The 40817-nt window shown below is 69.6% G+C and carries 39 protein-coding genes and 4 pseudogenes; 22 read left to right on the top strand and 21 right to left on the bottom strand.

The annotated features are described in order from the left end of the window. From uppS to ACTWQJ_RS04465, 3 genes are all read left to right on the top strand, one after another. A partial coding sequence (gene uppS / locus ACTWQJ_RS04475) for a polyprenyl diphosphate synthase (RefSeq protein ID WP_443305285.1) occupies nt 1-658 on the top strand: 658 nt, incomplete at its 5' end. A 31-nt stretch (nt 659-689) separates the two neighbouring features. Beyond that, nucleotides 690-1220: a YcxB family protein gene (locus ACTWQJ_RS04470; RefSeq protein WP_443305284.1), complete on the top strand. Its 531-nt coding sequence runs from the start codon at nt 690-692 to the stop codon at nt 1218-1220. After that, nucleotides 1217-1579 carry a hypothetical protein gene (locus ACTWQJ_RS04465; protein ID WP_443305283.1) on the top strand — a complete coding sequence of 121 codons (363 nt, stop codon included), beginning with the start codon at nt 1217-1219 and terminating at the stop codon, nt 1577-1579. The genes ACTWQJ_RS04470 and ACTWQJ_RS04465 overlap by 4 nt, the downstream gene beginning before the upstream one ends. Nucleotides 1580-1598: 19 nt before the next feature. Here ACTWQJ_RS04465 and ACTWQJ_RS04460 read toward each other — a convergent pair whose 3' ends face one another. The 4 genes from ACTWQJ_RS04460 to ACTWQJ_RS04445 are packed head-to-tail and all read right to left on the bottom strand — an operon-like array spanning nt 1599 to nt 4732. Then, on the bottom strand, nt 1599-2018 hold the full coding sequence (locus ACTWQJ_RS04460; protein ID WP_129801865.1) for a Fur family transcriptional regulator: 420 nt from the start codon (nt 2016-2018) through the stop codon (nt 1599-1601). A gap of 58 nt (nt 2019-2076) precedes the next feature. Further along, a complete protein-coding gene (locus tag ACTWQJ_RS04455) occupies nt 2077-2979 on the bottom strand; it encodes a metal ABC transporter permease (protein WP_443305282.1) in 903 nt (300 codons plus the stop codon). Further along, a complete protein-coding gene (locus tag ACTWQJ_RS04450) occupies nt 2979-3755 on the bottom strand; it encodes a metal ABC transporter ATP-binding protein (RefSeq protein WP_443305281.1) in 777 nt (258 codons plus the stop codon). Before ACTWQJ_RS04450 ends, ACTWQJ_RS04455 begins: the two co-directional genes overlap by 1 nt. A gap of 17 nt (nt 3756-3772) precedes the next feature. After that, nucleotides 3773-4732, bottom strand: a complete 960-nt coding sequence (locus ACTWQJ_RS04445) for a zinc ABC transporter substrate-binding protein (protein ID WP_443305288.1) — start codon at nt 4730-4732, stop codon at nt 3773-3775. 194 nt (nt 4733-4926) lie between these two features. Between ACTWQJ_RS04445 and ACTWQJ_RS04440 the strand changes: the two genes are divergently transcribed. From ACTWQJ_RS04440 to ACTWQJ_RS04430, 3 genes are all read left to right on the top strand, one after another. Next, complete coding sequence (locus ACTWQJ_RS04440) at nt 4927-6309, top strand: glycine--tRNA ligase (protein WP_443305280.1); 1383 nt, start codon at nt 4927-4929, stop codon at nt 6307-6309. A gap of 169 nt (nt 6310-6478) precedes the next feature. Next, a complete protein-coding gene (locus tag ACTWQJ_RS04435) occupies nt 6479-7483 on the top strand; it encodes an aldo/keto reductase (protein WP_443305279.1) in 1005 nt (334 codons plus the stop codon). Nucleotides 7484-7509: 26 nt separating this feature from the next. Next, a complete protein-coding gene (locus ACTWQJ_RS04430) occupies nt 7510-8097 on the top strand; it encodes a TetR family transcriptional regulator (protein WP_443305278.1) in 588 nt (195 codons plus the stop codon). Here ACTWQJ_RS04430 and ACTWQJ_RS04425 read toward each other — a convergent pair. Together ACTWQJ_RS04425 and ACTWQJ_RS04420 are read right to left on the bottom strand one after the other, a co-directional pair. Beyond that, complete coding sequence (locus ACTWQJ_RS04425) at nt 8086-8292, bottom strand: hypothetical protein (RefSeq protein ID WP_409472223.1); 207 nt, start codon at nt 8290-8292, stop codon at nt 8086-8088. The genes ACTWQJ_RS04430 and ACTWQJ_RS04425 overlap by 12 nt on opposite strands. Before the next feature lie 156 nt (nt 8293-8448). Further along, on the bottom strand, nt 8449-9906 hold the full coding sequence (locus tag ACTWQJ_RS04420; RefSeq protein WP_443305277.1) for an MFS transporter: 1458 nt from the start codon (nt 9904-9906) through the stop codon (nt 8449-8451). Between the two features lie 78 nt (nt 9907-9984). Between ACTWQJ_RS04420 and dusB the strand changes: the two genes are divergently transcribed. After that, on the top strand, nt 9985-11115 hold the full coding sequence (gene dusB, locus ACTWQJ_RS04415; protein ID WP_443305276.1) for a tRNA dihydrouridine synthase DusB: 1131 nt from the start codon (nt 9985-9987) through the stop codon (nt 11113-11115). Here the strand turns inward: dusB and ACTWQJ_RS04410 are convergent, their stop codons facing one another. The 3 genes from ACTWQJ_RS04410 to ACTWQJ_RS04400 all read right to left on the bottom strand — a co-directional run bounded on the left by ACTWQJ_RS04410 (nt 11116) and on the right by ACTWQJ_RS04400 (nt 16349). Beyond that, on the bottom strand, nt 11116-12858 hold the full coding sequence (locus ACTWQJ_RS04410) for a CDP-alcohol phosphatidyltransferase (protein WP_443305275.1): 1743 nt from the start codon (nt 12856-12858) through the stop codon (nt 11116-11118). A gap of 123 nt (nt 12859-12981) precedes the next feature. Next, complete coding sequence (locus ACTWQJ_RS04405; protein WP_443305274.1) at nt 12982-14919, bottom strand: amylo-alpha-1,6-glucosidase; 1938 nt, start codon at nt 14917-14919, stop codon at nt 12982-12984. Continuing rightward, nucleotides 14916-16349, bottom strand: coding sequence for an MGH1-like glycoside hydrolase domain-containing protein (locus tag ACTWQJ_RS04400; protein WP_443305273.1), 1434 nt, complete (start codon nt 16347-16349; stop codon nt 14916-14918). Before ACTWQJ_RS04400 ends, ACTWQJ_RS04405 begins: the two co-directional genes overlap by 4 nt. A 124-nt stretch (nt 16350-16473) precedes the next feature. Here ACTWQJ_RS04400 and ACTWQJ_RS04395 point away from each other — a divergent pair, with 124 nt between their 5' ends. From ACTWQJ_RS04395 to ACTWQJ_RS04385, 3 genes are all read left to right on the top strand, one after another. Continuing rightward, nucleotides 16474-17682 (top strand): ROK family protein, encoded by a 1209-nt coding sequence (locus tag ACTWQJ_RS04395; RefSeq protein ID WP_443305272.1) that lies wholly within the window; start codon nt 16474-16476, stop codon nt 17680-17682. A gap of 414 nt (nt 17683-18096) precedes the next feature. Next, on the top strand, nt 18097-20847 hold the full coding sequence (ppdK, locus tag ACTWQJ_RS04390; RefSeq protein ID WP_443305270.1) for a pyruvate, phosphate dikinase: 2751 nt from the start codon (nt 18097-18099) through the stop codon (nt 20845-20847). Between the two features lie 364 nt (nt 20848-21211). Further along, nucleotides 21212-21874 (top strand): HAD family hydrolase, encoded by a 663-nt coding sequence (locus ACTWQJ_RS04385; protein WP_443305269.1) that lies wholly within the window; start codon nt 21212-21214, stop codon nt 21872-21874. Here ACTWQJ_RS04385 and ACTWQJ_RS04380 read toward each other — a convergent pair. After that, nucleotides 21855-23081, bottom strand: coding sequence for a helix-turn-helix transcriptional regulator (locus ACTWQJ_RS04380; protein ID WP_443305268.1), 1227 nt, complete (start codon nt 23079-23081; stop codon nt 21855-21857). The two genes, ACTWQJ_RS04385 and ACTWQJ_RS04380, sit on opposite strands and share 20 nt — an antisense overlap. 531 nt (nt 23082-23612) lie before the next feature. Here ACTWQJ_RS04380 and ACTWQJ_RS04375 point away from each other — a divergent pair. From ACTWQJ_RS04375 to ACTWQJ_RS04355, 5 genes and pseudogenes are all read left to right on the top strand, one after another. Next, nucleotides 23613-23842: pseudogene (locus tag ACTWQJ_RS04375) on the top strand (hypothetical protein). A gap of 729 nt (nt 23843-24571) precedes the next feature. Continuing rightward, a complete protein-coding gene (locus ACTWQJ_RS04370) occupies nt 24572-25447 on the top strand; it encodes a universal stress protein (protein ID WP_443305267.1) in 876 nt (291 codons plus the stop codon). Nucleotides 25448-25652: 205 nt separating this feature from the next. Continuing rightward, nucleotides 25653-25814, top strand: coding sequence for a hypothetical protein (locus ACTWQJ_RS04365; RefSeq protein WP_443305266.1), 162 nt, complete (start codon nt 25653-25655; stop codon nt 25812-25814). 83 nt (nt 25815-25897) lie between these two features. Then, nucleotides 25898-26233, top strand: a pseudogene (locus tag ACTWQJ_RS04360) (universal stress protein); the annotation flags it as partial. A 164-nt stretch (nt 26234-26397) separates the two neighbouring features. Then, nucleotides 26398-26778: a universal stress protein gene (locus ACTWQJ_RS04355; RefSeq protein WP_443305287.1), complete on the top strand. Its 381-nt coding sequence runs from the start codon at nt 26398-26400 to the stop codon at nt 26776-26778. Nucleotides 26779-27048: 270 nt separating this feature from the next. Here ACTWQJ_RS04355 and ACTWQJ_RS04350 read toward each other — a convergent pair whose 3' ends face one another. The 3 genes and pseudogenes from ACTWQJ_RS04350 to ACTWQJ_RS04340 all read right to left on the bottom strand — a co-directional run. Beyond that, on the bottom strand, nt 27049-27927 hold the full coding sequence (locus ACTWQJ_RS04350; protein WP_443305265.1) for a potassium channel family protein: 879 nt from the start codon (nt 27925-27927) through the stop codon (nt 27049-27051). 418 nt (nt 27928-28345) lie between these two features. Then, nucleotides 28346-28560 (bottom strand): annotated as a pseudogene (locus tag ACTWQJ_RS04345) (hypothetical protein); the annotation flags it as partial. A gap of 56 nt (nt 28561-28616) precedes the next feature. After that, nucleotides 28617-29132 (bottom strand): annotated as a pseudogene (locus ACTWQJ_RS04340) (universal stress protein); the annotation flags it as partial. 396 nt (nt 29133-29528) lie between these two features. Between ACTWQJ_RS04340 and ACTWQJ_RS04335 the strand changes: the two are divergent. After that, complete coding sequence (locus ACTWQJ_RS04335; RefSeq protein WP_443305264.1) at nt 29529-30221, top strand: CBS domain-containing protein; 693 nt, start codon at nt 29529-29531, stop codon at nt 30219-30221. Between the two features lie 99 nt (nt 30222-30320). Here ACTWQJ_RS04335 and ACTWQJ_RS04330 read toward each other — a convergent pair whose 3' ends face one another. Continuing rightward, the gene (locus ACTWQJ_RS04330) at nt 30321-31283 is read right to left on the bottom strand and encodes an Acg family FMN-binding oxidoreductase (RefSeq protein ID WP_443305263.1); all 963 of its coding nucleotides are present in this window, start codon (nt 31281-31283) and stop codon (nt 30321-30323) included. 139 nt (nt 31284-31422) lie between these two features. Then, nucleotides 31423-32340 carry a pyridoxamine 5'-phosphate oxidase family protein gene (locus tag ACTWQJ_RS04325; protein WP_443305286.1) on the bottom strand — a complete coding sequence of 306 codons (918 nt, stop codon included), beginning with the start codon at nt 32338-32340 and terminating at the stop codon, nt 31423-31425. 221 nt (nt 32341-32561) lie between these two features. Between ACTWQJ_RS04325 and ACTWQJ_RS04320 the strand changes: the two genes are divergently transcribed. After that, nucleotides 32562-33212 carry a CBS domain-containing protein gene (locus ACTWQJ_RS04320; protein WP_443305262.1) on the top strand — a complete coding sequence of 217 codons (651 nt, stop codon included), beginning with the start codon at nt 32562-32564 and terminating at the stop codon, nt 33210-33212. Here ACTWQJ_RS04320 and ACTWQJ_RS04315 read toward each other — a convergent pair. The 3 genes from ACTWQJ_RS04315 to ACTWQJ_RS04305 form a co-directional block, all read right to left on the bottom strand. Next, nucleotides 33190-33591 (bottom strand): Hsp20/alpha crystallin family protein, encoded by a 402-nt coding sequence (locus ACTWQJ_RS04315; protein WP_443305261.1) that lies wholly within the window; start codon nt 33589-33591, stop codon nt 33190-33192. The two genes, ACTWQJ_RS04320 and ACTWQJ_RS04315, sit on opposite strands and share 23 nt — an antisense overlap. 104 nt (nt 33592-33695) lie before the next feature. Beyond that, nucleotides 33696-33986, bottom strand: coding sequence for a DUF1876 domain-containing protein (locus ACTWQJ_RS04310; RefSeq protein ID WP_129801887.1), 291 nt, complete (start codon nt 33984-33986; stop codon nt 33696-33698). Nucleotides 33987-34169: 183 nt separating this feature from the next. Continuing rightward, nucleotides 34170-34784, bottom strand: a complete 615-nt coding sequence (locus ACTWQJ_RS04305) for an Rv1733c family protein (RefSeq protein ID WP_443305260.1) — start codon at nt 34782-34784, stop codon at nt 34170-34172. 219 nt (nt 34785-35003) lie between these two features. On the opposite strand from ACTWQJ_RS04305, the gene ACTWQJ_RS04300 reads away from it, so the two are divergent. The 3 genes from ACTWQJ_RS04300 to ACTWQJ_RS04290 all read left to right on the top strand — a co-directional run bounded on the left by ACTWQJ_RS04300 (nt 35004) and on the right by ACTWQJ_RS04290 (nt 37499). Further along, nucleotides 35004-35879 carry a universal stress protein gene (locus ACTWQJ_RS04300; protein ID WP_443305259.1) on the top strand — a complete coding sequence of 292 codons (876 nt, stop codon included), beginning with the start codon at nt 35004-35006 and terminating at the stop codon, nt 35877-35879. Between the two features lie 253 nt (nt 35880-36132). Then, complete coding sequence (locus ACTWQJ_RS04295; protein ID WP_443305258.1) at nt 36133-37161, top strand: alcohol dehydrogenase catalytic domain-containing protein; 1029 nt, start codon at nt 36133-36135, stop codon at nt 37159-37161. A gap of 83 nt (nt 37162-37244) precedes the next feature. Continuing rightward, nucleotides 37245-37499: a hypothetical protein gene (locus tag ACTWQJ_RS04290; RefSeq protein WP_443305257.1), complete on the top strand. Its 255-nt coding sequence runs from the start codon at nt 37245-37247 to the stop codon at nt 37497-37499. Nucleotide 37500: 1 nt separating this feature from the next. On the opposite strand, the gene ACTWQJ_RS04285 is transcribed toward ACTWQJ_RS04290, so the two are convergent. The 3 genes from ACTWQJ_RS04285 to ACTWQJ_RS04275 form a co-directional block, all read right to left on the bottom strand. After that, complete coding sequence (locus ACTWQJ_RS04285) at nt 37501-37917, bottom strand: TIGR03668 family PPOX class F420-dependent oxidoreductase (RefSeq protein WP_443305256.1); 417 nt, start codon at nt 37915-37917, stop codon at nt 37501-37503. Nucleotides 37918-38203: 286 nt separating this feature from the next. Next, entirely contained in the window at nt 38204-38659 is a 456-nt protein-coding gene (locus ACTWQJ_RS04280; protein ID WP_443305255.1) for an excalibur calcium-binding domain-containing protein, read from the bottom strand. Nucleotides 38660-38873: 214 nt separating this feature from the next. Beyond that, nucleotides 38874-39365: a nucleotidyltransferase domain-containing protein gene (locus tag ACTWQJ_RS04275; RefSeq protein ID WP_443305254.1), complete on the bottom strand. Its 492-nt coding sequence runs from the start codon at nt 39363-39365 to the stop codon at nt 38874-38876. Between the two features lie 101 nt (nt 39366-39466). Here ACTWQJ_RS04275 and ACTWQJ_RS04270 point away from each other — a divergent pair, with 101 nt between their 5' ends. Both ACTWQJ_RS04270 and ACTWQJ_RS04265 read left to right on the top strand, forming a co-directional pair. Further along, nucleotides 39467-40519, top strand: a complete 1053-nt coding sequence (locus ACTWQJ_RS04270) for an NADP-dependent oxidoreductase (protein WP_443305253.1) — start codon at nt 39467-39469, stop codon at nt 40517-40519. 47 nt (nt 40520-40566) lie between these two features. Next, on the top strand, nt 40567-40817 hold a 251-nt coding region (locus tag ACTWQJ_RS04265), incomplete at its 3' end, for a MerR family transcriptional regulator (RefSeq protein WP_443305252.1).

Genomic DNA, 40817 nt, shown 5'->3' with positions numbered 1-40817 from the left:
GGTCGGGGCCGAGCGGGTGCTGGACGTGCTCCAGGGCGCGATCGAGATGGGCGTCGGGGCGATCTCGCTGTACGCCTTCTCCACCGAGAACTGGAAGCGGTCACCGGACGAGGTGCGCTTCCTGATGAACTTCAACCGGGACTTCATCCGTAAGACGCGGGACACGCTCGACGAGCTGGGTGTGCGGGTGCGGTGGGTCGGGCGGATGCCGAAGCTGTGGAAGTCGGTGGCGAAGGAGCTCCAGGTCGCCCAGGAGCAGACGAAGGGCAACGACCGGCTGACGCTGTACTTCTGCATGAACTACGGTGGGCGCGCGGAGATCGCGGATGCGGCGCAGGCGCTCGCGGAGGATGTGAAGGCCGGGCGGCTCGATCCGTCGAAGGTGAGCGAGAAGACCTTCGCGAAGTACCTGTACTACCCGGACATGCCGGATGTGGATCTGTTCCTGCGGCCGAGCGGAGAGCAGCGTACGTCCAACTATCTGCTGTGGCAGAGCGCCTACGCCGAGATGGTCTTCCAGGACGTCCTGTGGCCGGACTTCGACCGCCGTGACCTGTGGCGGGCGTGTCTCGAATTCGCCTCCCGCGACCGGCGGTTCGGTGGGGCGATTCCGAACGAGGAGCTTCTCGCCATGGAGGGCAAGCAGCCTGACAGCTGACGCCGGGACGCGGGACGTTAGGGTTCCGCCCATGGTTCACCAGGGGCGGGACATCATTCAGGACAGTGGCACCGACGCAGTCGAGCTGGCCTTCCGGCCGACACGCGCCGACATTCTCCGGGGCATCCAGGTCCGTGACCGCATTCGGCGGCTGGCGCCGGTGCGGTGGGCGGTCGCGGTGCTGTTCGCTGTATTCGGCGTGTTCCTCGCCTTCGGAGGGGCGGATGCGGCGCCGGGGGTCGCGCTTTCGCTGCTGACCGCGGTCCTGATCTGGGGCACGCCCCGCATTCAGGCCAACCATGTGTTCCGGACCGTCTCGTGGCAGGGCGAGTATCGGGCCACGGTGTCCGATGCCGGGATCACGGTCGAGACCGAGCACACCACGCTGACGCAGCGCTGGTCGCTGTTCCGTGGTTACCGCGAGACTCGTGATCATCTGGTGCTGCTCAGCCGCGACCCGAACATCCTGATCCTGGAGGTCGCGCCCAAACGCGGTCTGCGCACCGAGGAGGACGTGCAGCGCCTGCGGGCCCTGCTCGACCGTCACCTGTCCCGCGTATGACGGCCGCCCGTGTCGTCCGCGGGTGCGCGGCGGCGGCCGTCTTCGCCTTCGCGGGGCTCGTCGTGTTCTTCGGCTTCGGCAGTACGGCGGAAATGGAGTCGTTCCCGGGGCTGCGGGAGAACCTGGCGCCGGTCGTCGTGTACCTGCTGGTGTTCGCGGCGCTGCTCGCCGTCGGCGGACTGGCGCTGGCCGGGCGACGTTCCTATGCGGGGTGGGGGGCCGTCGTCGTCCTCGGTGTGCTCATGGCGGTGCGGATCTGGACGCTCGCGCCGATGCTGCACTGCTGGTCCTACGACAGCGTGGGGCGGAACGACGACGGCTCCTACTCCTGCGTGAACCGCGGCGACATGCTGCCCTGAACCTGCCGTCGCCGCGGCCTCAGCCGCCGCAGGCCGCCGCGCACTCCGCGCACGTGCCGAAGATTTCCACCGTGTGGGCCACGTTGACGTAGCCGTGTTCCGCGGCGATGGCCTCTGCCCATGTCTCGACCGCCGGGCCCTCGACCTCGACGGCCTTGCCGCAGGTGCGGCAGACGAGGTGGTGGTGGTGGTCGCCGGTGGAGCAGCGGCGGTAGACGGACTCGCCGTCGGAGGTGCGCAGGACGTCGACCTCGCCGGCCTCGGCGAGGGACTGCAAGGTGCGGTAGACCGTGGTCAGGCCGACGGCGTCGCCCTTGTGCTTGAGCATGTCGTGCAGTTCCTGCGCGCTGCGGAACTCCTCGACCTCTTCCAAGGCTGCCGCCACGGCGGCGCGCTGCCGAGTGGCGCGGCCCTTCACGGGCGGTCCAGCGGTCGTCACCGGTTGCCTCCTTGCGTTGCGTCTGCCGGGCCATTGTGCCAGCCCGGACTGTGCGTGGTCAGACGCTGATCTCGTCCTGCGCACCCCTGCTGGCCGGAATTGCACACTCCGCCGGGTCCCCGGAGGGGTGTGCGGCGGCCAGCGCCCGCGCGCGGCGCCGGGCGAGCGGAGTGGCCAGGGCGGTCAGCACGATGAACGCGCCGATCGTCAGCAGCACGATGGTCGCGCCGGGCGGAACGTCCTGGTAGTACGAGGTGATCGTGCCGCCGATGGTCACGCCGACCCCGATGGCGACCGCGATCGCGAACGTGGCCGCGAAGCTGCGGCTGAGCTGCTGGGCGGCGGCCACCGGGACCACCATCAGCGCCGAGACGAGGAGCAGACCGACCACCCGCATCGCCACGGTGACCGTCACCGCCGCGGTGATGGCCGTGAGCAGGTTCAGCGCCCGCACCGGCAGGCCCGTCACCCGGGCGAACTCCTCGTCCTGGCTGACCGCGAAGAGCTGCCGGCGCAGCCCCAGGGTGACCAGCACGACGAACGCGGCGAGGATGCAGATCGCCGTGACGTCCGACTCGCTCACCGTCGACAGGGATCCGAAGAGGTACGACGTGAGGTTGGCGTTGGAGCCGGTCGGCGCGAGGTTGATGAACATCACGCCGCCGGCCATACCGCCGTAGAAGAGCATCGCGAGGGCGATGTCGCCGCGGGTCTTGCCGTACCAGCGGATCAGCTCCATCAGGACGGCGCCGAGGATGGACACCAGGGTCGCCATCCACACCGGCGACCAGGAGAGCAGGAAGCCGAGGCCGACGCCGGTCATCGCGACGTGGCCGATGCCGTCGCCCATCAGGGCCTGGCGGCGCTGTACGAGGTAGATGCCGATCGCGGGGGCGGTGATGCCGACGAGGACGGCGGCGAGCAGGGCCCGCTGCATGAAGGCGTAGTTCAGGAATTCCATCAGCTCAGCAGTCCCGTGCGCATCGGTTCGGCGTCGTGCGCCGCGTGCGGGTGGACGTGGTCGTGGCCGGGCAGCGCGTGCTGGCCGACCGCCTTCGGGGGCGGTCCGTCGTGCAGGACGCAGCCGTCGCGCAGGACGACCGCCCGTTGGATCAGGGGCTCCAGGGGGCCGAGTTCATGCATGACCACCAGGACCGTCGTACCGTCCGCGACCTGCTCCCGCAGCGTCCGCGCGAGCACCTCCTGGCTGTCCAGGTCGACGCCGGCCATCGGCTCGTCCATGATCAGCAGCTCGGGTTCGGAGGCGAGGGCGCGGGCGATCAGGACGCGCTGGTGCTGGCCGCCGGAGAGGGCGCCCACGGAGTCCTTCGCCCGGTCCGCCATGCCGACCAGCTCCAGGGCGCGGTGTACGGCCGCGTGGTCCGCCTTGCGCAGCACACCGAAGCGGGCCCGGGACAGCCGCCCGGAGGACACCACCTCCGTCACCGTGGCGGGCACGCCGCCCGCGGCCGTGGTGCGTTGCGGGACGTAGCCCACCCGCGCCCAGTCGCGGAACCGGCGCTGCGGGGTCCCGAACAGCTCGATCCGGCCGGCGCTCACCGGCACCTGCCCGATGAGGCTGCGTACCGCCGTCGACTTGCCGGAGCCGTTCGCGCCGAGCAGCGCGACGACCTCACCGTGGCGCACGGTGAGGTCGATGCCGCGTAGGACGGGGCGCGAGCCGAGGTCGGCGCGTATGCCGCGCATCGATATGACGGGCTCTCCCGTGGCGCCCATGGCGTCCTCCGTAACGATCACTTGGTTCCCAGGGCCTTTTCCAGCGCCGCGAGGTTGGCTTCCATGACCTGGAAGTAGTCGTCGCCCTTGGACTTGTCGGTGATGCCCTCGAGCGGGTCGAGGACGTCCGTCTTGAGGCCCGCGTCCTGGGCGAGGGTCTTCGCGGTCTTGTCGCTGACCAGTGTCTCGTAGAAGACGGTGGTCACGCCGTCGGCCTTGGCCTCCTCCTGGAGCTCCTTGATCCGGGCCGGGCTGGGCTCGCTCTCCGGGTCGAGGCCGGAGATGGCCTCCTGGGTCAGGCCGTAGCGCTCGGCGAGGTAGCCGAAGGCCGCGTGGTTGGTGAAGAAGACCTTCGTCTTGCTGTTCTTCAGGCCGTCCGCGAACTCGGTGTTGAGCGCGTCCAGCTTCTTGACCAGGTCCTCGGTGTTCTTCCGGTAGTCGGCCGCGTTGTCCGGGTCGGCCTTCTCGAAGGCCTTGCCGACGCCCTCGGCGACCTCGGCGTACTTCACCGGGTCGAGCCAGACGTGCGGGTCGAGGGCGTGCTCCTCCTCGGAGGGCTGCTCCTCGCCCTCGTGCTCGTGGCTGTCCTCGAGGTTGCCGTGGTCCTCGAGCTCGGTCAGCGTGGCCGCGTCGATCTTGGTCTTGACGCCGGACTGGTCGACGGCCTCGTCGACGGCCGGCTGCAGGGTCTTGAGGTAGAGCACCGCGTCCGCCTCGCCGAGCTCGGCGGTCTGCTTGGTGCTGAGCTCCAGGTCGTGGGGCTCCTGGCCGGGCTCGGTGAGGGTGGTGACGTTCACATGGTCCCCGCCGATCTGCTCGGCGAGGAACTGCATCGGGTAGAACGAGGCGACGACGTCGAACTTGTCCGAGTTGCCCGCCGCGGAGCTGTCGTCAGAGCATGCGGAGAGGGTTCCGAGACCGAGCGCGGTGGCTGCCGCGATCGCGATCCCGGATATCTGAGGTCGTCGTACGTTCATGACAGTCATTTTCACCAATTATGGAAACGATTGTCAACAAGCGCCTGGTGAGGCCCGGGTAAGCCCCTGGTAAGGGGTGAGGTACGCCCGGAGGCCGGACCGATTTGATTGAGGGGGACTCCCCGCCGGTAACCTGAAGCATTCGCTCTGAAGCATCTCGCTTCGTCGCCCGTCGTCGTAATGAAGAGAGCACCGTGGCCGCCGACAAGATCGACACCATCGTCAGCCTGAGCAAGCGCCGTGGCTTCGTTTTCCCGTGCAGTGAGATCTACGGCGGTCAGCGCGCCGCCTGGGACTACGGGCCGCTGGGTGTCGAGCTCAAGGAGAACCTCAAGCGTCAGTGGTGGCGCTACATGGTGACGTCGCGTGAGGACGTCGTCGGTATCGACTCGTCCGTGATCCTCGCCCCCGAGGTCTGGATCGCCTCCGGTCACGTCGCCACCTTCACCGATCCGCTGACCGAGTGCACCTCCTGCCACAAGCGGTTCCGCGCGGACCACCTGGAGGAGGCCTACGAGGCCAAGAAGGGTCACCTCCCGGAGAACGGCCTCGCCGACATCAACTGCCCCAACTGTGGCAACAAGGGCCAGTTCACCGAGCCCAAGCAGTTCTCGGGTCTGCTGTCCACCCACCTCGGCCCGACCCAGGACAGCGGCTCCATCGCGTACCTGCGCCCCGAGACCGCGCAGGGCATCTTCACCAACTTCGCCCAGGTGCAGACCACCTCGCGCCGCAAGCCGCCGTTCGGCATCGCCCAGATGGGCAAGTCGTTCCGCAACGAGATCACGCCGGGCAACTTCATCTTCCGCACCCGCGAGTTCGAGCAGATGGAGATGGAGTTCTTCGTCAAGCCCGGCGAGGACGAGAAGTGGCACGAGTACTGGATGGAGCAGCGCTGGAACTGGTACACCGGCCTGGGTCTCCGTGAGGAGAACATGCGCTGGTACGAGCACCCCAAGGAGAAGCTCTCCCACTACTCCAAGCGCACCGCCGACATCGAGTACCGCTTCAACTTCGGCGGCAACGAGTGGGGCGAGCTCGAGGGTGTCGCCAACCGCACCGACTACGACCTCGGCGCCCACTCCAAGGCCTCCGGCCAGGACCTGTCCTACTTCGACCAGGAGGCCGGCGAGCGCTGGACGCCGTTCGTCATCGAGCCCGCGGCCGGTGTCGGCCGTGCGATGCTGGCCTTCCTGCTCGACGCCTACATCGAGGACGAGGCCCCCAACGCCAAGGGCAAGATGGAGAAGCGCACGGTGCTGCGCCTCGACCACCGGCTCGCGCCGGTGAAGGTCGCGGTGCTCCCGCTGTCCCGGAACCCGGAGCTGTCCCCGAAGGCCAAGGGCCTCGCCCAGGCACTGCGCCAGAACTGGAACATCGAGTTCGACGACGCCGGCGCCATCGGCCGCCGCTACCGCCGCCAGGACGAGATCGGCACGCCGTACTGCGTGACGGTCGACTTCGACACCCTGGAGGACAACGCGGTGACGGTGCGTGAGCGCGACACGATGAAGCAGGAGCGTGTGTCGCTGGACCAGATCGAGGGTTACCTGGCCGGCCGCCTGATCGGCGCCTGACCTCTCCGAAGTCCGCAAACGCCGGACGGGCTGAGTTTTCTCAGCCCGTCCGGCGTTTTTACGTGGGGCCGCCGCCCCCGGTGGTGACAACTGACAGCTGACAGATATTGAAATCTGTCAGCTGTCATGCGAGAGTGGAGGCATCCCGGAACAAGCCCAAGGAGTTCTCATGCGAACCCGCCCCCTCGGAACCACCGGCCCCCAGGTCTCCGCCCTCGGCCTCGGCTGCATGGGCATGTCCGCGCTGTACGGCGACGCGGACCGGGCCGAGTCCATCGCCACCATTCACGCCGCCCTGGAAGCGGGCATCACCCTGCTCGACACCGGCGACTTCTACGGCATGGGCCACAACGAGCTGCTCATCGGCGAGGCCCTGCGCACCGCCCCCGCCGCGCACCGCGAACAGGCGCAGATCAGCGTCAAGTTCGGCGCGCTGCGCGACCCGGACGGCGGATGGAGCGGCTACGACGGGCGCCCGGCCGCCGTGAAGAACTTCGCCGCGTACTCGCTCCAGCGCCTCGGCGTCGACCACATCGACGTCTACCGGATCGCCCGGATCGACCCCGGCGTACCGATCGAGGAGACGGTCGGCGCGATCGCCGAGCTCGTCGAGAAGGGGTACGTCCGGCACATCGGCCTGAGCGAGGTCGGCGCCGAGACGATCCGCCGGGCCGCCGCCACCGCCCCCATCTGCGACCTGCAGATCGAGTACTCGCTGATCTCGCGCGGCATCGAGGACGAGATCCTGCCGGCCACGCGGGAACTGGGTATCGGCATCACGGCGTACGGAGTCCTCTCCCGCGGTCTGATCTCCGGTCACTTCACCCGTGACCGGCAGCTCGCGGCGAACGACTTCCGGGCGCTCTCGCCGCGCTTCCAGGGCGAGAACCTCCAGCACAACCTGAACCTCGTCGAGGCGCTGCGCAAGATCGCCGAGCAGAAGGGTGTGAGCGTCGCGCAGATCGCCATCGCCTGGGTGCTCGCCCGCGGTGAGGACATCGTGCCCCTGGTCGGCGCCCGCCGCCGGGACCGGCTGACCGAGGCGCTGGGCGCGCTGGACGTGACGCTGGACGAAGCCGACCTGCGGGCGATCGAGGAGGCCGTCCCCGCCGACGCGGCGGCCGGCGAGCGCTACCCGACGCCGCAGATGGCACACCTCGACAGCGAACGCTGATCCGGGAGACAGGTACGGTCGACCTCATGCCTGCGACCAGCCAGACCCTGACAGCCGAGCGCATCCTCGAGGCGACCGAGGAGGTGCTGCGCCGCCACGGACCGGCCAAGGCCACCGTGGTGGACGTGGCCCGCGCGCTCGGCGTCAGCCACGGCAGCGTCTACCGGCACTTCCGCACCAAGGCGGCGCTGCGGGAGGCGGTGACGAAGCGGTGGCTGGACCGCACGTCCGAGGCGTTGGCCGGCATCGTCGCCGAGGAGCGCGACCCGGAGGCCCGGCTGCGCGACTGGCTCCGGGCGCTCTTCGACGCCAAGCGCCGCAAGGCGGGCGACGACCCGGAGTTGTTCGCCACGTACATGGTGCTGACGGGCGAGAGCGGCGAGGCGGTCCCCGAGCACATCGCCGACCTCACCGCCCAGCTGACCAGGATCATCGAGGCCGGCGTCGAGGCGGGCGTCTTCGTCACCGCCGACCCGGCGAGGACGGCCCGCGGGGTGTTCCAGGCCAGCGGGCGCTTCCACGACCCCTGCTATGCGCCGGAGTGGGCGCAGCCGGGGATCGAGGAGGACTTCGACGCGGTGGTGGATCTGCTGGTGCGAGGGCTACGCGGCTGACGGGTCCACCGTCGCCTGGTGGGCCTCGGCGAGATGCTCCTCCGCCTTCAGCCAGGGCAGAAACTGCGCGCCCCGCCGCCAGCCGCAGGTGTCGCACCTGATCGTGCGTTGCACGCCGGTGCGCTGGACCCGTACGACATGCTCGCGTCCGTGCTGATCCCAGCGGCTGACCTTGCTCGTGTCGATCTGCGGCATGACGCCTCCAGCGTCCCCGTCCGGCTGTCTCTTCGGGCAGCAAGGAGTGTGCAGCAGGATCAACATCAACAGGGGTCACTTCACGGCGAGTTGTCCAACCTGTGGCCGGGCGTCGCCGGATTCGGCCGATCGAGCGCGAGGAAACGCAGGCCCTGGCTAGGAACGTTCCCCCGCCCCCACCACCTGCCGAACCTCCTCTTCCTCCAGCCGCTCAGCCGTCCGCTCAGCCGTCCCCCGAGCCCACCGCCCGCTGCTCAGCGCACCGAACACCAGCACGGAAACCCCGCACCCCACGAGAATCCACCACCCCGGCCGGGCGGCCGGCACAAACGCGTCCGCGTACGACGACGCCCCGATCCCCGACGCCAGGACCGCGCCCACCACGGCAACACCCAGCGTCTGCCCGAGCTGCCGACTGGTGGAGGCGACGGCCGCTGCAACCCCCGCCTGTGCCCGCGGCATCCCGGACACCGCCGTGTTGGTGATCGGTGCGTTCACGAAGCCGAAGCCGACACCGAACAGCAGGTACCCGAGGAAGAGCGTGACGTTCGACGTCTCCCCCTCGAACGCCGCGAACAGCAGCGGACTCGCGGTCATCGCGATGCCCGCGATCAGCAACGGCAGCCGCGGCCCCACGCTCGCCAGCAGCCGCCCGGCCAACGGGGCGCACACCAGCGTCGGCGCGGCCATCGGCAGCATCCACAGTCCGGCGTGCAGCGCGTCCAGGCCGCGCACGTTCTGCAGATACAGCGTCGACAGGAACAGGAACCCGCCCAGCGACGCGAACGCACTGATGGCGATCACTGTGGCCCCGCTGAAGGGCGCCGACCGGAAGAAACGCAGGTCGACCAGCGGCTCCGCCCGGCGTGGCTCGTACGAGAGCAGGCCGATCAGTGCGATGACCGCGACCGCCGCGAACGGCAGTACTGTCGCGAGCCCCGCGTTCGGCGCCTCGATGATCGCGTACGTCAGGGAGCCGAACAGCGCGATCACCAGCAGCTGGCCGACCGGATCGGGCCGCCGGGCCTTCGGGGCGCGGGATTCGGGGACGTACCGCAGCGTCAGCAGCAGCGCAGCGAGGCCCACCGGCAGGTTGATCCAGAAGATCGCCCGCCAGTCCACCGCCTCCACCAGCAGCCCGCCCACCAGCGGTCCCGCCGCCATCGAGATTCCGACGACCCCACCCCACGCCCCGATCGCGCGGGCGCGCTCGCGCGGGTCGGTGAAGGTGTTGGTGATGATCGACATGGCGACGGGGTTGAGCATGGAGCCGCCCACCGCCTGGACCATGCGGAAGATCACCAGTGCGTCCAGGTTGGGTGCGACGGAGCACAGGGCCGAGCCGATCGTGAAGACGATCAGGCCCGCGATGAAGACCCGCTTGCGGCCGATCCGGTCGGCGGTGGAGCCCGCGAGCATCAGCAGCGAGGCGAGGACGAGCGTGTACGCGTCTATCGTCCACTGCAGGCCCGAGGTGCTGGCGTGCAGGTCGTCCTGCATGGAGGGCAGGGCGACGTTCAGCACCGTGTTGTCGAGACTCACGATCAGCAGGCTCATACAGCAGATCGCGAGGACCAGCAGGCGGCGGCGTTGGCTGAGCTCGGGCTCGGGCATACGCCTCATCCTACGCCGATTTCGATAGTGCGACTAACTAATGAATTTTACAAACGCATTGCACGGCACAATGGAGAGATGTCCACGCCCCTGCAGATCGGCCCGCACACCGTCCAGCCGCCTGTCGTCCTGGCCCCCATGGCCGGGATCACCAACGCGCCCTTCCGCACCCTGTGCCGGGAGTTCAGCGGCGGCAAGGGCCTGTTCGTGAGCGAGATGATCACCACCCGGGCGCTGGTCGAGCGCAACGAGAAGACCATGCAGCTGATCCACTTCGACGCGACCGAGCGGCCGCGTTCGATCCAGCTGTACGGCGTGGACCCGGCGACCGTCGGCAAGGCCGTCCGCATGATCGCGGAGGAGGACCTCGCCGACCACATCGACCTGAACTTCGGCTGCCCGGTCCCCAAGGTGACGCGCAAGGGCGGCGGTTCCGCCCTGCCGTACAAGCGCAACCTGCTCCGCGCCATCCTGCGCGAGGCCGTCAGCGGGGCCGGCGATCTGCCGGTGACGATGAAGATGCGCAAGGGCATCGACGACGACCACATCACCTACCTCGACGCCGGCCGTATCGCCGTCGAGGAGGGCGTCACCGCCATCGCCCTGCACGGCCGTACCGCTTCCCAGCACTACGGCGGCACCGCCGACTGGGACGCCATCGCCCGGCTGAAGGAGCATGTGCCGGAGATCCCCGTGCTGGGCAACGGCGACATCTGGTCGGCCGAGGACGCGCTGCGGATGGTGCGGGAGACCGGGTGCGACGGGGTCGTGGTGGGGCGTGGGTGCCTGGGGCGGCCGTGGCTCTTCGCCGACCTGGTCGCCGCCTTCGAGGGACGGGCCGACTTCCGTAAGCCCACCTTGCGCGAGGTCGCCGACGTCATGGTCCGGCACGCCACCCTGCTCGGCGAGTGGATCGGCGACGAGTCGCGTGGTGTCATCGACTTCCGTAAGCACGTCGCCTGGTATCTCAAGGGCTTCGCGGTCGGCTCGGAGATGCGCAAGCGACTCGCGATCACCTCTTCCCTGGAGGAACTCCGCTCCGGGCTGGACGAGTTGGACCTCGACCAGCCCTGGCCCACCGGCGCCGACGGCCCGCGCGGCCGTACGTCCGGCAACAACCGGGTGGTGCTCCCGGACGGCTGGCTGAAGGACCCGTACGACTGTGCGGGGATCAGCGAGGACGCGGAGCTGGACACCTCCGGCGGCTGATCACCCGCTGGGCTTGGAGCCGTATGCCGTCAGGAACCGGTCCCGGAAGTCGCTCATCTTCCACACCGGCGCGTCCTGGTCCGGCTTGAGGCCGTCCGTCCAGCCCCAGCCGGAGATCTTGTCGAGCACCTTCGGGTCCTTGGCGACGATCGTGATCGGCACGTCCCGGCTGGCGCGCTGGCCGCTGACCCGGGCGATGGGCTGGTGGTCGCCGAGGAAGACCAGGACGGTGTCCTCGGTGCCGTAGCGCTCCAGCCACTGGGTGAGGCTGGTGAGCGAGTAGGCGACGGACTTGCCGTACTCCTCCTTGGACCGGTTCGAGTCGGCGATCACCTCGGAGGGGTCGGTGCCCGCCTTCTCGATGCCGTCGAAGACCGAGCCGTCGCCCAGCTCGTCCCAGCCGACCATCTTCGGAATCGGCGCCCACGGCTGGTGACTGGACGTCAGGATGATCTCCGCCATCAGCGGCTGGTCGCGCTTCTTGCCGTGCTCCAGTCGCTGGAACGCCTCCAGCGCGTACTGGTCCGGCATGGTCGACCAGCTGAACTTCGGCCCCTTGTAGCCGAGATGGAAGGCGTCGTAGACATTGTCCAGCCCGTAGAACTTCGCCTCCGGCCAGCCCTTCTGCACACCCGGCACCACACCGACGGTCCGCCAGTCGCCGGTCTTCTGGAAGGCCTTGGTGAGGGTGAGGTGGTCGCCGGAGGTGACGGTGCGGAAGCGCTGCTGGCTGCTGATCCACAGGCCCGACAGGAACGTGGAGTGCCCCAGCCAGCTGCTGCCCCCGTAGGTCGCCGAGGTCAGCCAGCCGCTCTTCGCGGCGTACCCCGCCTCGGTCAGCGCCTTGTCGCCGGTGTCCAGGGACTTCAGCACGCCGGGCGAGATCAGCGGGTCCTCGAGCGCGCTGCGGCCGTAGCTCTCGATGAACGTGAAGAGGACGTCCTTGCCGCGCAGGTCCGGCACCAGCTGGTCGCCGGGCGTGCTGCCGAAGACGTCCTCCTTCGCCTCCCGCTCGAACGCCGCCTCGTCGCGCAGCGTGGTCTGCACCCGCCGCGCCTGGATCTCCAGCAGCGCCGCCGCATGGTCGGAGGCGATCGGCAGCCCGGCGAACTGCACGCCGAGCGCATACGCCAGCGTCCATACGACGGCGGCGGCGAGCGTCGAGCGGACGGCGACGGTGCGATGCCGGACGAGCAGGTTGCTCAGCCGGACCGTCGCCAGCGTCATGACCGCGAACAGCAGCACGGCGAGCACGATCGCCCCGATGGCCAGCCCGGTCGCGCCCGCCCCGCCCACGGTGTCCTTCATGTAGGACTGGGCGTCGTCGAGCAGACCCCAGTCGAGGACCAGGTTGAAGCCGCGGCCGAGGTATTCGTTGAAGCCCATGTCGAGCAGGTTGAGCACGGTCAGCGCGGCGAGCCCGACCCCGGCGACGATCGCCGCCACCAGCCGGGGACGGCGGGGCAGCACGAGCAGCACCGCGGCACCGATGATCGCCTCCACCGGGATCCGCACGAACTTGCCCCACGCGAGGGCGGCGAGGGTGTTCGGCACGAGCAGCGCGAACAGGACCAAGGTGACGGAGAGGGCGGTCGCGGTCCAGCGCAGGGCGCGGGCGGCGGTGGGGTGGGCGGCGCGCCAGCGGGCCAGGCGGCCTTCGGGGGCGGCGGGTTCCGCGGTCTGATCCGAGGGCTGCGGGGCGTCGTCGGTCGTGTGTTGCGGTTGACGCGTGAAGACAGCCACCCGAGGGTCCCTCCGTACGAAAGCACTGTGAAGCGGCGGACCCGGCGTGGGGGAACGGGTCCGCCGCAGTGTCGTACGGCTGGACCCCGGACTCCGTTCACCCGTTCCGTCAGGAACCTGCGGTTACGCGCCCCCGACCGCCGTCAGCAGCGCCAGCGGCGCCGCCGCCGAGCGGGACTCCCGTTCGCAGGCGTGCGGGTACGGCACCGGCTCGGCATGCGTGTCCCGGCCGTACCCGGCGAGCACCTCCGGCAGCCGGTGCCCGGTCGCGGTCGCCGCGTCGACCAGGGCGTGGGCGACGGTGCGGGCCTCGTCGTGCAGGCCGTAGCGGGCCAGACCCAGCGTGATCAGCGCGTTGTCGTGCGGCCAGACCGAACCGCGGTGGTACGACAGCGGGTGGTACGCCGGCTGCCCGGCCGCCAGCGTGCGCACCCCCCAGCCCGAGAAGAAGTCGGGTTCGAGGAGCCGCCGGCCGACGAGCTCGCCGTACTCCTTGTCCAGCAGCCCCGACCAGAGCAGATGCCCGGCGTCCGACGCCAGCGCGTCCACCTGGCGCCCGTCGCCGTCGAGCGCGAGCGCCGGGAAGGAGCGGGCCGGCATCCAGAAGTCCCGCTGGAAACGGTCCCGCAGATCACCGGCCGCCTGCTCCAGCAGCGCCGCGTACGTCTCGTCGCGCCACACCGCGCGGGCCAGCCACGCCGTGCGGCGCAGCGCGTCGTACGCGTAGCCCTGCGCGCCCGCCGCCATCACCGGCCCGGTCGGCCGGGTGCCGTCGGCGCAGCAGATCGCGCCGGGGGAGTCCTTCCAGTTCTGGTTGGCCAGGCCGCCCTGGTCGGCGCGGTAGACGAGATAGCCGCGCGAGGTCAGCCCGCCGTGGTCCAGCATCCAGCCGACCGCCGCGCGGGCGTGCTGCTCCAGCCGGCGGGCCGGCCCGGTGTCCCCGGTCTGCTCGACGTATGCCCCGAGCAGGACGAGGAACAGCGGGGTCGCGTCCACCGAGCCGTAGTAACGCCCGTACGGCACCTGCCCGAAGTGGGCCAGCTCGCCGCCCCGCACCTCGTGCACGATCTTGCCGGGCTGGGCGACCGACTCGGCGTTCGTCCCGGTCGCCTGGGTCGCGGCCAGCGCCGGGAGCGTGGCGGCGGCGAGCTGGGGCCGGTACGGGAGGGCGAACAGGGAGGTGAGCAGGGCGTCGCGGCCGAGCAGGGTCAGGAACCAGGGCGCCCCTGCGGCCGGGACGCGCAGCTCCTCGCCGTCCGGTCCGGTGGCCGGCACCTGCAACGCGGCCAGGTCGGCGAGGCCGCGCGCACAGGCCGCCGCCAGTTCCGGCCAGCCGGTCGGGAAGGCGATGCCCTCGACGAACCTGCCCTCCTTGTCGAGGAGTTGCTCGGTGACGGCGGCGGGGGAGCGCGGTACGCGCAGCGCACGCTTCTCGCCGTGCGGGCGCGCCACGACCCGTAGGGTCAGCTCCGCCGTGCCGTGCGGTTCTAGCTCGAGGGTCCAGACCAGGCGGCGCGCGCCGGTGCCGGTCTCCTCGACGGCGTCCGGCGGGGGCTCGGCCGTCACCGTCGTACAGGAACGCCACTCGCCGCGCTGGTAGGTGAACTCCACGCCGTCGTCGAGGACCTGGCGGGAGCGCAGGGCGCCGGGCTTGGTGTAGGTGCGGTGGTCCGAGCGCAGTTCGAACTGGTCGGTGAAGTCGGCGTCGGCGGTGATGGCGAGGCGGATCGTGGTCGGCACCGGGCGGTTGCTGGTGACGCGCAGCGACTCGACGAACGAGCTGTCCCCGACGGCCTGTTCACGGAAGAGCGCGTACGCGGCCGGCTCCTGGCGGCCGCCCCGCGGGACCAGCACACAGCGCGTGGTGTCCCCGCCGGTCACGGGGCTCAGCGCCTCCGGCACGGCGCCGTCGACCGTGAGCTGCCAGCGGCTGAGGTGCCGGCCGTCGCGCACGAACAGCCCGTCCGGGGAGCTGCCGCCCCGCACACCACTGATGTCCCCGCTGTCGCCCACGGCGGCGAACGTCCCGCCGTGCACGAGCAGATGATGCCGGTTCGTCATCCCAGGTCCCCTCCCTTGGCTTCGTTGGTTGCGTCGGCCACCTTGGCTTCCAGCAGGTCGAGTGTGAGCGCGGCGGTCCAGCTGAAGCCGGTGGCCCCGCAGGCCGCGCCGGTGTACGGGTCCACGTACTCCGCGAACCCGGATGTGTCGGCGGTGTCGAGCATCGCCTCGCGCAGCGCGCCGGCCCGCTCCGTCTCGCCGTGCACCCTCAGGCCCCGATCCAGCAGCCAGTTCGTGTTGAACCAGGCCGGGCCGCGCCAGTACCGGTGCGGATCGAAGGCCTCGCCGAGCAGGTCGTAGCTCGGCACGAGCGGGGTGCCGGCGCCGAAGTGCGGGCCGGCGAGCGTGCGCACGAGGGCGGCGACGATGTGGCGGGGGAGGGTGGGCAGGAGGAGGGGGACGAGGCCGGAGACGCTGCGTTCGGGGATCAGGTCGCCGCTGCGGGCGTCCTGGCCGTTTCGGATGTCCCGGCCGCTTCGGACGTCCCGGCAGAAGAACATCCCCTCCGCCGGATCCCACAGCCGGTCGATGAGAACGCCCGTCAGGCGCTCCGCGCGGGCCTGCCGGGCCGTGCCTGTCGCGCCCAGCTCGCGGGCGATCCGGGCCAGCGCGTGCTCGGAGGCGATCAGCAGCGCGTTGAACGCCGGGTCCTCCACGGCGAACGCGCTGTCCCCGTCGGCGTAACCCCGGTCCCGGTAGTCCGTCGCCAGCCGCACATACCGCCCGTAGTCGAGGTCCGTCGGCCGGTCCTCGGGCGCGCCGTGGGTGAGGTCGGCGCGGCGGAAGGAGCGGGCCGGGGCCGGGGTGACACGGGCGAGCGGGGCGTCCCAGCAGGGGCTGTTGTCCATCCCCTGCTCCCACGGGTGCACGACCGACGCGAGCCCGCCCCCGCCCAGGTCACGCCGGTGCAGCAGATAGCGGTGCCAGGCCGCCAGCCGCGGATACACGCCGGCGAGGAAGCCGCGCGCCCGCGACAGGCCCGGGTCGGCGCAGTGCACCAGCCAGGCCGCCAGCGCGTGCACCGGTGGCTGCACGATGCCGGAGGTCTGTACGGTGCGCGGGGCACCCGCAGCGCGTCCCGCGGTCGAGGAGCGCCAGAAGTCGGGGCTCGGGAAGTACGCGTCCAGCGGCACGGAGGGGTTGAAGACGATGTGCGGGATCCGCCCGTCGCCCCACTGCGCGGCCAGCAGCGTCTCCAGCTCCGTCTGGGCCCGTAACGGCGACAGATGCCGGAGCCCGATCGCGATGAACCCCGAGTCCCAGGACCACTGGTGCGGGTACAGGCCGCGCGAGGGCACCGTCGACGTTCCGGTCCAGTTGCCCTCCAGGACGCGTGCGGCCCTGAGATGCGGCGAATCCGGTGCCGGGCCCGGATCGTATACAACCTCCCGCGCGGCGGGACGGAATGTGAGCTGGGCAGTGCGATCCACTCGGGGCTCCCCGAAAGACGTCCAGGCGACCGGTTTGACCATCGCTACCGTAGGGTTACGTCTATTTAACACGCAAAACCCAATATGTAATGCAGGGTTGAGAAACACAAGGGGGTGCGCAGGTATGGCTGGACGGAGCGCGAGCCAGGCGAGCGCCGGGGAACTGCTCGAGCTGGTGCGCAGCGGCCGCGCCACCACCCGTGGTGCGCTCCAACAGGTCACCGGCCTCTCCCGCGCCACGGTCGGCCAGCGCCTGGAGCGGCTCTTCCGCGCGGGCTGGCTGCGCGAGGGCGCCGGCGGCCCGGTCGACTCGCCGCTCGGCGGCCGGCCCTCCATCACCCTGGAGTTTGACGACGCCCACGCGGTGGTCTGCGCCGCCGACCTCGACACCCGGCACGCGCGTGCCGCCGTCCTGACGCTGAGCGGCGAGATCCTCGCCGAGCACGGCGGCACTCTGGTCATCGAGGACGGCCCGGAGCCGGTCCTCGGTGAGCTGGGCCGCTGGTTCGCGGAGCTGCTGGAGAAGGCCGGGCGCGGTGCGCAGGAGGTCTGCGGCATCGGTCTCGCCGTGCCGGGCCCGGTCGACTGCGAGACCGGCCGGGTGATCCAGCCCCCCATCATGCCGGGCTGGGACGGCTACGACATATGCGGCCGCCTGGCCAGGGCGTTCACCGAGCACACCGGCGCCGGTGAGGTGCCGGTCCTGGTCGACAACGACGCCAACCTCATGGCGTACGGCGAACAGCGCACCGGCTACCCGGACTGCTCGGCGTTCGTGCTGGTCAAGGTGTCGACGGGTATCGGCGCGGGCGTCGTGGTGGACGGCTCGCTGTACCGGGGCATCGACGGCGGCGCCGGGGACATCGGCCACATCAGGGTGCCGGAGGGCGCGGATGCGCTCTGCCGCTGCGGCTCCTACGGCTGTCTGGCCGCCGTCGCCAGCGGGGGCGCCGTGGCCCGGCGGCTGGCCGAGGCCGGGGTGCCGGCCGCCTCCGGCGCAGATGTGCGGGACCTGCTCGCGGCCGGGCATCCGGAGGCGACGGGGCTGGCCCGGGAGGCCGGGCGCCGGGTCGGGGACGTACTGGCGACGGTCGTGACCCTGCTGAACCCCGGGGTGCTGATGATCGCGGGCGACTTGGCCGGAACTCCCTTCGTCACCGGCGTACGGGAGCTGCTGTACCAGCGGGCGCTGCCCCGCTCCACGGCCCGGCTGGACGTCGTGACCTCGCGGCTGGGGGAGCGGGCGGGGCTGGTGGGGGCGGGGGCACTGGTCGTGGAGCACCTGTACGCGCCGGAGCGGGTGGAGGAGAGGTTGCGGGCGCTCGGGGTGTGACTGTGTGTCGCTCCGGTTGCGGTCTCTCGCGGGCGTCCGCATGGTGAAATCTCGCCCCCTGTGGCAGCGTGATTCTCGCCACCCTTGATAAGGGTCGCGCTCAGATGAGCGGATCATGCGCGACTGCACTTCTCCAAGGGGTGGCACTGAGTGCCACCCCTTGATCGTTCATCGATCGAAATCAGACGTGCTACAGACCGCTCATATGAGCGAGAATCCCGATCCCTGGGTAGGCGTGCGTTCAAGAAGTGAAAACATCCGCCCGTCGCCGCTTACCAAGCTTTGACTTTCGATCCGGTGGCGGACGACTGGTTACAGGCGCATGACGGGCAAGTGGACGTACCCAGACGCCTTCGATCTGGGTATGTTCCTCGCCGTCAGGGCAGCCACCGCGTCCTCAAGGAGTTGGGACCCGTGTCGGAAAACAAAGATCCCCACGTAGCAGCTCAGGCTGGTTCGAGCGTTGAGGGCGTGAAGTTCGTTTACGACTTCACCGAGGGCAACAAGGACCTCAAGGACCTCCTCGGCGGCAAGGGCGCGAACCTCGCCGAGATGACCAACCTGGGCCTCCCCGTCCCGCCCGGCTTCACCATCACCACCGAGGCCTGCAAGGTCTACCTCGACAGCGGCGAGGAGCCGGCGGCACTGCGTGACGAGGTGAGTGCGCACCTCGACGCGCTGGAGCAGCGCATGGGCAAGAAGCTGGGCCAGGCGGACGACCCTCTGCTCGTCTCCGTCCGCTCCGGCGCCAAGTTCTCCATGCCCGGCATGATGGACACCGTCCTCAACATCGGCCTGTCCGACAAGTCGGTGCAGGGCCTCGCCAAGCAGGCCGGCGACGAACGCTTCGCGTGGGACTCCTACCGCCGCCTCATCCAGATGTTCGGCAAGACCGTCCTCGGCGTCGACGGCGACCTCTTCGAGGAGGCGCTGGAGAAGGCCAAGGAGGCCAAGAAGGTCACGGTCGACACCGAGCTGGAGGCCGCGGACCTGAAGAAGCTGGTCACCCGCTTCAAGAAGATCGTCAAGACCGAGGCCGGCCGGGACTTCCCGCAGGACCCGCGCGAGCAGATGGACCTCGCCATCAAGGCGGTCTTCGACTCCTGGAACGGCGACCGCGCCAAGCTCTACCGCCGCCAGGAGCGCATCCCGCACGACCTGGGCACCGCGGTCAACGTCTGCTCCATGGTCTTCGGCAACCTGGGCCCGGACTCGGGCACGGGCGTCGCCTTCACCCGCGACCCCGCCTCCGGCCACCAGGGCGTCTACGGCGACTACCTCCAGAACGCCCAGGGCGAGGACGTGGTGGCCGGCATCCGCAACACGGTCCCGCTCGCGGAGCTGGAACAGATCGACAAGCAGTCGTACGACCAGCTGATGCAGATCATGGAGACGCTGGAGAACCACTACAAGGACCTCTGCGACATCGAGTTCACCATCGAGCGCGGCCGGCTGTGGATGCTCCAGACCCGCGTCGGCAAGCGCACCGCGGGCGCCGCCTTCCGGATCGCGACGCAGCTGGTGGACCAGGGGCTCATCGACGAAGCGGAGGCGCTCCAGCGCGTCAACGGCGCCCAGCTCGCCCAGCTGATGTTCCCGCGCTTCGACGAGCACGCGAAGGTCGAGCAGGTCGGCCGGGGCATCGCGGCGTCGCCGGGTGCGGCGGTCGGCAAGGCGGTCTTCGACTCGTACACCGCGGTGAAGTGGTCGCGTTCCGGCGAGAAGGTCATCCTGATCCGCCGTGAGACGAACCCGGACGACCTGGACGGCATGATCGCGGCCGAAGGCATCCTGACGTCCCGCGGCGGCAAGACCTCCCACGCGGCCGTGGTGGCCCGCGGCATGGGCAAGACCTGTGTCTGCGGCGCGGAGGAGCTGGAGGTCGACACCAAGCGGCGCCGGATGACGGTGCCGGGTGGGCATGTGGTGGAGGAGGGTGACCTCATCTCCATCGACGGCTCCAGCGGCAAGGTGTACCTCGGTGAGGTGCCGGTGGTTCCGTCTCCGGTCGTGGAGTACTTCGAGGGCCGGATGCACGCGGGTGCCCAGGACGCCGACGAACTGGTCGAGGCCGTGCACCGGATCATGGCGTTCGCCGACCGCAAGCGGCGCCTGCGGGTGCGCGCCAACGCGGACAACGCCGAGGACGCGCTGCGCGCCCGTCGCTTCGGCGCCCAGGGCATCGGTCTGTGCCGTACGGAGCACATGTTCCTCGGCGACCGCCGTGAGCTGGTCGAGCGCCTCATCCTGGCCGACACGGAGGCCGAGCGTGAGGAGTCCCTGAAGGAGCTGCTCCCGCTCCAGAAGCAGGACTTCGTGGAGCTGTTCTCGGCGATGGACGGCCTCCCGGTGACGGTCCGCCTCCTCGACCCCCCGCTGCACGAGTTCCTCCCCGACATCACGGAACTGTCCGTTCGCGTCGCCCTGGCGGAGTCCCGTCAGGAGCCGCACGAGAACGAACTGCGCCTCCTCCAGGCGGTGCACCGCCTGCACGAGCAGAACCCGATGCTCGGCCTGCGCGGCGTACGCCTGGGCCTGGTCATCCCGGGCCTGTTCACGATGCAGGTACGGGCGATCGCGGAGGCCGCGGCCGAACGCAAGAATGCGAAGGGCGACCCGCGCGCCGAGATCATGATCCCGCTCGTCGGCACGGTCCAGGAACTGGAGATCGTCCGCGAGGAGGCCGACCGGGTCATCGCGGAGGTCCAGGCGGCGACCGGTACGGAACTGAAGCTGGCGATCGGCACGATGATCGAACTGCCGCGCGCAGCGCTGACCGCCGCTCAGATCGCCGAGGCGGCGGAGTTCTTCAGCTTCGGCACGAACGACCTGACGCAGACGGTGTGGGGCTTCAGCCGCGACGACGTGGAGGCCAGCTTCTTCACCGCATACCTGGAGAAGGGCATCTTCGGCGTCAGCCCCTTCGAGACCATCGACAAGGACGGCGTGGGTTCGCTGGTCGCCGCCGCCGCGAAGGCCGGCCGCGAAACCCGCCCCGACCTCAAGCTCGGCGTCTGCGGCGAACACGGCGGCGACCCCGAGTCGGTCCACTTCTTCCACGAGGTGGGACTGGACTACGTCTCCTGCTCACCGTTCCGGATTCCGGTGGCGCGCCTGGAGGCGGGCCGGGCGGCATCCCAGTCGCAGGGCAGCGACCACCGCTGACCCACCGACCCCGGAGCCGCCGCTGATCCCCGACCCTCACCGATCCGGCGGCGGTTCCGGCACGCAGGAAGAGGGGGCGGCACCCTGTGCGGAGGGTGCCGCCCCCTTTGCCGTGCCCCGGGAGTGGTCAGCGGGCGTCGCGGCGCCTGCGTGCTCTTGCCACCGGCGGACTGGCCGCCGAACCCACCTTGTGTGCCCCACCCTGCTGACGCGCTCCTGAATCACCCACCGGCCGTGAACCGCCAAGCCGACCCGGCGTGCCTGCGACGGCGACGCCCGCCCGGGCGCGAGCGTAGCGAGCATCAGCTCACCCAGGTGTGCGGAACCGATCGGGCGACGCAGCAGGCCCGTTACCCTGACCCCCATGATCCGCGCAGTGGTCTTCGACGTCGGTGAATGCCTCGTGGACGAGACGAGGGAGTACGGCACGTGGGCTGACTGGCTGGGCGTACCTCGCCACACCTTCCATGCCATGTTCGGCGCCGTCATTGCCCAGGGCCGCGACTATCGCGAGACGTTCCAGGAGTTCCAACCCGGCTTCGACCTGTATGACGAGCGGGAGAAGCGTGCAGCCGCCGGGCAACCGGAGACGTTTGGCGAAGAGGACCTTTATGACGACGTCCGGCCGACGCATACGCAGCTGCGCGCCGACGGGCTGTGGCTCGGTATCGCAGGCAACCAGACGGTCCGCGCCGGGAAGATCCTCCGTGAGCTCTTCTCCGAAGATGTAGACCTCATCGGCACGAGCGATGACTGGGGCGCCAGCAAACCGGACCCGGAGTTCTTCCGGCGCGTCGCAGAAGTCACCCCCTTCGCCAACGACGAGATCCTCTACGTCGGCGACCGTGTTGACAACGACCTGCGCCCGGCCGTCACTGCGGGCATGCGCACCGCGCTGGTGCGCCGGGGCCCGTGGGCGACAATCCAGTGGCAGACGGAGGAAGCGAAGGAGCTCCCGACCTTCAGAGTGGAAAGTCTCCGCGAACTCCCTCGCCTGATTCGCGATTTCAACGGGCAAGGGCGCTGACAGTCGTTGACCAGCTGTAGAGGCGGTCGTCCAGTTCCCTTACGCATTGCTCATGCTGGTGCGGCGCGAGAGCGCGCCGCACCTCGCGGATCCGCTCCATGCCCATCGCATACCAGGTTCGCGCCAGCTGATCGAGCGCACGCAGAGCGTACTCACAGGCCTTCTCCGGTTGGCCGGCCGCGGCCTCCACGGCTGCCAGGTCACCCAATACGACGGTGGACTGTTTCTCCTCGCTGGAGCCGAGCGAGTCCAGCACGCCGAGCAGTGTCTCCCGCGCCTGCAGAAGATGCCCGGCCTTCATTTGTGTGTTGCCCTTGAACGCCGCCAGCCGGACCGGCGAGAACCAGTCCAGCCATTCAGGAGAACGGTGTTCTCCGCCCCTGGCGAGGACGTCCTCTGCGTGCCCGATCAGGTGCAGTGCAGTCCGCGTGTTACCGCACCGCGTCTCGCACTCGGCCTCCACCGTGTCGAGCCACGCCATCAGCTCTGCGGAAGCGGGCCCGCGGCGGGCGTAAGCGCGGGCCGCGACCATCCGCTCCATGGCTGCTTCGCGCTCGCCTGACCATGCCGGGATGAAGGCGGTATGAGCAAGCGCGGCGGCACCGAGCAGCGGATCGTCCGCTTCGCCTGCTGCCTGGAGTGTCCGCAGCAATGTTTGCTGCGCGCTGCCCGGCTCGCGCATGTCGAAGAACTCGATCCGCCCGGCGAGCAGCCATGTCTCGGCGAGTGCGGCGGCGACCGTTTGCCTCGTCTTCCCCGCCGTTTCCGGCAGCAGAGCGCACCCGAGTGTGGCGTGGGCCAGAGCGGCGGGGTGGAGCGTGGCCGGCGCGACGGACCAGTACAGGCGCCGGTGCACGCGGGTCACGCTCAGGTAGTCCTGCCCTACGGATGAGGGCTGCCTGGCCGTGGCCTGCGTGGGAACGGAGGCGAGCCGGGCTATGGAAGCCGTGCCTGTTGGCAGGGCGTCCTGCCTGCGGCTCACCGGGACGCTGCCCGGGGGAGTGAAGCCGAGCGCCTCCAGGCCCTGCCCCAAGAGGCTGGCGATGGCCTGGGCTTGGGCGGGCTGTGGCCACGGAGGACTCTCGGACTCCCAGCGCCGGACCTGTCGTACGCCGACGCCGAGGGCATCCGCGAAGGCTTGCTGTGATGCGTATCCCGCGGCTACCCGAGCCGATTTCAGATGGATGTTCCCTGTAGGTCGGGGCACTGTTCCACCTCCTGTGCGGGCCGTGGACACAGCCACAGCGGGCCCTCTCTCACACCGGCCGTCACCCGTATGGTGCACCAAAAGCCCCAACTGCTGCGAGTGAAAGTCCTTTATAAGTCCTCGAATTGAGGACTTCACGCGGACATCCTGGAGCGACACCGAAGACCTCGGCAACCGAGTGGCTGGCCCCGGGGGGCATGACCGAACTGATCGGAGCAGACCGACTATGCACTTTGTATTACGGGCTGTTGCATGGGTGAGGACGCTCCTGCTCGAGCCGCCTGAATCCGTACGTACGGCCCGTAGCGCGGACCTTGGCACCGGTCCGCGCCCGGCGGGGCATGTGCCTTCGCCCGAAATGTGGGCCGAGATCCTCGCCAGCGCACGCCGTCGCCGGGCTCCGCGCCTGTGGCCGCCCACCGTGCCGCCCGCCGACGGGGAAGACGTCTGCGTCGGAGCCCCGGTACGCAGCTACGTGCTCTCGCCTCAGGAGCGCGCTCGGATGCTGGGCGCCCGCATCGGAGAGGGGCGATGACGATGACGGCGTACGAGCCGCGCTGCGGCGACACCGTTGAGGACACCGGCACCAGGAAGATCGGCAAGGTGATGGGCTTCGAGGGCCCGTACGTTCAGCTGCGGCCGATCGGCGGTGGCCGGGAGTGGGACGCCAGGCGGGAGAACCTGAGGCCGGTCACCACTGCCGAGGCGCTCAGCGCAGGCGTCGCGTTGCCAACGCCCGGTCGAGGGGGGAGATGCCGTGAAGTCGAACGACTCCTTCCCGGCCGACACCGGGACGCTGTCTGCCGAGTGTTGGCTCGCACAGCGGCCCGACTACGCGGACCTGCACGGCGAATGCCGCCAGGCCACGGACGTGCCCCTGCCTGGCGCCATGGGCGTGCTGCTTCAGCCGCGCTGCCGCTGCCTTTGCCACGGGCGGCCCTCACCCGCCTCACCCGCACGTCGGAGGCCACCCGTTGACGCCTGACCGCTTCATCCGTACCCCACTCGCCCCCGGCGCGATCGACCCCGTCCTCAAGGCGCATGTCGATGCCCGCGCCGACCTCCAGCACCTGGAGCACTACCAACCGGCCCGCATGCGAACCCAGCTGGAACGCCACGCAGGCCGCCCCGGATGCGCTGTCGCAATCGCCTCGTATCGAAACGAGCCAGTCGGCGTCGACTCTCATGGTCAACCCCCTCGCCGGGGACGGCCTACACCAGGCGCGCTTGCAGACGCGCCTTCGCCCTGAGCGGCGACTGCGCACCGCGGCGGTGCCCCACTTTTGCACCTGCTTGCGAAGAAGGGCCTGCTTCCGACGCCGTGATGCATGAGCATTGCAGGATGAATGGCACCGATCCGGCAAGCTGCCTAGGGTCGATGGCGATGGCGCGACCCGAAGGCGCTCCAGACCACAGGCCCCTCCGCCGTGGCCGCTGCTCCAGCGAGCCGGGCACGGTGCCACGCACACGATCCGAAGGAGGTCCGCCCGATGCCTCACCATGTGACCGTCGGTGTGGATGGGTCTCTCGAGAGTGCCGCCGCCGCCGAGTGGGCGGCACAGGAAGCGATGCTGCGCGAGGTGCCGCTGCGCCTCGTGTACGCGGACGAATGGCCGGTCTCGGCGGCCATTCCTGTCGCCGGCCCCGATGTGCCGCGGTGGTCCGACGAGCTCCTGGCCGCTGCCGCGGAGGAGCTTCGGCAGTCCTGTCCCTCCCTGGAGGTCAGTACACGGCGGCTGTCCGGGCGGCCTGCGGCCGCTCTGTCGATCGAGGCGGCCGAGGCCGATCTGCTGGTGCTCGGTTCCCGCGGCCTGGGCGGTGTCACGGGCTTCCTCCTCGGATCCGTCGGCATGGCGACGATCGGTGCCACCGAGCGGCCGGTCGTGCTCGTACGGGTGCCGGGACAGCCGGGCGGGCGGACCACGGCCGCTCCGGGCGACTCCTCCGGCGATGTGGTCGTCGGCGTGGACATCCACCACTCCTGCGAACCGCTCCTGGACTTCGCGTTCGACGAAGCCGCGCGGCGCGGCAGCCGCCTGCGGGCGGTGTACGGCTGGTCGCTTCCGCCGGTCGTACGCGACGCCTCCGCGCTGGCAGCAGCCGAGCGGGAGGTCAGCCAGGACGTCGCACGGTGCCTCACGGGCATCCTGGCGCCCTGGCAGCAGAAATTCCCCTCGGTGGAAGTCGTCGAGCGGTCTCCCATCGGCGCGCCCGCTCAGCAGCTCGTTCGGGCGGCCGCCGACGCGGAACTGGTGGCGGTCGGCCGACGCATCCGCAGGTCGCCGCTGGGGGCGCACATCGGGGCCGTCGCCCACGCCGTGATACACCACTGCGCGGCGCCGGTCGCCGTCGTCGCCCATGACTGACCGTCCCGGCCAGGCGGACGTGGTGCTCCCGTCGGCCTTCGATGTGCCCGCCGCGCTCCGGTTCCCGTTTTGGGCCGTCGCCGAGACAAGAGCCCGTGAGATGGGCCTGATGGCCCTCGATCGGGCCTGGTGGCCCCTCCTCCCGCATCCGCGACGGCATGACGCTGGTATCGGAAGCCGACCGAGCTTGACGGAGGTGTGCGTCATGGTGCAGCCCGTTGTCGCCGGAGTCGACGGATCCGCTGGAAGCCTGATCGTCGTCGGTCACCGGACGGCCGACCAGCCGGTGGGCCTGCACACTGGACCCGTCACGCACACCGCCATCCATCACGTCGGCTGCCCCGTGGCCGTCGTGCCCCATGCATGAGACACGCGGGGGCCGCACCAGCCGTCCCCGCACGCACCAGACGACCAGGGAGGTGACGGTCATGATCAGGCCAGTCGTGGCCGGTGTTGACGTTTCGCCGGAGGGGCATTGCCGCGGCCGACTGGGCGGCCAGGGAAGCCCTGCGCCGAGGACTGCCGCTCCGGCTCGTGCATGCCTGGGAGGCGGGCCTGCCGGAGGGCGCCCCAGAGGCGGCACTGCCGGAGCTGAGGGCACCTCAGTACCACGCCCGCCGGGTGCTGCACAGGGCGCTCGACCAGCTGAGCGAGCGATACCCGCAGCTGTCCATCACCGCGGAGCAGGTGTGCGGGCCGCCCGTACCCGCCTTGCTCGCAGAGGCGGAGAACGCCGAACTCCTGGTCGTCGGCAGCCAAGGGCCCAGCGGCCTGGGCGGGTTCGTATCGGGGGCAGTCGCCATGGACACGGTTGCCCGCGTTGAACGGCCGATCGTCCTCGTACGGGACCGTGACACCGCCGAGGACGAGCATCTGCCGGACGGCGACGGAAAGCCGTCGGTCCGCACGCCCTGCCGTGACGTCGCGGTCGCCGTCGACGTCGACGAACCGTGCGACGACGTTCTGGACCTCGCATACCACGCCGCCGAGCGGCGCCGGGCGCCGCTGCGCGCGATACACGCCTGGCATGTGCCGTTTTCCCGCGGCCTCCCGGACGCCGAGGAACGCGCACGGACCAGGACGGAAGCGGAACGCGAGCTGGCAGAGCTGCTCTCACCCGGACGAGAGAAGTACCCCACCGTCGTCGTCAAGGAGAACCTCTCGAGGGACGCCCGGCACACGTCCTCGTTCCTGCCGCGGGCGGCGCCGGTCTGCTCGTCGTCGGCAGACGCAGGCGCCGCGCAGCGGTCGGACTGCACCACCCCGGCCCGGTCGCCCATGCACTGATCCATCACGTGCATTGCCCGGTCGTGCTGGTGCCGCACGACTGACGGTTCGGTCTCCGATGCGCGTCCGAGGCCCGGGGTCCTATACGAGGGAGTGATCACCGAGGGTCACTCAGCCGCGCAGACGATCTCGACGAAGTGGCCCACGCCTCGAAGGACGGGGCCCGTTCTCAGGGTGCCCCCTCCAAGGCCGACCACCGGTGATCGACGGGCCTACGCGCACTGCGGAGCGGAGGAGGGAGATGACGTCGGGCGCGGTAGGGCCGTGCGTCCATGGGGGCGAACCGTGCCCAGGCGTCTGTCTGGGCACGGTGGTCAGGACTGCGTGAGGCTGCGCCCGTGGTCGGCGGCGTAGGCGGTGAAGACTTCCATCGGTGTACCACCCGTGTGGAGGAAACGCTGGTCGAGGATGGTGGCTAGGTCTTCCAGCGCGCCCGCGAGGACATCGCCGGTCAGACGCACATCCGGCCGCCGGGCGGCTTGCCCGCGCTGGGCGAGGGCAAAGGCATAGCCGATCGTGGCTGCCAGGGACGAATGGTCCTCCCCGTCGTGGAAGTAGTAGGCCTCGGCGTACTGGGTGAAGTCGATCCGGACACGTGCCACCTCGGTGGCCAGACTCTCCAGCAGTGTGGCGCCCACAGTGCCGTCCAGCTGGTGGACGGACGGGTCCGAGCGTTGGAGAAGGGCCAACCGGATCGCAAGGACCCTTCTGCGGGTCAGCGCCGGGTAGATCTCCAGCACCCAGGAGACCGTGGCCGTCAGGAGGGCGAAACCGACCAGGGCTTCCAGCGGCGAGACCAGGCGAAGCCATCCTTCGGCGGGCGCGATGTCCCCCAGCCCGAGTGTGGCGACGGTGACGAGCGACAGGTAGACGGCGTCGAGCAGCGGCGGTTGCTGTGCCGCCTGGGAACCAGGCGTGAAGCTGAACGCCCCTGGCATGTGAGGCCAGTAGATGATGGCCCAGCCCACGATGATGGTGACGGCCCAGATGCCGACCACAGTCACCATGGCCAGCGGCCCGACAAGCCCGACCACACGCCTGCGCGCACGAAAATGCCGGGCCAGTCTCCACAGCGCCGTCATGACGAGGCGGCTCAGGCCTCCGTGACGGGTGGGGTGCCAGAGCGTATGGAACAGGTCCCGCAGGGCGACCATGACCAGCCCGGCTCCTGCCAGCGAGACCAACCACTTCATGCACGTCTCCCACGGCCCTGTTCCGCAGAGCAGCCTGGGCAGCGAAGGCCGCCACTCCTGCCGCCCGAGTCGATCCTCGACTCGGAGCCTAAGCCGAAGACAACGCTGCAGATCGCCGAATCGCCGCGTCCCCGGGCTGCTGCATCCCCTCCTCGAGGACGGTCATCGGCCAGTTCGCGGCGGCGTCAGCGCAGCGAACTCGTCGGCACTTCGGGCCCAGCAGCGACTGGCCGCACGGAAGCACTGCATACCTGCATCCCTGCGTGGTCGTCGTGTCCGCTCCGTCCGCCGGACGGGTCACCGTATCGGCAGCTCGAGCGTGCAGGTCTCTCCTGGTGCGATGGTGACGGCCCGGTCGGGCAGTACCACCCGGATCGGTGATTCCTCCGAGTCGGGCACACCGATCCGAAGCTGTCGCCAGGTCCTCGTTCACCACCTGCCGTCCACCACGGTGGACTCCACGCGGTTGTAACACCCGGCCGCGTAAGTCCCGGGGTAGTGCACCAGGCCGGCCCTGCTCTCGGGCACTGCCCCAGGGGTGGCGAAGTAGCCGTTGCCGAGCGTGCAGAGCGATTCCCGCAGCCGCTCGGCTGCGGGGGCGTAGCCCTCGTACTCCCAGGTCCATTCCGAGATCCGCCGCCCTCGCCCGCTCTCCCTTCACAACAGGGGCGCAGCGCACGCACTGGAGTTCAGGTTTGCTGCGGGATGACCGCGACCGGGCACTCGGAGTGATGCAGCAGAACATGGGCGACACGGCCCAGCTGCAGACCGAAGTGGCCGTGCCGACGCTGAGCCCCGACCACGATCAGGTCGGCATTGGCCGACGCGTTCAGGAGGACCTTGTGGGCGGGACCTTCGACAGGCCGACGACATACCTCGACCCGGGGGTGATCCTGTACAGCCTCGCGCAGGGCGTCGTCGAGGTTGGTCGAGGCTCGTTCCTCGTGCGCATGGGCGGCATCATCCGCGAGCTGCGGGTGGTCCACGTTCTCGTGGGGCGGGCTGCGCCAGGCCCGCACGGCTTCCAGGGCACAGCCGCGCGCCTCGGCCTCGCGGAAGGCGAACCGTATGGCGCCCGAGCCCTCGGTCGAGTCGCCGATCCCGACCACCACCCGCGCGAGGGCTCCCTGCCGGTTCTGTTCGCCGCCACGGACCACCACGACCGGGCACACGGCGCGGGCCGCCACCGCGAGACTGACCGACCCCGCTCCCCACCGCCTTCCTTTCCGGCCGCTGCGAGCACCCCTGTGAATACCGTCGCACCGCCCAAGGTCCACTGCGACAGGCGGATCGGCCCTGAAGGGGGTACCTCCGGCCCGGGTGCCGCCGCCCCGCTTGGCGGCGATGGTGGAGTCGTAGGGCCGGTCAGCCCACCTCCGTGCCCCTTAAGACCCTGAGGCCGGGCGCCTTCTCGCGGGAGGCTGGAGCTGAGAGCAGGACAAGTGGCGCGAGCGGGCCCCACCCGCGAGAGGGAGCCAGCAGATTGTCGCCGGAGTTATCGCGGACCGGCTCAGAGCTGCCCGGGTGGGACTGCTCGACCTGTACGCGCCCTACGGCGCCGGGCCCGATCCCTGAAACGCCGACGCGAGAGGAGGCCTGAAGTGCCTGAGACCCCGCACATCGTGAGCGATGTGATGACCCTGACGGTGGTGGCCGTCGGGCGCGACGCGCCCTTCAAGGAGATCGTCCGGACCATGGAGCAGTGGAAGGTCAGTGCCCTGCCTGTCCTGGAGGGCGAGGGGCGTGTCATCGGTGTCGTCTCCGAGGCCGACCTGTTGCCCAAGGAGGAGTTCCGCGACAGGGACATGAGCCTCTACGAGCAGCGGCAGCGCCTGTCCGACGTCGCCAAGGCGGGAGCAGTGACCGCGGAGCAGCTGATGAGCACTCCTGCCGTCACGGTGCACCCCGACATCACCCTGGCACAGGCCGCGCGGATCATGGCCGTGAAGCACGTCAAGCGGCTCCCCGTGGTCGATGACTTGGACATGCTGCAGGGGATCGTCAGCCGTGCCGATCTGCTGAAGGTGTTCTTGCGGTCGGACGAGGAGATCGAGGAGGAGGTCCGCCGCACGGTGATCGCCTACCTCTTCCCAGCGTTCAGCCACGCCATCCACGTGAACGTGCACGAGGGAGTCGTCACTCTCCGCGGACAGATCGGCGACACCTCGCTCGTTTCCGTTGCCGCGCGCCTCGCCCGCGCGGTGGAGGGCGTGGTGGACGTCGAGTCCCATCTCACCGGCGGGATCGGCGGGACCGGCGGGACCGGCGCTCCGGCCAGTTCGGAAGGCGCGTAGTGACAGGACACCACGCGGAACCGACCGATGGCGGGTGCCGTCGGCCATCAGGGAAGCGCAGGCGAGGCGTAGGCACTGACAGGCGGCACCTCGGGCGGGTCAGGGCTGGATGTCGAGTACTTCCGGCACCGGGCGGCGCGGTGTGCTGGGGCTCTTGGGACCGTATCCGAGGCGCAACACCATCTGCGTGAAGCCCCTTCCCGACACCGGGTCGCGCAACGGCCAGCGCAGGTCTGTCCACTCGAGGGCTTGGGTGGCGAAGGAGCTGGACAGGCCCTCAACGGTGGCCAGCAGCAGGACGCGTTCCATGGCCTGGCCGGCGCGCAGCCAGTCCCCCGGACGGTCGTTGCTCGTGCTGAGGAGGGCCAGCTGAGTGGACCCCTCGAAGTCGGCGGCGGCACGGCCCGCCACCGGCCTGGTCCCGGCGAAGTCCCGCATGGGAGCTTTGCCCCCGCGTTTGCGCGGCCCGAAGGCATAGGCCGGGACGCCATCCGGGGCCGTGCCCACCGACGGGGCGTCGATGTGTGTCCATTGCTCCAGGTCCTGGTCGCTGCCGCGGTCGGTGATGTTGCGCGCCTCGGCTTCCTGAACCAGTTCCAGCACCTCCTGCAAGTGCCAATCGGTGGGAAAGGTCAGCATGGCTCCCTCACGGCGGGCAGCGTCGCTGAGGGCCGTCCGCACGGCCTGGGGGATCTCCGTCTCCTCGAACGGGAAGCGGCTGCTGTGCCGCTGGTGAATCGCCGAATACAGCGCGGCGAGGTCGCTCTCGCCGATCGCGGCGCCGGTCAACTGCACGGTCGCCAGCAGCGCCGGGTCGGCGGGGTCTGGCAGCAGCCGGACTGCCGGGTACCAGCCCCCGTCAACCACCGCGACCCGTAGATTCAGCAGCGCGGCGCCACAGCCGAGGTGAAGGCCACGGGTGTCGGGGTCGGAGTGCGGCATCACGCGGTCGAGATCGGCGCGCACGTGGAAAGTGCGGCTGCCCTGGAAGTAGCGAAAGCGCCACGGCTGCGCGTTGTGCATCGACGGGGCGGCAGCAGCGTCGTGGACCAGTGCCGTCACACGCTCATCAGACGGTGCTTGTCGGATCACCGGAGCCTCCCTTCGCGAGTCGGCGGCCCCCGGGCGGGACCGCTCTGCTCCTGTCGCGGGATCCTGCTCAGGGAAATGCGCGCCGGTAGCAGCGGCAGTCCGTGGCCGCTTACTGATCGGCCGGACCGATACGGCGGCCGGTGATGCGCGTGGGCTGGATCGACACCCACATCTCGCGTTCGCCGCCCGCCCATGGCTCGGTGTGGGCACGATCGGCCAGCCGCCGCACCGCGTCGGGCTCCGTCACAACCCGAGCGGGGCCGACGACGAGCACGCTCCAGCCCTGGCTCATGGCCTCGTCCAGATGATCGACCTCAAAGGCGACGTCCGATCCCACGGCCGCCGCAGGAACCGACTCGGGCGCGGTCCGGAAGGCGATCGCGTCGTCGACGACCTCGTAGTTCACCGGGACGATCGCCGGGCCGTCGGGCGTCGACACCGCGACGCGGCCCACGCCGTGCGTGGAAAGCCGGGCGCGGCATTCGTCGGGGCTGAGGTCCCGCAGCTGTGGGTGGAGGACCGCCAGGCCTTGGCCGGGCGGCAGATCGAGGCCGCCTCCTTTCAGGGCCGCGACGCTGGTGCCCAGAGCATCGGCCAGACGGATGAGAGTCGCGAGACTCGGGTCGGCCGGCTGTTCTTCGAGGTACGCCAGGTAGTCCGGCGCCATCCTGGCGCGACGGGCTGTTTCTGTCCGGGTGAGTCTCTGTCGTTCGCGTTCGGTGGCCACGCGTCGGCCGATGTCGCCAGGGTTGGGTGTCCCGTAGGGCGGGATCCTGTCGGACACGACGCCCGGCTCATCCATGCTCGTCCGGGAGGGCTCGTGGGCTGTCTCGGGCCCGTGCTCCAGGTGACGGATATGTGCGTCGGGCCCGGGGAACACCAGCGTCACCTCGTGCGTGTCCGACCAGCGCACGTCGTAGGGAGGTGTTCCATCCGCATGGTGGAGTCCGACAATCTCGCCGTCGCGCCTGGTAGCGCCGGTCGTCGGGCTTTCGATGACGAGTTGATCGCCGAGGTGAGCTCGCATGATCGCCGCCACTTTCTCAAGATGTCGCTGTACCCAACGTGCCACGCGCGACGCGCCGCCGCACGGGACGAGAAACCCTGATCCGGGGGCCGAGCAGGCCCGGTCTCGGGACCACTGGCCCAACAACGCGGGCCCGAGCGGCTCACCCGTGGGCGACTGGTTCCTGACACGCTTGACACGTGACCACGACTGGCTGTCACGTGCCCGGAAGGAGAGGCGCCATGCACCACCGAACGGTCGCAGAGCTCATGACCCGAGACGTCGTCCGGGCGCGGCGTGACCTGCCGTTCAAAGACATCGTCAAGCTGTTGGCGGAGAACGATGTCACCGCCGTACCGGTGGTGGATGAGCTGGACCGCCCGATGGGGGTGGTGTCCGAGGCCGATCTGCTGCGCAAGTCCGCGGATCAGGCCGACCCGTCCGGCCTTACACCGATTCCGCATCTGGAGGCGTGGGAGCGGGCGAAGGCCGAAGGGGCCCGGGCCGAGGAACTGATGTCGGCTCCTGCCGTCTGCGCACGTCCGGAGTGGACCGTGGTCGAGGCCGCCCGCCTGATGGAGGTCCACGGCGTCAAGCGACTGCCCGTGGTGGACGAGACGGACAGACTGCAGGGGATCGTCAGCCGCAGCGACCTCCTGCGGATCTTCCTGCGCCGTGACGACGCCATCCGCGACGAGATCACCCGGGACGTACTCCACCAGACAATGGGCCTTGCTCCGTCAGAGGTGACGGTCGAGGTGCACGAGGGGCAGGTCACCCTCGGCGGATCCGTCGAGTTCAAGAGCCTGATCCCCGTCATCGAGAGGCTGTGCCGGAGCGTTGACGGCGTGGTCTCGGTCGCTCAGCACGTCACGTACCGGACCGACGCGTGATCGCGGACCGAGGTTGGGAGCACGGGTCGACGGGCAGATTCGTGCGGTAGTCGAACTGCCCGATGTGGCGGGTGTGACGCCGGACCACGTCACTGCGTTCCTTCTCCTTGATCTCGCCATGGACATCGAGCTCGACGTCGGTGACCTCCACGGTGATCTGGTCCTTGCTCACGCCGGGAAGCTCAAGCTCCACCAGGTACGCGTCCTCGGTGTCCTCGACATCGGCCAGCGGCGACCATGCCTCGGCCGTGCCGAGCCCACCTACACCGGGGAAGGCGGACCGCATGAGCTGGTCCATCCGGCTGTGCAGATCCTCAAGCTCGCGGAACAGGTCCCATGCCGGGAGAGCGCCCCGACCGCGACGGACAGGTAGCGTCATCGGTCATCCTCCTTGCCTTCCGAGGCGGCAGCGCGTGCGCCCTTGAGGCGGACATGCTGCTCGTTGGGTTCCCAAGCCGAAGCCGGACACCCGCGAGGTTTCGGTCACATGGGCCACCCAGTGACCTGGTAAGGGTCCGGCCCGGTCGCGGCCGCGCCCATGCCTTCGATGTCACGTTCGGCGGCACCCAGCAGCTGCTCGGCGAGGTCGCGCATGGCCCTGCCCGCTGCCAGTTCGTCCCCGATCTCAGGCACATCCGTGTCCGCCGGATTACGGTGCGCGACTCCGTGGCCTGTGAGCGTCGCATCTCCGGTTTCCAGCACCACACGTGCCTTGGTGGTTCCCTCGTCCTCGAAGAGGTAGAGGTGAACCCTCCACTCCTCGCTGTGCGGCATCGCTTTCCTCCTCATGCCGGTACGGACCGATGCGATCCAGATGTGCATCGCTGCGGGCTCCGGGGCGCCGGGCCGGTCATCCCCTCCCGCAGATACGACATCGCCATGGTCACCTCGTACAGATCGGTGGTCGTCGCATCGGACATCGCCGCACCTCCCCGGAACCGAGCAGCGCTCGGGCTGTCACTGGCGGAAGCGCCCGGACCAAGACGGCTCCACCACGTCCCACTCGGCGTCCCACTGCGAGTACCTTCTGCCGTCCAGCACCCGGCGCATGCCCGCCCTTGCCGCGAGGACCCCTGCGGCCACCGTGACCGCTGCCATGCCGCCCGCCAGCCAGGCGGTGGCTGTCGCGTTGTCCGCGGTCATCGGCGGACTGGTGATGGTTCCGTCCCGGTCCAGCCAGACCCGTACAGTCACGCCTTTGGGCGTACCCGCCTTCACCGTGGCCGTTCCGGTCCTCTCCTTGCCGTCCTTACCCGTCCAGCGGACCTGCGACCGCTGCATGATGTCCTCCGCACCATCCCGCGCTCCTTCGGCATCCGAAACCACCCGGGCGGTGATCGCCTGCCGCTGCGCCGACTGGGCCTGCACGACGCGCATCGAAGCCTCGTAGGCCGTCAGCCCCGCACTCACCGAGGCCGCCGGTAGTCCGAGGGCGAGTACGAGCATCAGGAATCGGAAGAACCAGGATTCGATCCTGTCGGACGTACGCCTCAGCGGGTTTGCGCCCTTGGACGGGTGCTTCTGGTGCGGCGGGTGGGGGCTGGATGCGTACGGCGAACCCGGTGCGTTCATGACATGACCTCCAGCTATTGCTGGCCACTTCCCCCACGATCGAACGGCGGCAGACCCCGGTCAAAGGGCCGAAGGTCCCGGCGGGCGCATGCGCAGAAGGGTGCTTTGGGGTACTCCTCAAATGAGAAGAAGGAGCCGTGCTCGGCGTGCCGGCGCAGTCTGGACAAAGAGGACTCACTCACCCTCCTACCAGCTTCTTACGAGACGGAGGCAGCCGCCATGGAGCCAGTCATCACCGTGGGGCTCGACGGCTCACCCGAGAGCCTCGCCGCCGCCCATTGGGCCGCTGATGAAGCCGGGCGGCGCAAGGCCACGCTGCGCCTGCTGCACGCGTGGCCCCTGCTGGCGCCAGAACCGGCCAACGCCCCCTCGGAGATCGATCAGAACTACTGGGCGAAGCGGATCGTCCGCAACGCGCGGGCGGAGCTCCAAGCACGCCACCCCGGTCTTTCTGTCGTCGGCGATCTGGTCGCCGAGGACGCTCAGGACGCACTGCTGCAGGCGGCGTCGGAGTCCGAGATGATCGTGCTCGGTTCGCGTGGGCTGACGCCCGTCGAGAGCTACTTCCTGGGCGACATCAGCATGCCCGTCGTAGCACGCGCTGAGCGGCCGGTGGTGCTGGTGCGTGCCGAGAAGCGCGAAGGAGGGCCGCCGCCCACTCCAGGTACGCCAGGCGCCGTAGTGGTAGCACTGAAACTCCACGGCCCGTGCGACAACTTGCTCGAATTCGCCTTCGGCACCGCCGCAATGCGCGGCACGCCTCTTCGCGTCATCCATGGCCAAGCCCTGCCGGTCCATGCGTACACTCCCTGGGGCGTAGATCACGACGTCACCGACGAGGTCGCGCAGGACGTGCACAAGCAGCTGAGCCAGGCCCTGCGCCCCTGGCGCGAGAAGTTCTCCGGGGTGGAGGTGGTCGACGTTGTCCGGCTCGACAGCCCCGCCAAGGCCGTCGTACGAGACGCCGAGGGCGCCGGGCTGCTGATCGTCGGCCGACGCAAGCACCGTCCACCCTTGGCACCACACCTGGGTTCCGTAGCCGAAGCCGCCATCCACCACGCACGCTGCCCCGTCGCCGTCGTCCCCCAAGACTGAGCCGAACCACGGCGGGGAGCCGACGATGCCGGTCTTCCGCACTCCTACATGGAGCCGGGTTGACGAAAAACGCGCCGATGCAACTGGTGGCCTCCTCGCGGGAATGGACGGCTCCGCAGACAGGGCCCCGGTGGGCTTGAGCAGCTGCGGCACGTGACTGTGGACCATCGTCCCTTGAAGAGCCCGACGGTCCGGTTGCCCTCACGTTCCGCGAGGGCGACGGTGGAGGGGGGTAGCGAGGGAGTGAGCGACCATGCGAGCACTCGTCTACCACGGCCCCGGACAGGCCTCCTGGGACACAGTCACCGATCCTGCGATCGAGGAGGCGACCGACGCGATCGTGCGCGTCGACGCGACCAGCATCTGCGGCAGCGATCTGCACATCCTGCGCGGAGAACTCCCCGACGTGAAGCCAGGGACGGTCCTCGGTCACGAGGCCGTCGGCGAGGTGATGGAGATCGGCCGCGAGGTCCACTCCGTCCGCCCTGGGGACCAGGTGATCGTGTCGTCCGTCTCGGCCTGCGGCCGCTGTCCGTTCTGCCGGGACAGCATGTACGGGCAGTGCCGCTTCGGTGGCGGGTGGATCCTCGGGAATCTGATCAACGGCACGCAGGCCGAGTTCGCACGCGTGCCCTTCGCCGACCACTCCACGCACCGGCTGAGTGCCGGCCTGGCCCTCGACGACGCGGTCCTGCTCGCCGAAGTCCTCCCCACCGCCTACGAGGTCGGGGTCCGCAACGGACACGTGGGCCCAGGAGACACCGTCGCCGTGGTGGGTGCCGGTCCTGTAGGACTTGCCGCGGTCATCACCGCGCGCATCTACTCGCCTCGCAGGGTCATCGCGGTGGACCTGTCTCCCTCCCGGCTGGAAACCGCCGCCCGCCTGGGCGCCGACTCCGCCGAACTGCCGGGGCGGCTGATCGCAGATCTGTCCGAGGGCCCCGGAGCCGACGTGGCCATCGAGGCCGCAGGCGATCCGGACAGCTTCATCCTGTGCACACGCATCGTGCGGCCAGGAGGGCACATCGCCAACATCGGCATGCACGGCAAACCGGCCACACTGCATCTCGAAGCTCTGTGGCGCAAGAACGTGACGATCAGCACCGGCCAGGTCGACACCTCCTCCACACCCTGGCTGCGCGACCTGGTGACATCCGGACGCCTGCACATCTCGCAGCTCGTGACACAAACCTTCACCCTCGACCGGATGAAGAACGCCTACGAGGTCTTCGCCCACGGCACCGACACCGGCGCCCTCAAGGTCGTGCTGCACCGCGAGTGATGCGCCCAGTCAAGAGCAGTCCGCGACACACACTATGCCTCCGCAGCTGGACGCACTCAGCGCAGCCGACGTAGGTACGGATCGTGGGCGCACCGTGGCAGCAGTCGGACACGGACGTCCACGGCGGTGACGCCGCCGGGACGGGCCCCCATTACTCGTTCGCCCTCATCGGACTGACGATCGGGATGTTCTCGACGCGCAAGCTGTTCAGGGTGTGGAGCGGCGAGATCAACGAGGGCGTGAGGCGGGACAGGTACGACTACCCGCGCTCACACCTCGTGTTCTGCGTCGTCTCCATGATCGTCATGTCGTTCGCCGCGTTCGTACTGACGGGATGATTCACCGAGCCGCCCAGCCGCTCCACCGGTCGACGCGAATGGCGACCGCAGGACCCCGGGGAGGGGAGTGTGCGTACTGCCCGTACTTGCCGCACAGCAACTCCACCGCCGAAAGCCGTTCCTGCCCGTCCTCCAGTACTTCCCCGCGACCGTCCGCACGAGCCCACCACAGGGTCGACCAGTCCTCGTCGTAGTGGTCGACCAGCGCCGTCACCGAAGGGTTCTCCCGGATGTTGCGCAGGCGGCGCAGGTCCCACGTGCTCTTGGGCTTGTCGTCCACTGCGAAATACACGACGTCGTTGTGGACCGCGAAGGTCACGGGCACCACATGCGGAACTCCCCCGGCATCGGCCGTCGCCAGCCGGGCGACCGGCGAAGCGGCGAACCGTTCCCTGGCGACGCGCGGGTCGAGCTTCATGGACCCACGGTACGAGGCTGCGCGGCTTGCCTGCCCGCAGGCACGCGGCTGTGCCCGTCCGGGCGTCGGTGCGGAGCGCGGTGAGGGTCGGCGGACGGGCCGTGAGGGGCGTGGGACAGACGGTCAGACCAGCCGATCGAGGCCACGGACGCATGGACGCCGTACGACGCGGTCAGCTCGTCCGGCGGCGGCGCGAAGGCGGGGCGCATCCACGACAGGTGCGCCAACGCCGGGCGCCGCCGCTGATCGGCGGCCACTGCCGCCAGTTGAAGAGGGACACCATGTGTCAGGTGTCGCAGGCCACACCGTCGTTGTCGCGGTCCAGGTGGGAGGCGTAGCCGGGTTCGCCGCGGAGGATGGGAGCGGCGTCGGCCTCCCGGGCTTCGGTGCAGTTCGCGTAGTAGACGTCGACGGGGACCGAGTCGTCCGAGTCGGTGCCTGCCGGGGGTTGTGCCATGACCGTCCGGGTGGCTCTGATCGTCTTCGTCGCCGTCACCGTCGGGGCCGGTTCGGTCTCCGGTGATTGCGTCACCGTCGCTGTCGCGGTGACCGTCTCCGTCGGGGTCGGTCTGGCGGCCGCCGGTTTCGCGTTCGTGGTCGTGTCGTCGTCTCCGCCGCCGCTGCCGGCGCCTATGCCGAGGAAGAACGCCAGCGCCAGCGCCGGGAGCACGTAGCGCTTCCTCGCCCACCTGGGCGCCGGGCGGAGAGGTGGTGGGGTGGGTGTCGTGTACGGGTTCGTCATGTCGTCCCCCAACGAGGTGTTCTGTGAGGGGATGAACGTAGTGCCAGGTCATCTGGGGCCACGTGACACGTGGCCAATTTGTGATCTATGTGTGAAGAAGATGTGGGTGTGTGGTGCTTGCTCGCGCTCATCAGCGACTCATGAGCGCAGGGGCCCGCATCGTCCTCGAGCCCGGGCCGGCCCGTGGTATCCGGTGGGCGCCTTGGAGAGCGGGTCAGAAGTGGGTGGCGATGCCGAAGGCCTGACGGAGCCGGGCCATGTCATGGCGGTCATGGTCGGCCGGTTCGTAGCCCTGGTGGAAGTAGACCTGCTGCTCGGGTGACAGGCACGGAACGGTGGTCCCCTGGATCGTGCCGGTGACGAAGCACGAGGCGGGATAGACGAACGGGTGGTCAGGTTCGTGTGAGGCCTGCACTGCGGACCCATCCGTGGAAAAGGTCAGAGGGTGCAGATCGATCTCCCGACCAAGTGGGTCGGTGACGACGAACCGCACGGGGCGCCAATCGAGTGTCTCGACGAATCCCGCAGCCGCGAGAGCCGCCACGACTGCCGGTTCCTGGTTCCTCCGGTGCATCAGATCCAGGTCACGGTGCTCGCGGGTTTGGTCGCCGACCAGAGCATCGATGCCCCAGCCACCGCCTATCCAGACGCCGACATCCGCATTCCGCAGCACGGCAAGAATGGACAGTACGTCGTCGGCCGTCATCACCTCGTGCACGTTAGCGTTGATCATCTGGGCGGGCGAATGGATTTGCTGTCGCGTGTGGCTTGACCTTCACGCTTGGGTCAATCCCTAGCGTCGCCGGCATGAACTCCTCCTTGAAGAGCGCTGCAGCGTCCGCTCGTTCCAGCATCATCCCTCGCACCGGGCTGGAGGCCCGGCTCGTCGCACGGCCCGAGGGGCTCCCCACTCTCGACGACTTCGAGATCACCGAGGTCGCCGTCCCGGATCCGGCACCGGGCCAGGTACTGGTCCGCAACCTGTTCATGTCACTCGACCCCGGCATGCTCATGTTGATGGCGGGCGAGTCCGGCCTGCCGATGCCCGGCTACGAGGTCGGTGAGGTGATGTACGGGGACGCCGTCGGTGAGGTGATTGCCTCGGCGGATCCGGCACTGGGCGCAGGAGACCTCGTAGTACATCGGCTGGGCTGGCGTGAGTACGCCGTGGCCCAGGCCGGGGTGTTCCGCCGCGTCGGCAAAGATGCCTACCCAACCGCTTCCATGCACCTGGGTTTCGGGCTGGTCGCCTATGTCGGGCTCATGGACGCGGCGAAGCTGCGGCCCGGCGACACCGTCTTCGTCTCCAGCGCGGCGGGGGCGACGGGGAGCATGGCCGGTCAGATCGCCCGGCTCAAGGGAGCGGCCCGGGTGATCGGCAGCGCAGGTTCGCGGGACAAGGTCGCCCATCTGACCGAGAAACTCGGATTCGACGCGGCGTTCGACTACCACGACGGTCCCGTCCTTGACCGACTGCGCGAAGCTGCTCCCGACGGCATCGACGTCTATTTCGACAACGTCGGGGGCGAGCAGTTGAGGGCCGCGATCGAGGTCATGAACGTGCATGGCCGCATCGCTGTCTGCGGAGCCCTCAACCGGCAGAGCAAGGCCCGCCCCGACGAGGGCCCCGGCGATCTGCTGAGCGTCCTCGGCAAGCGCCTGACCATCCGTGGCTTCACCATGTGGGACCACCTGGAGCGTGCTGCGGAGTTCGGCGCGCAGTTCCGTGGCTGGCTGCGCGAAGGATCGATCATCTACGACGAGACGGTGATCGACGGGCTCGCGAACGCGCCGCAGGCGCTCCTCGATCTCGTCTGCGGCGCGTACACCGGGAAGCCAGTGGTCCGGCTCGGGAGTTGACCTTGACGTATGCGTGAAGCCTTACAACTGGCCCGGAGGTGGCTGCAATGCTGATCGGTGAACTGGCCGCACAGACGGGGACCACGACCCGTGCCCTGCGCTACTACGAGGAGCAGGGTCTGCTGGAGTCCGGCCGGACGGGCTATCGCGTGTACAGGCCGGGCGCGGTGACCCGGGTCCGCAACATCCGCGAGCTGCTGGCCTCCGGGTTCACCGTCGAGGACGTGAAGTCCTTCGTGCGCTACCTCGATGCCGATCTGCCTGAGGTGTTCGAGTACTCGCCGTTGTGGGCCGAAAG

Origin of the sequence: Streptomyces sp. KR55, from assembly GCF_052245645.1 — a bacterium.
Classification (GTDB): Bacteria; Actinomycetota; Actinomycetes; order Streptomycetales; family Streptomycetaceae; genus Streptomyces; species Streptomyces flavusporus.
The sequence above is the reverse complement of the archived record's forward strand: the minus strand, read 5'-3'. Positions and strand labels throughout refer to the sequence as shown.

Excerpts from the sequence above, each read along its gene's own strand:
- ACTWQJ_RS04295 (WP_443305258.1), top strand. The coding sequence starts at position 36,133 with ATGCGAGCACTCGTCTACCACGGCCCCGGACAGGCCTCCTGGGACACA.
- ACTWQJ_RS04370 (WP_443305267.1), top strand. The coding sequence starts at position 24,572 with ATGCCTCACCATGTGACCGTCGGTGTGGATGGGTCTCTCGAGAGTGCC.
- ACTWQJ_RS04325 (WP_443305286.1), bottom strand. The coding sequence starts at position 32,340 with ATGCGAGCTCACCTCGGCGATCAACTCGTCATCGAAAGCCCGACGACC.
- ACTWQJ_RS04315 (WP_443305261.1), bottom strand. The coding sequence starts at position 33,591 with ATGACGCTACCTGTCCGTCGCGGTCGGGGCGCTCTCCCGGCATGGGAC.
- ACTWQJ_RS04465 (WP_443305283.1), top strand. The coding sequence starts at position 1,217 with ATGACGGCCGCCCGTGTCGTCCGCGGGTGCGCGGCGGCGGCCGTCTTC.
- ACTWQJ_RS04305 (WP_443305260.1), bottom strand. The coding sequence starts at position 34,784 with ATGAACGCACCGGGTTCGCCGTACGCATCCAGCCCCCACCCGCCGCAC.
- ACTWQJ_RS04365 (WP_443305266.1), top strand. The coding sequence starts at position 25,653 with ATGGTGCAGCCCGTTGTCGCCGGAGTCGACGGATCCGCTGGAAGCCTG.
- ACTWQJ_RS04470 (WP_443305284.1), top strand. The coding sequence starts at position 690 with ATGGTTCACCAGGGGCGGGACATCATTCAGGACAGTGGCACCGACGCA.
- ACTWQJ_RS04275 (WP_443305254.1), bottom strand. The coding sequence starts at position 39,365 with ATGACGGCCGACGACGTACTGTCCATTCTTGCCGTGCTGCGGAATGCG.
- dusB (WP_443305276.1), top strand. The coding sequence starts at position 9,985 with ATGTCCACGCCCCTGCAGATCGGCCCGCACACCGTCCAGCCGCCTGTC.
- ACTWQJ_RS04395 (WP_443305272.1), top strand. The coding sequence starts at position 16,474 with ATGGCTGGACGGAGCGCGAGCCAGGCGAGCGCCGGGGAACTGCTCGAG.
- ACTWQJ_RS04435 (WP_443305279.1), top strand. The coding sequence starts at position 6,479 with ATGCGAACCCGCCCCCTCGGAACCACCGGCCCCCAGGTCTCCGCCCTC.
- ACTWQJ_RS04455 (WP_443305282.1), bottom strand. The coding sequence starts at position 2,979 with ATGGAATTCCTGAACTACGCCTTCATGCAGCGGGCCCTGCTCGCCGCC.
- ACTWQJ_RS04350 (WP_443305265.1), bottom strand. The coding sequence starts at position 27,927 with ATGAAGTGGTTGGTCTCGCTGGCAGGAGCCGGGCTGGTCATGGTCGCC.
- ACTWQJ_RS04300 (WP_443305259.1), top strand. The coding sequence starts at position 35,004 with ATGGAGCCAGTCATCACCGTGGGGCTCGACGGCTCACCCGAGAGCCTC.
- ACTWQJ_RS04385 (WP_443305269.1), top strand. The coding sequence starts at position 21,212 with ATGATCCGCGCAGTGGTCTTCGACGTCGGTGAATGCCTCGTGGACGAG.
- ACTWQJ_RS04285 (WP_443305256.1), bottom strand. The coding sequence starts at position 37,917 with ATGAAGCTCGACCCGCGCGTCGCCAGGGAACGGTTCGCCGCTTCGCCG.
- ACTWQJ_RS04280 (WP_443305255.1), bottom strand. The coding sequence starts at position 38,659 with ATGACGAACCCGTACACGACACCCACCCCACCACCTCTCCGCCCGGCG.
- ACTWQJ_RS04310 (WP_129801887.1), bottom strand. The coding sequence starts at position 33,986 with ATGCCGCACAGCGAGGAGTGGAGGGTTCACCTCTACCTCTTCGAGGAC.
- ACTWQJ_RS04405 (WP_443305274.1), bottom strand. The coding sequence starts at position 14,919 with ATGACGAACCGGCATCATCTGCTCGTGCACGGCGGGACGTTCGCCGCC.
- ACTWQJ_RS04425 (WP_409472223.1), bottom strand. The coding sequence starts at position 8,292 with ATGCCGCAGATCGACACGAGCAAGGTCAGCCGCTGGGATCAGCACGGA.
- ACTWQJ_RS04320 (WP_443305262.1), top strand. The coding sequence starts at position 32,562 with ATGCACCACCGAACGGTCGCAGAGCTCATGACCCGAGACGTCGTCCGG.
- ACTWQJ_RS04450 (WP_443305281.1), bottom strand. The coding sequence starts at position 3,755 with ATGGGCGCCACGGGAGAGCCCGTCATATCGATGCGCGGCATACGCGCC.
- ACTWQJ_RS04420 (WP_443305277.1), bottom strand. The coding sequence starts at position 9,906 with ATGCCCGAGCCCGAGCTCAGCCAACGCCGCCGCCTGCTGGTCCTCGCG.
- ACTWQJ_RS04270 (WP_443305253.1), top strand. The coding sequence starts at position 39,467 with ATGAACTCCTCCTTGAAGAGCGCTGCAGCGTCCGCTCGTTCCAGCATC.
- ACTWQJ_RS04445 (WP_443305288.1), bottom strand. The coding sequence starts at position 4,732 with ATGAACGTACGACGACCTCAGATATCCGGGATCGCGATCGCGGCAGCC.
- ACTWQJ_RS04430 (WP_443305278.1), top strand. The coding sequence starts at position 7,510 with ATGCCTGCGACCAGCCAGACCCTGACAGCCGAGCGCATCCTCGAGGCG.